Genomic DNA, 57,113 nt, shown 5'->3' with positions numbered 1-57,113 from the left:
CAGAAAAAGCCACCGCCATGGATTCGTATGTTTTCAGGCGATTTAAAAGGGATTCATACTTTGTTGTACTGCGATTCACAGGGGTCCTGACTCCACCAAAATGGTTTACAATTGTTTACAACTTTTATATACATGACCGTTAACAAGTAGAAAATAACCAGTTGGCATCATATTATAAATAATTGAGATTTTCAAAGGTGATCACATGGCAAAGGAAACCGTAAAAAACTCAACCGATGCGCCCAAGGAGGCCGCAGCCAAGGAAGAGTCTCCCAAAAAGGAGAACAAAACAACGGCTGAAAAGACCACCGCAAAGAAAGCTCCCAAGTCTAAAAAAGCCGTAAAAAAAGCAGCCGCCACCAAGAAGAAAAAAGAAGAAAAAGCCTTAAAAGCAGAAGCTAAAACCACCACCGCCAAAAAGACCACCGCGAAAAGCACCACAAAAAAAGCCGGTGCCGCTGAGGCCAAGAAGCCTGCTGCAAAAAAAACCACGGCCAAAAAAGATGATGCCAAGGCCAAGGCCGATGCAAAAAAGAAGGCCGACGAAGAGGCGAAGAAAAAAGCTGAAGAAGAAGCTCGCCTGAAAGCCGAGGAAGAGGCCAAGAAAAAGGCTGAAGAAGAAGCCCGACTCAAAGCCGAGGAAGAGGCAAAGAAGAAGGCTGAAGAAGAAGCCCGCCTGAAGGCAGAGGAAGAGGCCAAGAAAAAGGCTGAAGAAGAAGCCCGACTCAAAGCCGAGGAAGAGCGAGAAAAGGCTGAAGAAGAAGCCCGACTCAAAGCCGAGGAAGAGGCTAAGAAGAAGGCTGAGGAAGAAGCCCGCCTGAAGGCAGAGGAAGAGGCCAAGAAAAAGGCTGAAGAAGAAGCCCGACTCAAAGCCGAGGAAGAGGCTAAGAAAAAGGCTGAAGAAGAAGCCCGACTCAAAGCCGAGGAAGAGGCTAAGAAAAAGGCTGAAGAGGAAGCCCGTCTGAAAGCCGAGGAAGAGGCCAAGAAAAAGGCTGAAGAGGAAGCCCGACTCAAAGCCGAGGAAGAGGCCAAGAAAAAGGCTGAAGAGGAAGCCCGACTCAAGGCAGAGGAAGAGGCAAAGAAAAAAGCTGAAGAGGAAGCTCGCCTGAAGGCCGAGGAAGAGGCAAGGATAAAGGCTGAAGAAGAATCCCGACTCAAGGCAGAGGAAGAGGCAAGAATTAAAGCCGAAGAAGAAGCCAAGCGCCAGGCTGAGCTGGATGCCAAAAAGAAAGCCGAGGCCGCAGCTCGCCGCAAGGCAGCCGAAGAGGCCCGCACCAAAGCCGAACAAGAAGCCAGGGCTCAGGCCCAAGAAGAACAGCGCCTGCGTGAGGAAGCCGCCAAAAAGGCCTCCACGCGAAAACTCATCACGGCTGTCTGTGCCTTCGGCGTATTTGTCCTGATCCTCATCGCCTCCAGTGCCTCCAACACCTCCAACTACTTTGTCACGACCAAAAAGCACTCCACCTTAATATATAAGGGAATCTTCTCCCCCACCGGCAAAGAACTCCTCATTGAAATCCCCACGGCCGTGACTCTGGATACGGTTAAGGAGACTTACACCCTTCAGGAGGTGAAGCCCCTGATCTTTGCCCATCACATGAATTCGGCATCAGCCCTTCGCACCACGGAAGGGATTCCCGATCTTGAGGCCATCATCGCATCCTACGAAGCTGCCGTGGACTTTGCCCCCGGCCCCGAAGAGCTCGACGAAGCCCTTAAGCAACTGGAAGCAGCCAAAGACGTCTTAAGGCTATTGAGATAGTTACCTGCGCGAGTGGTTATGCACTGCTTAGGAAAATGCGCCTCCCATATGGGGAGGCAGGGTTATCGAAAAACCAAAACCCCACCCCTAAAAATGGTTTAAAGCATCCACTCAGGCAATCCCTGCCAGCCCTTTTTCCAACGTGTAAAGGCCATCACCACAGCCCCTCAGAGCCCCAACGGACCCCACGCAACAACACATTGAAATACCGCATCATTTCATCCAACACGCCCTTGGCACGCCCCTTGCTCTACCTTTGATCAGACAACGCAACACGACTCAAAACCAGACCGGAAGACTCCGCCCCCAGTCGCACTGCATGAGACCGATCCGGTCATCCACCTCAAACCCAAGGAGGCACAGGTGAACGCTCTCAATCAACGTGTTCTCATCCCTGTAGACGGATCCATCCAATCCACCCATGCCGCACTCTACGCGGCACGCATCCTGATCCCTGAAAAGACGACGTTCACCCTGTTTCTGGTAGAAAATGTCGTGCCGGAAACCTTCTGGGACACCCAATCCGACGGTATGGAAGGCACAGGCCCCGACAAACTGGGCGGTTGGTGGGAAGAAAACCACATCCGCTACAACCGTAAGGTCATCGAAAAAATCCGCACCGACCTCATCAAAGAGGGCTTTCCAGACGAATCCGTTGAGGTAAAAATCCGCCACCGACGGGTGGGCATTGCCCGGGACATCATCCGGGAGTCCAAAAAGGGCTACGACCTGGTAGTGGCCGGTCGCATCGGCCACAACATCCACACCGGGGCCATCCTCGGCAACTGCGCCCGCAAGCTCATCGCCTCGGTGAACCACGTGCCCCTGGTCATCGTTGGCGGCAACCCCGACAGCACGGGCGTGCTCATCGGCTTCGATGCCTCCGAAGGCTCCAAAAACTGCGTCCGGCAATTGAAAAAAAGCGTCACCCGAAACATTGAAAAGGTGAAAATCTGTTATGTGTCGCGCTCCCTCAACCTCATGAGCGGCTCCTTCGACCCCTTCCAGGCATCTCTGGACGCATACAACCTCATGGAACAGGAGCACCAGATACACCACCAGTCCCGCATGCGCCCCCACCTCCAGAAAGCAGAAACCATCCTCAGGGACGCCGGGTTCGACCGGGCAGGCGTGGACTCCATCATCCTGCGCTCCTACCTGAGCCGCTCCGAAGGGCTCATGGACGAAGCCAAAAAAAGCGGCTACGACACCATCATGGTGGGACGCCGGGGCCACTCCATTGTGGAGGATTTTCTTCTGGGCCGAGTGGGGGACAAACTGGTGCAGATGGGCCAGGACAGAGCCATCTGGCTTGTCAATTAACGACTGCTCTCAAACAAGGGCCCATGGACAACCCCGTATCAACCACGATTTAAACCACTTCCATCCGCCCTGTTTTTTCGATTCAAAAAACGCGTCAAAGGGATTGACGCCGCCGAAAAATGCCATTAGTATACGTCCCACATGAGCGGGAATAACTCAGTGGTAGAGTGTCAGCTTCCCAAGCTGAACGTCGCGGGTTCAAGTCCCGTTTCCCGCTCCATGAAAGATAATAAATTCAGAGACTTGTAAAACACTGCACTTCTCGAATTTACCCCATACGACAGCCGTAAAGAGGCAACTCTTTACGGCTGTTTTTGTTTTCACAAACGCCCTCTTCTCTCCCACATCACCCCGAGTGCCACCTTGCGAACTCAGGAGCCGGAAAAACGAATACTCCCACGGAGAATTGTAGGGTGCGCCGTGCGCACCGCATTTTCCGAGAACCGATACGCTTTCGTGTTGCACAAAGCAGTGCGGGAGCCGTTACCTACCCGCTGCAGCATCGGTTGGGTGGAGGATTTTGTCAAATGTGTAGGTGCGACCCCTATACATACTTTTCACTTTACAAACAAATTACTTAGAAATATGAATTATACTTAACAAAATTCCGAGAGACTTCCAACTCCACACAATAAGACCCTACAATGCCATCAGATGCCAACCTCCAGCTAAGACAATTCCAAACCATCAACTTAAATGACCCGTTCTTCGATACCTTAAAAGAGAACTATTCTGAGTTCACAAACTGGTTCTTTCGTAAGGGACAAGAAGTCGCGTATACAATGTATGATGCCCATCAATCATTATGCGGCTTTCTGTATTTAAAAGAAGAACTCGGGCCTATAACGGATGTTTCACCCAACCTTCCCCCTGATCGATATCTTAAAATTGGTACCTTTAAACTCCACGCTCACGGAACAAAACTGGGGGAACGGTTCATTAAGAAAGCGATTGATACTGCTATAGAAAAAAGTATCACAAAGCTATACGTCACCATTTTCCCAGAACATGCCCAACTCATTGCAATCATATCACGTTATGGTTTCCAGCGGGTCGCACAAAAGATTACACCTAACGGCATCGAAGATGTGTACCTGAAAATCATTGGTGCCGTTACTGGGATGTTTCATTACAGTGTTTATGCTCGTCTCCTTACGGCAAAGATCATACCTCTTGGGTATTCAGCCGCAGTATCATACACGCCTCTTCCCTGACTCCATATTAAACAATGAAAGCCTAAGTATTGTTGACGACGTCTCCCATACGAACTGCATTGAGAAAATCTATGTCTGCAAAATGAGAGACGTACACATGCTTCGAAGTGGAGATGCTCTGATTATCTACCGAACTGGTGATGGACAGGCCCCTGCATGGTATCGTGCAGTCGCGACATCCTTATGCATGGTCGAAGAGGTAAAATCAAAAAATGATTTTGCATCAATTCAAGACTTTATCGCGTACACCTTACCGCGGAGTGTCTTCTCTGAAGAGGAACTCGTCAGAATTTACAATGGCTGGTATAATCTTTATGCTATAAAGATGTCATACAATGCTGCGTTACGTAATAGGATTATCCGGCAGAAACTTGTTGAAAATGTCGGTTTAGACCAAAATGCCTACTGGGGTTTTATGCCTGTTAGTCGTGATCAGTTTCACATGATATCTGAAATGGGAGGCGTAAATGATAGCCTTATTCTCGATTAACCCTGAGTATGTCGACAAAATTTTTTCTGGGGAAAAAAAATACGAATACCGAAAAGCAATCTTCAAGCAGCCCGTGAAGAAGATTGTAGTGTATTGCACAAAGCCCGTAGGGAAAATAGTGGGGGAATTTGACATCAAGGATGTATTGGAAGGGTCGCCCGAGATGATCTGGGCAAAGACACATACAGACTCAGGTGTGAACGAGGCCTTTTACCGAGAATACTTTCATGATCGATCAAAAGGATATGCCATCACCATTGATGAAATGAGACTGTATGAAAATGCCATCGATCCAACCGAAGCATTCGGTCGCTTCATCCCCCCCCAGTCATTCCGATATCTTGATGAATCTACTTACAAAACCTATCAAGCATTAGCTTCATAACGAACCTTTTTGACGCCTCACCGTGATAGGCTTCCCCCCCGGTGAGTAAAGGGGTCACACCTACACGGCCTCACAAGGGACGGTGTGTGGCCCCCGATTTTCTTTTAGAAAACACGAAGCTGTTCTGTCTTATGGAAGAGGCGGTGCGCACGGCGCACCCGACTTATGTCCCGCAGCATTATCGTGTATTGCCGAGTGTATGGAAAAGAAACTGTACCTGCACATTTGACACCTCCCTCTCCCCCCAACCCTGCCTGACCCTGACCAAATACGTTGCATGGTTTCATTGCATCCCCTTCCCGTCAAAGATGAATGAATACGGTTCACGCAGCAAAAAGCGGTGCGGGGGCCGCACCCTACCGGCCCCCACCGTCACGACCTAAAACGAGTTTCCCGATATGTCGGGGCGTAACGATACGCCAACCCATACAGAGATCACACGGCAGGAAGTTATACACAATGCGAGAGTTGAATTTTTTTATCTCATGTTCACCCTTGAAGAAAAATAAATTTCACCTATGATTGAGAACCGAAGGGGCGAGAATAAAAGGGGTGTGAGCAAGCCCATGGGAGGGCCTCAGCCTTAACCATGGCAACGTGCAAATGAGGGCATAACCCATCAATCGGTTGTGCCTATAAAAAATAAGACAGGATAGAGACATGGATAATTTAGATGCTTTTTTGGACAATCTTCAGGATGAGATTTTTGAGGACGCTAAAGAATCGTTTGGTGAAAAAGGATTTGAGCGCTGGAGGAATCCTCGTTTTCAGGGCAAAATGGAGAACCCCGACGCTTTTGCCTCGTTGACAGGATCTTGCGGTGACACAATGGAAATCTACCTGAAGTTTTCGGATAACCGGGTTACCGAGGCCTCCTATTTTACCAATGGATGTGCCTCAAGTTCTCTGTGCGGCTCCTTTGCAGCAGAGCTTGCCATTGGCAAAGACCCGGATGAGCTTGCGAATATTACCGGTGAACGGGTTTTGGAAACAGTCGGAAAATTACCCGATGAAGACACACATTGCTCGGGCCTTGCAGCCTCAACGCTTCAGGAAGCGCTGTCGTGTTATATGAAAAAAAGAAGGTAAGGGATTTGTCTCACACCAATGGCACTGGGGGCGGGGTAGAAGCCCCTTGTGCCATAGCCGTTGTCACCTCAATACGAAGTTGCATAACACAATGAAAAGCAGGGTGGTGCACGCCGTGCGCAAGGCCTTTCTCGAAAACCAACGTGATTCCTTGCCACCAAAAAAGGTGCGGGAGCTGCGCCCTACGAATCTTCTCACAATGTGAAAAAATCAGCCTGCCTTACTACCACCGAGATAAATAAGACCTCAATACTTACCAACAAAAACAAAAGTATTTTTTATTTGCAAGACAAAATGATTGTGTCAAGATATCAACACAAACGGTGTTTACGGGCCAATTGATGGCGTCGGTTTATTATGTAGGTGTGATCACACCCCTCACCTAATAAAAAGACAGACGGCCCCGCCAGAAAAAAGATGCTATTCACGGCATGATCGGAAACACCATAAAGAAATTGCCCTGATAGCTGCGCTCTCGTCACCGGAACCGGACACACACATCCCCCCATGAAAGGAATAGTTGATATGCTGAAACGAATCATCATCGCATTTTGTTTTGTCATCATGGCCTCAGCCCCTGCCTTTGCCCTGAGATACGGAAACGACACCATCTCAGTCGGAGATTCAAAGGGGTCAGTCCGCATGATTTGCGGAGAACCTGTCTCAAAGGAGATCCTGGGCTACATTGATCGCGTGGAGACCGAATCCACCCATGGCTCCACGTCAGAAAAAAGGATCCGGGTGATGAAGATCGAGGAGTGGACCATCAAAACGACAAATTACAACAGCACGTATTATTATAGCCTGGTGTTCGAAGGAAACCGGCTGACAGAAATCAACTCCCTCGGTGAAAAAAGATAATCCTCCCAGATACAACCGCCCCACAGTACACAGCGAAGGCTCCCTAAGTTGATTCGATTTACTCGAACATTGAGGGAGCCTTTGCCGATACACAGAACGGTTCCCTGCGAGCAAAGCGAGAAAGCGCCCCATTGGGTACGAACCGGCTTTTGCGGATATGGTCGGGATGGGATATATTGAGCGGTATGAAGATTAAACGAATAAACAAGGCCGACACCTCGGTGTCGTGCCGAAGGCCCCTGTTCATGAGTCGGGTTGTTGCGGGGTTCCCGTCTCCGGCGGAAGATTTTGTGGAGGGGTCCCTGGACCTGAACGAATATTTGGTGCGGCACCCGGCCGCCACCTTTTTTGTACGCGTAACCGGCGACTCCATGATCGGGGCCGGAATTCACCCGGAGGACCTCTTGATCGTGGACCGCTCCCTGGAGCCCACGGATCGGCGTGTGGTCATTGCCATCTTAAACGGGGAGCTGACAGTGAAACGCCTTAGGTGCCAGGGGGATCGAATTTTTCTTGAGGCGGAAAACGAACGCTATAAACCCATCGAGGTAACGGAAGCGAACGATTTCAGCGTTGGTGTGTCGCTACGAAGCGTGATCACCCCCGGAAGAAAAAAGACGTAACCATTGAGCTATTACCTGCCGGGTTCCAAACCTTCTCCAGCTTAAAAAAGCGGGTTTGACAAACAGGCCCTGTGAACACCTCGAACCGTCCGAATGTTACCCACAAACCGACCTTTTTACATGTATCGTCCTCTGCCCCAAGCCCCGTTGGAGGCAAAATTTCGAGGTTAGTGTTTCACCCGCCGGGCGGTCCAGTACCGTTTCCGCCAGTAGGGATTGTTCAAGCTGGAGACGGTCACCCCTTTTTGAGTGGAGACATGGAGAAAGGTATCGCTGCCCATGTAGATACCCACGTGGCGAAGGGTGATGCCTGTTTTAAAGAGCACCAGATCCCCCACGCGCAGCTCGCTTCTCTTGACCGGCGTACCTGTTTTTGCAAGGCGGCGGGTGGTTCTGGGAATGGTCACCCCAAAGGTCTCCCGAAAGGTCCGGTGGACAAAACCGGAGCAGTCCACCCCGCTTTTGCTGTTGCCCCCCATTCGGTAGGGAGCCCCTTTCCAGTCAGCATACCGGGCGTCGAGCTTTGCCTTGACGCCCGCGGACTTGGCATGACCCGAAGGGGGCACGTGAACCATCTTAACGGTTTTCCGTTGCTTCACCATGGGAGCGGTGGCACATCCCATGAGATTGAACACAATCAAACACACAATCCATTTTTTCATTTATTCAAATTTTACCTTTGATGGCCCTGCCTAGAGCCAAATGTTTGCTCACTTTTATTGACGGGCTTTGACATATCCATTGCCTTTCGGGAGTGGCGTATTACGGCATACTGGATAAGACTTACAGGGTGAATACATTGCAACCATGGAGGCAGGGCCTCCGTGCAGCATTCCCAGGCAGAGCCTGGGAACGAAATAGCATTTCCGAACCTGGTGTCCAGGGAGTGGCAACGCCACACGATAAAAAATATCTCTGAACACTGGAGTTATTCCGGTTAAAGTCAAGCAAATTTCAAGTACTTCCAGGCGAACGAAACGGGCCTATCCTGCAAAAACGGTGGCCCCATGTCATACATCACGCGAATGCCCCGAAAGCGATGGTATAATGGATGCATCCATGCATTCGCCATAGGGTTTCCAGGTGCCCCCACCTGGCACCAACACACGAGGTTCCCATGAAAAAAAAGCTTCTCCTGCTGGGGGGCGGACACGCCCACCTGGAAACCCTGGTGGCCCTTTCGGCCATTGGCGAACACGGCCATGAGATCACGGTGGTGGCTCCGAGCCGCCACCACTACTACTCGGGTATGGGTCCCGGCATGCTGGGCGGCACCTTTACGCCGGAAGAGATTCGCTTTGACACCGAAGCGGCGGTGAAAGCTGGTGGGGGCCGGGTCCGGGCCTTGCCGTGGCCATCGACCCGTCTGAAAAAACGGTCCGGCTGGCGTCCGGGGAGCGACTCTGCTACGACGTGCTGTCTGCAAACGTGGGGAGCTTTGTCAAAAGCCCCTTTGAAAAGGCCCCGGACGCAGAGGTTTTTCCTGTAAAGCCCATTGAGTCGCTTCTCTCCCTCAGGCAGGCCATCCTGGACCGGTGCCGGGAGACGGCCCTTCACATCTCCGTTGCAGGGGGAGGCCCCTCATCGGCGGAGGTGGCGGGAAACATCCTCCAACTCATCAAGACGGCCCGGGGAGAGGCCCCCGTCATCACCGTGCGCGGCGGAGCCGTTCTGAATGGTTTCCGGACGCCGTTCGCAGGGGGTTACCGGGCGCCTGAGTAAACGGGGCATCAAACTGACTGATGCCGTGGCCCGGGCCAAAAAAAAACGCCGTGACCTTGGTCTCCGGCGCTCGCCAACACGCAGACGTCATCGTGGATGCCACCGGCGTAAGGCCCTCCACTCTCTTGTCCGACTCGAGCTGCCACGGACGGCGGCCTGACGGTCAACCGATACCTTCAGTGTACGGACCACCCGGACATCTTCGGCGGCGGGGACTGCATCCACTTCGAGCCCGAGCCCCTGGCCAAGGTGGGGGTCTACGCGGTGCGCCAAAACGCCGTGCTGCGCGACAACCTCCTGGCACGGCTCGAAGGAGCGCCCCTCTCCCCCTTTGACCCGAAGGGCAGCTATCTCCTTATCTTCAACCTGGGGGAAAACACGGGCTACCTGCACAAAAATGGATTCACCACAGCCGGTCGCCTCGCCTTCCACATCAAGACCTTCATCGACACCCGATTCATGAAAAAATATCAGCGTTTATTAAGCCGGCCTTAGGCGGGTAGGGAATAAATCCCCTGCACCCCAGGTTCGCACATGCTCTGCCCCTTCGCTCTTAAGGGACATCATGGTTAAAGAGACCTGTCCGGCGTGGCTTGGAAAAAAGCTCCGCAAAAAACTTTCCTAAGAAAATATCAAAATTGTTTCGGCAGAGCCTGGAAGGCTTACTCAAGACCTGTTTGTCAAACTTTTTAAAAGTTTGGCCCCCGGCAGGGCCGCCGGAGGCTTTTTTGAGCTGAATAGTTACGATCGACGTTTGTTTGAAAGGCGAATGGGATTTGACCCGAGGAACGAGGGGCAAAGCGCATTCGCAATCTGCTTTCAAGGTGGTACACCTTGCCGCCGGAGGCTTGTGTTGATCTGAAGAGTTACCCCCCTGCCCTGCTCAAGCCGTTAACGCCTCTGCCAAACCATGCCCCAGGTCCAGGGCTTTGCCATTCATCTCCACGTACGCCTCGGGCACCCGCTTTTCAATGACGGAACGAATCGATTCCATGCGCACCACGCCGATGAGTCCCATAAGCGCCCCCAGCATGCAGATATTGAAGGCCACGGGGTCGCCCAACTCTTCCATGACCGTCTGGAACATGGGCAGGCCCACCTGGCGGGCGTCGACTTTTTTCCCGGGGGCGGGCGCGCGCCAACCGCTGATGAAGAAGGCCGCCCCGCACGATAATGGGGGTGAATTTGTCGTAGGCCTCCTGGGTCAGGCACACCAGCACGTTGGGCTGGGTCACCTTGGGAAAGAGGATGGGAAACTCAGAGATGATGAGGTCTCCACGCGTGGCCCCGCCCCTGGCCTCCGCGCCGTAAGACTGGGACTGAACCGCCACGAGCCCCTCGTGGAGGACGGCTGCTTCGGCCAGGATAATGGCGGCGGTGATAACGCCCTGCCCCCCTGATCCCGAAAACACAATGCGGTACTTTTCCATGGTCACTTGCTGGCATAATCGCGGATCACCGCCTCGTAGGCGTCGCAGTATTCGGTTCGCTCCTCCTCCACAAAAATCCCCCGTTCAAGGATATCGGGGTTCTCCCTGGCCTTTGCCGACCCGATGGGGGCGGTGTTTGTCTTAAAGTACTCCAGCATGGCCGAGGCGTCTGCCAGCTGATTCCTCCGGCCGAACTGGGTGGGGCACTGGCTTAAAAACTCCACCACGGAAAACCCCTTGTGCTGGATGGCCTTTTTCAGGATCTGGATCCCCTCCTTGGCGTGGTAGGTTGTGGTGCGCGCCACAAAGGAGGCACCTGCTGCCCGGGCGAGTTCCACCGCGTCAAAGGCGTTGTCGATGTTGCCGTACGGCGCGGTGGTGGCCATGGCGTCCGGGCAGGTCATGGGGGAGTACTGCCCGCCGGTCATGCCGTAAATCCTGTTGTTCATCACAATGGCGGTGATATCGATGTTCCGCCGGGCCGCGTGGATAAAATGGTTGCCCCCGATGGCCAGGGCGTCGCCATCTCCCATGGGCACGATGAGGGTGAGCTCCGGCTGGGTAAACTTCACGCCCGTGGCAAAGGCCAGGGCCCTGCCGTGGAGGGTGTGCAGGGAGTGAAAATCCACGTACCCTGAGATCCGCGCCGAGCACCCGATACCGGAGGTGACCACGATGTCGCTCTTGTCCACGGCCAGCTCCTCGATGGCCCGGACCAGACAGTTCAGCACCGTGCCATGGCCGCATCCCGGGCACCACATGTGCGGAAAAAAACGCTCACGGATATAGTCTCGGGTCCCCATCTACACCCCCTTGCCCTGGATGATCCGCAGGATGTTCTTGATGTTGGTGGGAGAGATCAGCTCCCCGTCGATGCGGTTGGCCAGAAAGACCCGTTCCGGGTTGTCCACGGCCGCCTTCACCGCCTCGGTCACCTGCCCCTTGTTCATCTCCACCACCACGATGTTCGTGGCGTTCCGACACTTTTCCCGCACAAGAAGCGAGGGAAAGGGCCAGATGGATTGCAGCTCCAAATAACCCAGTTTTTCGCCACGCCTGCGCCGGTTCTCCACGGTGTGGAGGGCCGATCGCGCGGCCGATCCAAAGGAGAGGAGGATCACCTCCGCGTCCTCCAGGTACGCTTCCTTGTAGCGGGTGATCTCGTGGACGTTGGTTTCGATCTTGTCCACCAGGTGGTTCAACAAGCTCTCCACCACCTCGGGCTTGCCCGAAGGGAAGCCCCACATGTCGTGGTAGAGGCCGGTGACGTTGTATCGGTGCACCCCGCCGAAGTCGCTCATGGGCAGCCTTCCGTCCTCCCGGGGCAGGTAGGGGTGATAGTCCACCCCCCGTTTTACCGAAGTGCGGAGCCGATCCACCACAGGCAAAACGCCGGGCTCGGGGATCACGAGCTTTTCCCGCATGTGACCGATCACTTCATCAAAGAGGAGGATAACAGGGGTGCGGTAGGTCTCGGCCATGTTAAAGGCGTGGACGGTCATGGCAAAGACGTCCTGATGGTTGGAAGCAGTGAGGGTGATGATGGCGTGATCCCCGTGGGTGCCCCAGCGCGCCTGGTTGACGTCCCCCTGGGCCACATGGGTGGGGTTTCCCGTGGACGGGCCACCCCGCTGCACGTTGACAATAACGCAGGGAATCTCGGTCATCACCGCGTAGCCCAGGGCCTCCTGCATCAAGGAGAAGCCCGGGCCGCTGGTGGCGGTCATCACCTTGTTGCCCGTGAGCGACCCTCCGACAATGGCACACATGGAAGAGATCTCATCTTCCATCTGAATGAAGCGGCCCCCGCGCTTCGGCAACCGCCTTGCCAGAAGTTCTGCGATCTCCGTGGAGGGCGTGATGGGGTAGCCCGCAAAAAATCCGACCCCCGCATACAGGGCCCCTTCCACACACGCTTCGTTTCCCTGAACGAACACAACGGTCTCTTCCATATGGGCAGCCTCTTTCGGAGCGCAACGGTTAAAGATCCTGAGCGTTTGTCACATCGGCAAATGGTATGGGCGATTCACTTTTCCACGATCACTTCGCTGGCGAGCTCCGGGCACCTCAGCTCACAGAGCCTGCAGCAGGTGCACTTTTCCGGATGGGCCACAACCACCTTGTCAAAGGGGTCTTTTTCCAGGACCTCCTTTGGGCAAAAGTGGATGCAGACCCCGCACCCCTTGCACCAGTCCCGGTTGATGACGATCTCCTTCAATTTCTGTGGCCTCATGGTTGCGCCCTCCTTGCGTTATCCGGTCGCTATGAGTTGCCCTGTCGCGGGAATTACTCCCTGTTTTAGGGGTAGAGGTTTTGCAGGGGATTGTCAAGAAAAAGAGATTTCGGGAGGAACCCACAAATAGCGATCCAGATCCAGGCCGCCGTCCGGGCCGAAGACAACGCCTTCGGCAGCAAGAAGACCGGCCTGGATATCCCGGGACGAGCCGGTCAGAGAGATCCGCCCCAAGCGGTTCACCACACGGTGCCAGGGCAACCCCTCCGTTTCAGAGCAGCTGTGGAGAATGCGGGAGACCTGGCGCGCCCCCCGAGGGTTTCCCGCGGACGCGGCCAGAAGGCCGTAGGTGCACACACGGCCGGAAGGGATGGCGCGGATCAGGGTAATCACGCGCCGGGTAAAAAGAGAGTGGGACACAAAGGCCTCCAAGGACAAAATCGGTTTTAAAATCGTGCCTCCGGCGGGCAGGAGCTTAAGCCCCTGCACCCCAGGATCGCAAATGCTTCCGGGCTGTGCCCGTACGTAAGTGGATCGGCCTGGCTATAATCTCATGAAATATCCGGGTTAGGCTGTCGGAAACAAATAATCACACAATAGCTCGCCAGAATACCGCTGGGACTTGACCACAGGAATGAGGGGCAAAGCCCGGCGGTAATTTGCTTTCAAGGTGCTACACCTTGCAGCCGGAGGCATGCTTTTTCCAAGTACCTAAACCACTTGGGGCTCGTACAGATGGCAGGCCACGAGGTGCCCTTGCCCCTGGTCCAGGAACTCGGGTTCTGTGGTGCGGCAGATGTCCATGACGTGGGGGCAGCGGGTGTGGAACCGGCACCCGGACGGGGGGTGGATGGGGGACGGCACATCGCCCTTGAGGATGATGCGGTTTCCCTGCGCCCCGGGCTCGGGCACCGGGATGGCGGAGATCAGCGCCTGGGTGTAAGGATGCAGGGGCTCGCGGTAGATGGTGTCGGCGTCGGTCTGCTCCACGATCTTGCCCAGGTACATGACGGCCACCTGATCCGACACCAGACGCACCACGGCCAGATCGTGGGCGATGAACAGGGTGGTGAGCCCCATCTCCTCCTGAAGGTCGAGGAGAAGGTTAATCACCTGAGACTGGATGGAGACGTCCAGGGCCGAAACCGGCTCGTCACAGATCAAAAGGTCCGGGGAGAGGGCGATGGCACGGGCAATGCCGATGCGCTGGCGCTGGCCACCCGAAAACTCATGGGGAAACCGACTCTCCGCAGACCGGGGCAGCCCCACCTGATCCAGAAGCTCGGCCACACGCTTTCGCCTGGACGGTCCGTCCCCGATGCCGTGGATCACCAGAGGTTCCTGGATGATCTCCCCCACGCTGTGGCGGCTGTTGAGGGACTCAAACGGGTCCTGAAACACCATCTGGATCCGACGCCTGAAAGGTTTCAGTTCTTTTTCGGTGAGGGTGGTGAGATCCGTGCCGTCAAAACGCACGCTGCCGGAGGTGGCCTCGTACAAAGCCGCCAGGGTGCGCCCCAGGGTGCTCTTGCCGCACCCGGACTCCCCCACAAGCCCCAGGGTCTCGCCCGGGGCTACGGAAAAGGAGACCCCGTCAACGGCGTGGACATTCCCCACCTTGCGCTTGAAGACGCCCCCCGTCACCGGAAAGTATTTCACCAGGTCCTTCACCGTCAACATGCCGTGCCGCTCCTTCCAATGGTTGCAACGTGTCCAAAAAGAGTAAAATACCTGCCTCCGGCGGCCAAGGGCTGAGCCCTTGGAACCCAGGATCGCAAATGCTCCGGGGCTCGTTCCTCGCCCTGCGCATTTGCTGACGGGCTTCGCCCGTGTGGGATACCAACGTTAAGGTGCGATGCCCTTGTATCGGGGTACCTTTCGCTCCCAGGCAGAGCCTGGGAGCGAGAAGAAGAATAAAACCTGGCACCTGTTTATGTGACATCCTGTAGGGTGTACTTGCGCACCATTTGTTTGGAAAACCGCCATCTTTTGCTATGTCTATACGGCGTGACGGTCACCCGCACAGGTGGTTTTATGACCGTTACGATTCTTCGGCGGTGCGCAAGCGCACCCTACCTCCCCGGTAACGCGTCCCCCACATAAAAATACGATTGCGCACCCTTTACATTTTACACAACCTGTCTGTCTCACTTTTTAAAAGCTTGGCCCCCGGCAGGGCCGCCGAAGGCAGGCTTTTGGCAACGACCTTGAGCGTTGGGTCGGATCAAGCCCCTTGGTGGTCGTACAGGTGGCAGGCCACCTCATGGCCCTGGCCCACCATCAGGTCGGCCGGCACCTCGGCTGCACAGCGTTCCATGGCATGGGGGCAACGGTTCCTGAACCGGCAACCCGAAGGCAGCTCCATGAGCCCGGGCACCTGGCCGGTGATGGTCTCAAGACGGGTTTTCCTCGGGGAATCGAGCCGGGGCATGGAGGCGAGGAGCCCCTTGGTATACGGATGCCTGGGGTCCGAGAAAAGGGTCTTTACCGTGGCCCGTTCCACCACCTTGCCTGCGTACATCACCACCACGTCGTCGCACTGCTCGGCAATGACGCCCAGGTCGTGGGTAATGAAGATCACGGACATGCCCATGGAGGCGCGGATGTCCCGAATCAAATCGAGGATCTGGGCCTGCACCGTGACATCCAGGGCCGTGGTGGGCTCGTCCGCAATGAGGATGGAGGGTGACAGGGCAAGGGCCATGGCAATCATCACCCGCTGGCGCATCCCGCCGGAGAGCTGGTGAGGATAGGCGGACAGGCGACTTTCGGCATCGGGAATACCCACGGCCGAAAGAAGGCGCACCACCTCGGCCTGCAACTCTTTTTTTCCCATCTCGGACCGATGAATGCGAAGGGGCTCGGAGACCTGTTTGAAGAGGGTGTGGACGGGATTCAGGGCAGCCATGGGCTCCTGAAAGACCATGGCCACGGAAGCGCCCCTCACCGTCTGCATGGCATCGGCGGAGAGGCCCAGAAGGTCGGTACCGTCCAGCACCACCTCCCCTTCCTCAATGCGGGCCATGGGACGCGGCAGCAGGCGCATGACGGAAAGGGCTGTCACGCTCTTGCCGCAGCCTGATTCTCCCACGATCCCCAGGGTGCGCCCTCGGGTCAGCTCAAAGCCCACCTTGTCAACGGCCCTGACCACACCGGCCTCGGTGTCAAAGGCCACGGTGAGCCCCCGCACCGAGAGAATGGGATCGTCCGTTTGCCGAAGCTCGTCTGCCATGCCTATCCTTTCGGCTTGAAGGTCTCGTCGATGATGGTCACCGGATCAAATGCCTTTTTCTTTTTCATTGCCTTCTTTGTCTCCTCGTGGCGCGCCTTGTCGTACCAGAGCACACTGTCGCCAAAGGGGTCAAAAAGGTCATTGGAGTGCTTGGTGCCGGGGGGCTCGGGCAGCCGCCACCAGCGCCAGTACGCCTGCCTGAAATAGGGCACCATCATGGTGGGCACAAAGTTCGCCTGATCGTGGAGCATGCGCTGGATTTTCCGGGAAAGGACCTTGCGCTCCTCTTCGTCCAGGGAGTTGTGGTAGCGGTCGATGACCTCGTCCAGTTCCTTGTTGTCTGTGTTGGTGATGTTGTTGGTCTGGGGCTTGTGGGCGTTGTCCGAGTGGTAGGTCTGCCAGTACCTCGGATGAAAGCTGGTGGACCAGGCCATCATGGCCACGTCGTGTCGTTTCTCCAGAAATTTCTTGAAGGCCGCAGAGTTGTCCAGCTTCTGGAGGCGAATCTCCACTCCGGCCTTCTTTGCTTCTTCCTTGAGCACCACAAGCCGCTCGGTGATCTCATCAAAGGAGTAGCTCACCTCCACGGAGAACCGTTTACCCTCCTTCTCCCAGATGCCGTCGCCCCCACGGGCCCACCCCGAGGCGGTCATGTACTCGGCCACCTTGCCGATGTCGTAGGGGCGCGCTTCGATGCTCTCGTCCGTGTACTCCCCGTATCCCTGGTAGGCCTGCTTCAGGCGGAAGTAGTCACCCCGAAGCACTTTCTTGATCACCTTGTCCACGTTCATGGCGTAGGCAAAAGCCAGACGCACGTTGCGATCCTTGAAGATCTCCCGGTCCTCGTTGAGGTAAAAGCCCTGGGGCGGGCGCCTGGTGTCGTTGAAAAACCAGATCCGCTCCACATACCCCTTGTTTACCACGTCGGTGTCGCTCTTGCGGTACCAGTATTTGGGATAGGTGATGCGGAAGGTGTCGAAGCGCCCTTTGCGGAAATACTCCCACTGGGTGTTGTAGTCCCGCACCACACGGAAGATCACCTTGTTCACATTGTACCGGCCCTTGGTGTCATGGAGAGGTCACTTCCACCGAGTCCTTTTTCCGGGTAAAGACAACCTCTTTTCCCTTTTTAAAGGAACTGACCTGGTAAGGACCGGTGTTGGGAACGATCTTCCAGTTGTACCGGGCAACAAAGTCTTTACCAAGCTTGCCGTAATAATGGCGCGGGGTGGGTGAAATGGTAAGCTTCAAATGCAGGTCCGGCTCCGCCCTGGTGCTCACCACCGCAAGGGTATGGTCGTCGTAGACGATAACCTTTTCAATCTCCTCGGTGTAATAGCGGTTGTACCAGGGCGCCACGATATCCTTGGAACGCATGAACTCCATGGTATAGGCAAAATCCCCGGCCGTCACCGGCACCCCGTCAGACCAGCGCGCCCTGGGGTCGAGCTTGAAGTACATGGTCTTCTTGTCGTCCCCGAAGGCCCAGTGGGTGGCCAGGGCCGGGATAATACGCTCGGTGTTGGGGTGAAGCGCCACCAGGCTCATCTGGTTGGCCCCGATGTTGCTCCGGAAGCTGCCGTTGGAATCCGGCCCCACGGTGCGGAAGGTCAAGGGGTAGCTGGCAATGGCACTTCGAAACACCCCGCCCTTCACCGCATCCGGGGAGGCAAAGACCGGGTCCTCATGGTTGGTCAGCCACGTTATCCCCTCGGGCAGGGTTTCGCCTGCCAGGCAGGTTCCCCCCCACACCAAAAAAGCCAAAGTCAAAACGATGAACCGAGCCATCACCTGTTGTCGCATTCTGTTCTCCTGATAAAAATAAAAACCTCCGAGCTCGCCCACACGCCGCCCGCCCCCTTTCGCCTTTCGCCCTTAGCCCTTAGCCTCCCCCATTCCCCCGTTTTTCCTATCACCTGTTTTCCCTATAACCAGCGTGCCCCCTCACCCTCGGCACAATCACACCATTCACCACCAACTATTCACCATTCACTACTGACTACTCACCATTCACTATTCATAATATGTATACATCTTCGGATCAAACGCCTCCCTCACCGCCTCTCCCACAAAGGTGACGGTGGTGAGCACCACGGTTAAGGCCACGATGACCGCCCCGGCAATCCACCAGGCATCCATGTTGGCCCAGCCCTGGTTGAGCAGCTCCCCCCAGCTCGGGGTGGGCGCGGGCAGGCCGAAGCCCAGGTAATCCAGGGAGGTCAGGGCAACGATCCCCCCAGACACGGAGAACGGGGCGTAGGTCACCACCACGGCCAGGGTGTTGGGCAGGATGTGGCGAAAAATAATCCGGCTCCGGGAGGCGCCCATGGCCCGGGCGGCCAGGACGTACTCGCGCTCCCGTTCCCGATAGGTCATGGTGCGCATCACCCAGGTCATGCCCATCCAGCTGAACAAGGCCATGAGGATGATGAGGGTCCAGAAACCCGGGGTCATCACCGAGGCGATGATGATCACCACGTACAAAAAGGGCACGTTGGACCAGATCTCAATGAGCCGCTGGACAAAGAGGTCGAAGCGCCCCCCCAGGTATCCCATGAGGCAGCCCACCCCCACCCCGACCCCGTAGGTCACGATAAGGAGCCCCAGGGCAAAGAAAATGGCCGTTCGAAAGCCGTAGACCAGGCGGGCCAGCACATCACGGCCCACGGTGTCCGTGCCCAGGAGATGCCGCCCTTCGATGGACGGGGCAAAGGGCGGGTAATCCCCCTCCTTGAGGTCGGTCTCCAGGGGGTTCCAGGGAATGGGGGGCATGATCACCCATCCCGTCCCTTCTTCTTCAAGATGCTCTTTCAGCTTCCGATAGTTGGTCTCGTAACTGTAATCCAGGCCAAAGTCGGTGCCCGGCACCATGGCCCCGTAGGTGGGAAACACAAGGCTCCCGTTATAACTCACCACCAGGGCCCGGCTGTTGACCCACAACTCGGCACCCACGGCCAGCACCAGAAGGATCATCAGGATCACAAAAGACCAGAACCCGCGCTTGATGGAGCGGAATCGTTTGAGCTTTCGTATGGTCAGGGGATTAAGCGCCATCATTCGAAGGTCACCCTTGGGTCGGTTAAGGCCACGCAGATATCCGACAGGATATTGCCGATGAGAAAAAGCAGGGAGGAGATCACCAGCACCCCCAGCACAACGGGGTAGTCCCGTTCCACCACGGATTCGTAGCCGAGGAGGCCCATGCCGTCAATGTTGAACACCTTTTCAATTAAGAAGGAACCGGTGAGGATCAGGGAAATGTTGCTGCCGAAGCTGGTGGCAAGGGGAATGAGGCTGTTGCGAAGCGCGTGGCGGAACACCGCCTTACGAAAGGGAAGGCCCTTGGCCACGGCCGTGCGCATGTAGTCGGCGGCCAGGTTGTCCATGAGGGTGTTTTTCATAAGCATGGTCATGACGGCAAAGGAGCCCGCCACATAGGAGATCACCGGCAGCACCGTGTGCCACACCACGTCCTTCACCTTTCCCCAGGCATCCAGCTCGTCGTAAAAGTCCCCCACAAAGCCCCCCAAAGGAAAAAACTCCCAGCGCGCCGCAAAAAGCAGGAGAAGCAGCACCCCGATGACCCAGCCGGGAATGGCGTAGCCCGTAAAGACGAGAAGGGAGGAGATGTTGTCGAACCGGCTGTTGTGGCGCACGGCCTTGGCCACCCCCAAAGGGATGCACACCCCGTACACCAGCACCAGGGAGATGAGCCCGAAGTAAAGGGAGATGGGGAGCCGGTCCAGAATCATGGAAAGCACCGGGTCGTAATACCGCGTGGAAGTCCCCAGGTCCCCGGTCACCACCTTGCCCAGCCAGGAGGCATAACTCTGGAGCAAGGGCTTGTCGAACCCATAGTACCGCTTGAGTTCCTCAATCTGGTCCTCGGACAGGGGCTGACTCTGATCCCCTGTGACCATGCCCGTCTGCTGAGCCCGCGCCTCGGCGATCATCCGCTCCACGGGCCCCCCGGGCACAAACCGGGTCACGGCAAACACCATCACCGTGATGCCGAGAAAGGTGGGGATCACCAACAACAATCGCCTGATAAAGTATGCTTTCATCGATGCCTTTTATTAATCATTTGCCTTCTATGGTTACCGTAGGGGAAAAGAAGGCCTCCGGCGGCGAGGTGGGCCACCTCGAAAGCTGATTGCCCTTGCGCTTTGCCCGATACAAAAGCCGGTGGTTTAGACGGACAGGCTCTCACCCATCCAAGCTAAGGGATACGTTATCGTAACTTGTCCATTATCGGTTTAACCGGACCTAAAACGGGTGGTATGGCTGACGTCGCCACGGCCTTTAATGTTCTGGAGCGCCGCACTCCCGTGCGGCTTTTTGTCTTCCCGACAGGGCCACGCAGATGCAAAAACAGAACATAAGCCCTGTTTACGAGCGTCATACGGCCACTCAAAAAAGCAAAGTCGCCACCCCGAACTTACCAGAGAAGCTCCACCTCGCCCCACACCTTGATGTCAAGCCGGTCGTCGGTGCGGCATTCGCCGTCAAGCATCCAGCGGACGGGCCCGTTTTCCGAACGGATGGTCACCTGCTCGGCCGGGGCGGAGTAGTGCATGGCGTCATGGGGAATGTCGCGGCCGGTCCAGAGCCTGGGAATCTGACCCACGATCTGCATGGGGGAAAGGGAGCAGGCCATGAAGTGAAAGGCGCCCTTGCGCTCATAGGCTCTGGGGGTTGCCCTGCAGCCCATGCTGATGTCCTCCACGGTGCAGCCCAGGATGATGCTGAACTCCGTCTCGGGCAGGGGCTCTCCATCCACCTCTACGATAAGGGGCTCGGGCTTGAACATCTCTTTGGCGTAGCCGGTGCCTGCAAGGGTGCTACCTGCAATCTGGAATCCCATCTTCACCGCCTGCACCGGCCCCTGGCTCGGGGCGTCGTAATAGGCATCCAGGAACCTCACCACCACGGCAGCCCCGGACATGAACCCCAGGTGTCCGTTTGCGCAGAGGACCTGGTTCTTCATGCGGGTCAGGGGGCCCTGGTCTTTGAGCCCCTTGACCACCTTGCTCAAAATGGACTCAGGCGTCCCCTTGATGCCCAGGCCGCCCGCCACGGTGTTCATGGTGCCGCCGCGCATCACCACAAAGGAAGGCAGGGGGTTCTCCTTATAGATATCGGCAAAAATGGTCATGGCCATCTGAAGTGAGCCGTCGCCCCCGTTGACCCCCACCACTTTGCACCCTGTCTCCAGGCAGTGCCTGGCCACATCATGGACCGCCTCCACGGATCGGGTCTGGTGAAGGGTGCCGACACCCTCCAGAATCTTTGCCAGCCGCTCGGCACGCTCGGGTCGTTTTCGGTTCTGCTTGGCGTTGGGATTATGAATGACTGAAATCACGGGTCTCGTTTCCTAAAATTGTATTTAAGGTATAAAAAAAATCGCAATACACGGCTTGAAATGCGAGGTACCTCTGCCCGCGACAATGGGATGTCGCGTCACGACGCGATGCGTACGGGCTGTCGGGAATGCTTGCTCCGGGATGCCGAGAGGGAGGCGGTAGTTTCCTGAATTGACCGCAGAACTTTCGGCCCCGTGCCCAGATTCTTTTTTTTCTGAACCCCGTTCCACTCCACTTTACATCTCATCAACCGCACTTTTCTTTTACACGGTTAATCGCATATAATCATTAAATAATTTGTAACAAATTTTGTTTTTTCCCTTGACTATTCGACCAAAAATTGTAGTCTTACAAAAGTAAAGTGGATGTAATGTGCACCAAACACCCAAAGGCTTGGCATGAGCGCATTCAGAGGCACCTCGAATCACACGCTGGACCCCAAAGGGAGACTCATCATCCCTTCGCGGTTCCGATCCGTCATCAAGGCGGGACGGGAGGAGTGCGTGATGGTGACTAAACTGGACGGGGCCCTCTACGCCTACACCATGGAAGAGTGGGACATTTTTGAGACCAAGCTGCGCAAAGCCATGGGCAAGCACATGAACAAGATCCGGCGTTTTATCATCGGCAGCGCCCAGGCGTGCCCCCTGGACAAACAGGGGCGTATACAGATCCCCAAAGACCTCCGGGACTATGCCGACATCCGGCCCGAAGGAGAGGTCACCCTCGTGGGCCTGGTAGAACGCTTCGAGATCTGGCAATCAGACAAACTGAAAGACGAGCAGGACGCCATCGAAGAACTGCTCCAAACCGACGAAGCTCGTGACGAGCTGATGGAACTGGGACTTTAGATCCAAATGGATTTCAAACATATATCCGCCATGCCCCGAGAGGTCATGACCGCCCTTGACCCCAAACAGGGCGGCACCTTTGTGGACGGTACCCTGGGCGGGGGGGGCCACTCGGCGCTGATCATCGATCGCATCATGCCGGGGGGCCGGTTCATCGGGATCGATCAGGACATGGACGCCATACAAAACGCCCGGAAACGGTTCTCCGACCACGGTGAGAGCGTCACCCTTGTCCACGACAACTTTGCCAACATCGCCGCCATACTCAAGGACCTCGGCGTAAGCGGCGTGGACGGGATCCTGGTGGACATCGGGCTCTCGCAGCACCAGCTTGAAGGCAGCGGCCGAGGATTCAGCTTCATGCGGGACGAGCCCCTGGACATGCGCATGGACGCCCGGGGTGACACCACCGCCGAAGACCTTGTCAACACGCTCCCGGAAAAGGAGCTGGCAGATATCATCTTCAAATACGGGGAAGAGCGTTTCTCCCGGGGCATTGCCAGGGCCATCGTTAAAAAGCGCCAGGCATCGCCCATCACGACCACGGCGGAGCTTGCCGACATCATCCGTTACGCCATGCCGGCCAAGGCGGTGGCCAAGCAGAAGATCCATCCGGCCACCCGGAGTTTCCAGGCCATCCGCATCGCGGTCAACCGTGAGCTGGATCGGCTGGAGCGGTTCATGGATGATTTTCTGGGGCTCCTCAACCCCGGCGGCAGGCTGTGCGTTCTCTCCTTTCACTCCCTGGAGGACCGCATCGTCAAGCAGAAGATGAAGGAGCTGGCCACCGGATGCACCTGCCCGAAACAGTTCCCCATCTGCACCTGTGGAAATGAGCCGAAGGTCAAGCTCCTCACCCGCAAGGCCGTTCGACCCGCCGACGACGAAGTGGCGGACAATCCCATGGCACGCAGCACACGCCTCAGGGCCTGTGAAAAATTGTAACGCTGGGGCAGGATGCTTTGCTTAACCGCCCCTGAGCGCACGTTGCCGAACCCCGGCCTCACCCTCTGACGGACCTGTCCCATGAGCCGAAAAAAGTTTTTGATCTCCCCGGCCATGCAACTGGCCGTCCTGCTGTTTCTTGCGGTGCTGCTGGCGGAAGGGTTCACCTACACCTGGGTACGTAGCAGGTGCCACCTGACCAACCGCTCCATCGCCTCGGAGACGATCCTGAACCAGAAACTGGTCAAGACCCGAAAACGTCTCAAGGTCGAGCTGGCGCACCTGAAATCACCCCGGCAGATCACGGGCAGAGCCCGGAAGGAACTCGGCCTGAAGCGGCCCACCCAGGACCAGATCCTCCGGCTGAAAAGTCCGCAGTAGGCCGTCGGAACCAGCAAACAAGACAAAGCAAGCAAGTAAAACGGCCTTGATTCCTTATTTTTCAAGCCCGTCAAAACCATAGAGGAAACCATGCCCGCACACACCGACACCACCATCAAACGCGTCAAAGCAAGGGGGACCCTGCTCGCCCTTATGTTTGCCGCGGGGTTTCTGGTCATTGCGACACAGGCGGTCTCCCTGCAGGTCCTCAAACAGGGGTGGCTCAGCCGCAAGGCTGAGGTTCGGTTTGCCCGGTCCGACAAGGTCATGGGCAAGCGAGGCACCATCAGCGACCGCAACGGCCGCCCCCTTGCCGTGAGCATCGCGGCCAAGGCCATCGGGGTCTACCCCAGAAAGGCCGCCGCCATCGACAACGTACCCCAGGCGGCACGGCAGATTGCCTCGGCCCTGAAAATGAGCCGCAAAGAGGTGGAACGGGCCCTGCGGCACCCGAAGTACAACTGGATCAAGCGCCCCGTCTCCCCTGAAATGGGCGCGGCTGTCGCCGCCCTGAAGATTCCCGGCGTGGAGGTCCACCCGTTCCACAAGCGGGTCTACCCCAGCATGGAGCTGGCCGGCCAGCTCATCGGCGCCTCCAAGATCGATGACATCGGCGGACGCAACGGGCTGGAGTACCGGTACAACGACATCTTAAGCCCCACCACCGCCAACCGAACGGTTAAGTGGGACGGCACGGGCAAGCCCGTGGACATCGAGTCGGCCCCCATCGAAAAGATCAGCGGGAGCAACCTGGTCCTCACCATCGACGCCAACATCCAGGACATTGCCGAATCCGCCCTGAGAGACGCGGCCGTCACCCACAAGGCTTCCTCGGGCATGGCCGTGGTGATGCGACCCAAAACCGGCGAGATCCTGGCCATGGCCAACTACCCGGGTTTCAACCCCAACAACTTCGGCGCCTTCAGCGGGGAGACCCGGAGCAACCGCGCCGTCTCCGCCGACTTTGAGCCCGGATCCACCATGAAGGTCTTTGTGGTGGCCGCGGCCCTGGACTCGGGCAAGGTGAAGCGCTCCAGCATTTTTTACTGCGAGAACGGGGCCTATGATATCGGCGGGTTCACCTTCCACGACACCCACGAGTACGAATGGCTCAGCCTTGAGCAGGTGATCAAGTTCTCCAGCAACATCGCCGTGGTGAAGATCTCCGAGATCATCGGCAAAAACGCCCTGTACACGGCGTTGAAAGACTTTGGCTTCGGCCAGAAGAGCGGCATCAACCTCAACGGGGAGTCCCGTGGCATCCTCACCAACGCCTCCAACTGGAACCGGGTTGAGACCGGGGCCGTGGCCTTTGGCCAGGGGGTTTCGGTGACCGCCGTCCAGCTGGCAACCGCCTACTCTGCCCTGGCCAACGACGGCATGCTGGTGAAACCCTGGATCGTCAAGGAGGTTGTCTCCCCCAACGGTGAAAGAGAGAAGGCCTTTTCATCCCCGGGCCAGAAACGGATCATCACCCCGGAGACCGCCCGGTTCGTAAAAAAAATCATGGCCTCGGTCACCGAAGAAGGTGGCACCGGGGTCAAGGCGGCCCTCACCGGCTACACGGTGTGCGGAAAAACCGGCACTGCCCAGAAAATCGGGCCGGACAAGCGCTATTTCAAAGACCGGTACATCGCCTCCTTTGCGGGCTTTGTCCCCATGAAGAACCCTGAACTGAGCATTGTGGTCGTCCTGGACGACCCGAGAAGCGGCGGGTACTACGGCTCCACCGTGGCCGGTCCCGCCTTTCGAGAGATTGCATACAAAACCCTGGACTACCTGCATGTTGCCCCGGAAACCGAATCCATTCCGGAGAAACTGCTTCTGGCCTTGAAGAGCGAGGAGAAGAAGTGACATTATCCTGCCTCACACATAATATAGGAGACCTGCTGGCAGCCCCGCTGCCCGAGGCGGACCCGTTGGTATCCGCCGTTCAGTACGACTCCCGAAAAGTAACCGAAGGTGCCCTGTTCGTGGCTGTCCCCGGAGAGGCGGTGGACGGCCACCGCTACATTCCGGAAGCCATTGAGCGCGGGGCCGTGGCCGTCCTCGGAGAGCTTCCCCACGACGACCTTTCCGTCCCCTACATCCAGGTCACCGACTCGCGCAAGGCCCTTGCGCTGATCTCGGCAACCTTTTACGAGAACCCGGCCGACAGGCTCACCCTCGTTGCGGTCACCGGCACCAACGGCAAAACCACCGTGGCTTATATTATGGAGAGCATCTTTGCTGCCGCAGGCCACTCCGCCGGGGTCATGGGCACCATCAGCACCCGTTTCTGCGGAAAAGAAGAAGCCAGCGCCATGACCACTCCCGAGTCCCGGGACATTCAGGATACCCTGGCCCGCATGGCGGCAGCCGGGGTCACCCACGCGGTGATGGAGGTCTCCTCCCACGCCCTGGCCCTGGACCGCGTGGCCGGATGCGCCTTTGACGCGGCCATTTTCACCAACCTCACCCAGGACCACCTGGATTACCACGGCACCATGGAAGTCTACGGCGAGGCCAAGCGCCAGCTCTTCGAAGGGCACCGAAAAGAGGGCGGCGCCGCTGTCATCAACATGGCCAACGAGCACGGACGCCACCTGGCCGAGACCCTCTCAGGCAAAGTCTTCCCTGTGGGAGGCGACACAGGGGCCCTTTCTGCCGACCGCATCGAGGTGGCCATCGACGGTATCAAAGGCGAGTTCGTCACCTCCGAGGGGCGCACACCCTTTGCCTCCGGAGCCACGGGCCGCTACAACCTGGAGAACATTCTCTGTGCTGCAGGGGCCGCCCTTTCCGTGGGCATCCCCATGGACGCCGTGGTGCGAGGGGTTGCCGCCTTCAAGGTGCCGGGACGCCTGGAGCGCGTGGACACCACCTGCGGGCGTCACCTCTTTGTGGATTACGCCCACACCCCGGACGCCCTTGAAAATGTCCTGTCCACCCTCCGGCACCTCGTGCCGGGACGGCTCATCTGCGTGCTGGGATGCGGCGGGGACCGGGACCGTACCAAGCGCCCCCTGATGGCGGGCATCGGCGCGGCATACAGCGATCTTGCCGTCCTCACCTCGGACAATCCCCGGAGTGAAGCACCCGAAAAAATTATCGAAGACATGGTTCCGGGTATAGACGGGGAAACAAGTTTCAGGTATGAACCTGAGCGTCTCTCAAAGGATTTTTCCCGAAAAGGGTACGTGGTGGTTGTCGACCGCCGCGAGGCCATCGGCCTGGCAGTGGCGTCGGCCCGACCCGGAGACACCGTGCTGGTGGCGGGCAAAGGCCACGAGACCTACCAGATCATCGGCGGCAAGCGACTCGATTTTGACGACAGGAAGGAGGTTCTGAAGGCGGTTGAAGACAGAAGATAGGTCATACCCGATGCCCTGGAGCACGGGGGATGTCCTGGCGGCCACCGGAGGTGAACTGGCCTTCGGAGACCCGGACGCCACCCATGCGACCGTCTCCACAGACACCCGATCCATCGGTAATAACAGTATTTTTGTCGCCCTCAAAGGCGAATCCTTCGACGGACACCGGTACATCGGCGTGGCCGTGGACAAAGGCGCCAGCTGCATCGTGGCCGCCTCAGCCGCCATGGAAGGGGTGGAGACCGGAGGCTGGAAAGCCGCCGGAGTGTCCCTGGTCCTGGTGGACGATACCCTCGCCGCCCTGGGCCGCCTCGGCCGGTTCAACCGTGACCGAAGCCACGTCCGCCTCATCGCCATCACCGGCTCCAACGGCAAGACCACCACACGGGCCCTCACGGCCTCGGTCCTGGCGGTTCGCCATGCGGTCCACGCCACCCGCGGCAACTTCAACAACGAAGTGGGCCTGCCCACAACCCTGTTGCGCCTTGCCCCCGAGCACCGCTGGTCGGTGGTGGAGCTTGGCATGAACGCCCCCGGGGAGATGACCCGCCTGGGCCACATCTGCCGGGCCGACGTCGCCGTCATCACCTGCATCGGGGAGGCTCACCTGGAAGGGCTGGGCACCGTGGAACAGGTGGCCGAGGCCAAGGCCGAGCTCCTGGACACCCTGGAGAGCGACGCCGTGGTCATCCTCAACGGGGACGACCCGCACTTAAGAAAGCTCGCTTCAGACCGCGGGCTCTCTCCCGTCTGGTACGGTTTCTGTGAGGACGCCCATGTCCGGGCCGAGGAGATCACCTGGGAGGAAGGCCTCCAGCGCTTCACCCTCTGCCACAACGGAGAGAGGGTCCGGGCCGCCATTCCCCTGGCCGGGACCTTTATGGTACAAAACGCCCTGGCGGCGGCAGCCGCCGGAATCCAGGCGGGGCTTTCCCTCACCGAGATCGCCCGGGGCCTTGAGGCAGCCACCTTTGAACCGGGTCGTCTCACCATCCGGGAGACCCAAACGGGCATCCACGTCATCGACGACACATACAACGCCAACCCCCTCTCCATGGGGGCAGCCCTCACCACCCTCTCCCGCCTCAAGGAAGGCCACAGGGCCCTGGCGGTCCTGGGAGACATGCGCGAGCTCGGTAAGGGAGCCCCGGGCTTCCACCGCGAGCTGGGCAGAAAAGCCGCGGAGTCGGGAGTGGCAGGCCTTTACGCCTGCGGCGACTTCGCAGGGGAGATCAGGCTGGGCGCCCTGGAGGCAGGGCTTTCGGACCATTGTATTTACACAGGCACGAAAGAGGCGCTCCTGGAGCGCATCTTACACGATATCCACACAGGAGACTGGGTCCTTGTCAAGGGATCCCGCTCCATGGGCATGGAACAGATCGTCACCGATCTGCTGTGCAGGTAGCAGGACGTTATGATTTACAACCTTCTTTATGGTCTTTATGGGGACATCTCGTTTTTCAACCTGTTCCGATACATTACCTTTCGAACCATTTACGGCACCATCACGGCCTTTCTCATCTGCTTTCTCATGGGCCCCTGGCTCATCAACAAGCTCCGGAGGCTCCAGATCGGACAGTACATCCGGGAGTGCGGCCCGGAAAGCCACCTGGGCAAGGCCGGCACCCCCACCATGGGCGGGGTGATGATCCTTCTGGCCATCATCGGCTCCTCCCTGCTCTGGGCGGACATCAAGAACCCGTATGTCTGGATCGTCCTGCTGGCCGCCGCAGGCTTCGGCCTCATCGGGTTTACCGACGACTACCTGATGCAGATCAAAAAGCGCAGCAAGGGCCTCTCCGCCCGGGGGAAATTCACCCTCCAGGCCCTTCTGGCCCTTCTCATCGGGTGGCTGGTCTACAGCTCTCCGGGTTTTTCCACCACGGTGACGGTGCCTTTCCTTAAAAACGTACAGCCGGACCTGGGCTTCGGATACATCTTCTTTGCCGCCTTTGTCATCGTGGGGTGCTCCAACGCCGTAAACCTCACAGACGGCTTAGACGGCCTGGCCACCGGTCCCATGATCATCGCCAGCATCACCTACATGGTCTTTGCCTATGTCTCGGGCCATGCAGGGATTGCCGAGTATCTCCAGATCCCCTTTATCAAGAACGGCGGGGAGATGGCCGTCCTCTGCGGTGCCACAGCCGGTGCCGGGGTGGGCTTTCTCTGGTTCAACTCCTACCCGGCCCAGATTTTCATGGGGGACACGGGCTCCCTGCCCCTGGGGGCTATTCTCGGGACCATCGCCGTCATCACCAAGCAGGAGATCCTGCTGGTCATCGTGGGGGGGCTTTTTGTCATGGAGGCCCTCTCCGTTATCATCCAGGTCACCTACTTCAAGCTGACGGGGGGCCAGCGGATTTTCCGCATGGCACCGCTTCACCACCATTTTGAGCTCAAGGGCTGGCAGGAACCCAAGGTCATCGTCCGGTTCTGGATCATCTCCGCCATGCTGGCCCTTCTGGCCGTCAGCACGCTCAAGATTCGATAGGAGTCACCATGAAGCTTTCCGGTAAACACATCGTTGTGGTGGGTCTGGCCCGTTCCGGGGCCTCCATCGCCCGCTTCCTCACAGAACGCGGGGCCAGCGTCGTCATCAGCGACGCCAAGCCCAGGGAAGCCCTGGGCGACCTGCCTGCAGCCATGGAGGCCGAGGGGATTGCCCTGGACCTGTCAGGGCACACGCCCCATCTCTTTGAATCCGCGGACCTGGTGGTGTTGAGCCCAGGCGTGCCCCACACCATCGCTCCCATCAAGCGGGCCCGTGAGATGGGCGTCTCCGTGGTGGGAGAGATCGAACTGGCCTCCCGGTTCATCGAGGCCCCCATGCTGGCCGTCACCGGCACCAACGGCAAAACAACCACCACGGCCCTGCTGGGCGAGATGCTCGCCGCCTCGGGAAAGAAGGTGTTCACCGGGGGCAACATCGGCACGCCCCTCACCGAATACTTACGGAAAGACGACCCCGCCGAGGTGGTGGTGGTGGAGGTGAGCAGCTTCCAGCTCGACACCATCGAAAGCTTCAGGCCCCATGTGTCGGTACTCCTCAACATCACCGACGACCACCTGGACCGCTACCCAGACTTTGACGCATACAAGCGATCCAAGGGGCGCGTCTTTGAAAACCAGCAGCAGGACGACGTGGCCATCCTCAACACCGCCGACGACCATGTGGCCGATATCGGACGGATCCTGCAGAACCGCAAGCTCACCATCGGCGGAAGCGGCCCCAATGCCGCGGCCGTCACACGGAATCAGGTGACCATCCGCACCCCGGGGCTCCCTGAGGTCAAGATCGACCTGTCGAAATCGTCCCTGGTGGGAGCGCACAACCGCCAGAACATTGCCGCAGCGGCCCTGGCCGCCCTGTCGGCCGGTGCCACCCCCGAAGGGTCAGGAGGCCGTGGACAATTTCCAGGGCCTGCCCCACCGCATTGAGTACGTGGACACCGTCTCCGGGGTCAAGTTTTACAACGACTCCAAGGCCACCAACATCGATGCCGTGGAAAAAGCGGTGACCGGCTTTGACGACCCCATCGTGGTTATCATGGGGGGACGCCACAAGGGAGGCCATTTTTCTGCCCTGTCCGGCGCCCTGAAGAAAAAGGCCCGGGCCATCGTGGCCATCGGCGAGTCAAAAAAAAAAATCGTTTCCGACCTGGCCCCCTGCATCAAAACGGTTGAGGCCGGGGACCTGGACGATGCGGTGAGCAAAGCCTTTTCCAAGGCCCGGAGCGGGGACGCGGTGGTCCTCTCCCCGGCCTGCTCCAGCTTTGATATGTTTACCAACTACAACGAACGGGGCGACAAGTTCCGCGAATCGGTCCACCGACTGAAAGCACAACATGGCTAACGATAAGGAAACAAGGCATTACGGTCTCTACGACCCCTGGCTTTTCTACACCACTTTTACCCTGGTGGGGCTCGGCCTGCTGATGATTTTCAGCGCCACGGCCCAGAGCAGCAACGGGCTGTTCTACCTCAGGCGCCAGGTCCTCTTTGTGGTAAGCACCAATGTTAATGCGTGTGCCAGTCGAATTCCTTACCGATGCTGGAAAAAAATTGCCGTTCCGTTTATGTTAGTCACCTTGGGCCTGGTCATTGCCACCCTGTTCCCGGTGATCGGCCACAAAATCAAAGGGGCCTCCCGCTGGATACGCATCGGCGGATTTTCCATACAGCCCACGGAATTTCTCAAGGTTGCCCTGGTGATGCTCCTGGCCGCCTCCCTGAGCAAAAAGGGCGAAAAGGTCCGCCAGTTTGAGATCGGGGTCCTCCCCCACCTCATGCTCCTGGGGGCCATTGCCCTCATCGTGAACTTCCAGCCGGACTTCGGCACGGTGGTGGTTCTCTGCGCCGTCACCTGGATCATGCTTTTTCTGGGAGGCGCCCGGCTCCTGCACATCGTAGCCCCCCTGGTGCCGCTGGCCATTGTCCTGACGCTCTTTGTCACGGGGGAAGGCTACCGCATGGCGCGAATCAAGGCCTTCATGGACCCCTGGGCCGTGGAAAAAAACGGAGGCTACCAGGTAACCCGGTCCCTCATGGCGTACGGCTCCGGAGGCATCACCGGCAAAGGGCTCTCCAACAGCGAGCTTAAGCTCAAGCACCTGCCGGAGTGCCACACCGACTTCATCTTCCCCATCCTGGGGGAAGAGCTGGGCCTCATCGGGGTCCTTTCCGCCCTGGGCATCTACGTGTTGCTGTTGACCCGGGGCTTCCTGGCGGCCATGCGCTGCCCGGACATGTTTGGCTGCCTGCTGGCCGTGGGAATTTGCGCGGTCATCGGGCTACAGATTATCATCAATCTTGCGGTGACCATGGGCATGCTTCCCCCCACGGGGCTCACCCTTCCCCTCATGAGTTACGGGGGAAGTTCACTGCTTTGCACCATGACGGGCATCGGTATCATCATGAACGTGGCCCGGGAGGAACCGCATGCTCGCTAAAAAAGAGTGCCGCCTCGTGGTGGCCGGAGGGGGCACCGGCGGCCACCTGTTCCCAGGCATTGCCATTGCCAAGGCCTTCTGCCGGAAAAAGCCCGGCACCAGGGTGCTGTTCATCGGCACGGACAAGGCCTTTGAAAAAAAATGCGTCACACGGGAGGGATTTCACCATACTGCGGCAGGGGCCTCGGGCATCAAGGGCCTGGGTCTGAAGAAAAAACTGGCCGCCGCCGTCAAGCTGCCCCTGTCCGTTGTGGGCTGCATGATCAAGTTGATCCGCTTTCGTGCCGATGCGGTGGTGGGGGTGGGAGGCTTCTCCTCCGGCCCGGTGATCCTGGCCGCATGGCTCCTGCGCCGCCCGGTGGTGCTCCACGAACAGAACTCGGTCCCCGGCATCGCCAACAGGCTGTCGGCCCGGTTTGCAAAGAAAATATACCTGACCTTTCCGGGAAGCGCGGCGTGGTTCCCGGAAGAAAAGTGCATCCTCTCCGGCAACCCGGTGCGTGAAGAGATCCTCGGCATCGAGCCCTCCCAAAGGGACACCGCATCCCCCACCCTTCTGGTGGTGGGCGGATCCCAGGGCGCCGTGGCCCTTAACCGGGCCGTCACCGAGGCCCTGCCCCGGCTCAAGGCCATGGGGCTCACCGTCATCCATCAATGCGGCGACGCCGATGTGGAGCGGGTGAAGACCTGTTATGCCGAGGCCGGAGTCAACGGAGAGGTCCTGGCCTTCATCGACAACATGTCCGGGGCCTATGCCCGGGCCGACCTGGTCCTCTGCCGGGCCGGGGCCACCACCCTGGCGGAGCTGACGGCCATCGGAAAAAGCGCTGTGCTGGTGCCCTTCCCCCACGCCACGGACAACCACCAGGAGATCAACGCCAGGTACCTTGAAGACAACGGCGCGGCCCGCATGATCCTGGAAGCGGACCTCACCGGAAACGGGCTGGCCGATCTCCTTGAAGAGCTGCTGGACAACCCGGAGGCCCTTGGGGCCATGGATCAAAACGCAAAAAAACTGGGGCATCCCGACGCCTCGGAACACGTGGCCGAGGGCATCCTCGACCTCACAAAAAAAACGACCTGACCCCCATCATCTGAGTACAACGGGGCAAACCATAAGCAGGACTGTGCATGTACCAAAAGAAATACCATATTCACTTCGTGGGCATCGGCGGCATCGGCATGAGCGGCATCGCAGAAATTCTCGTTCGCCTGGGTTACACCGTCACCGGCTCCGACCTTAAAGCCTCGGCCAACACCAGGCGCCTGGAAGAGCTGGGCTGCAAGGTCGCCATCGGCCACGCCGCCGAGAACATCGGCGATACCGACGTGGTGGTCACCTCCTCTGCCGTCAACGGGAAAAACCCCGAAGTGGCGGCCGCAAAAAAAAGCGGCATCCCCATCATTCCCAGGGCCGAGATGCTGGCCGAGCTCATGCGCCTGAAGTACAGCATCGCCGTGGCCGGGGCCCATGGCAAGACCTCCACCACCTCCATCACGGCGGCCATCCTGGAAAAAGGTGGGTTCGACCCCACGGTGGTCATCGGCGGCGTCCTGAAAAGCAAGGGCACCAACGCCATGCACGGCCTGGGGGATTTTATCATTGCCGAGGCCGATGAGAGCGACGGGTCGTTTTTGAAATTCTCCCCGTCCATTGCCATCATCACCAACATCGACCGGGAGCACCTGGACCACTACGGCAGCCTGGCCGCCATCAAGAAGGCCTTTGTGCAGTTCACCGAGCGGGTTCCCTTTTACGGGCTCTCCATCCTCTGCATGGACAACGAATCCGTGCAGGAGATCCTGCCGGAGCTCACCGGCCGCTACACCACCTACGGTCTCAATACCCGGGCCGATTACCAGGCCAGGGGCATCTCCTTTGAGGGGAGCCGCAGCACCTTTTCGGTCTATCATCACGACGAGCTCTTAGGGGAAATTACCCTCAACCTTCCCGGGGTACACAACGTCTCCAACTGCCTGGCCGGCATTGCCGCCGCCCGGGAGATCGGCATCGACTTTCCCATGATCAAGTGTGCCCTGGAGAACATCGAAGGGGTCAAGCGGCGCCTGGAGAAAAAGGGAGAGAAAAACGGGGTCATGGTGGTGGACGACTACGGGCATCACCCCACGGAGATCAAGACCACCCTTCTGGCCGTGCGGGAGAGCTGGCCAGAGAAACGCATCGTGGCCGTGTTCCAGCCCCACCGGTACACGCGGACCCGGGACCTCTTCGATGAGTTCACCCGGGCCTTCTACAACACGGACACCCTGAAGATCCTGCCCATCTACGCGGCCAGCGAAGAGCCCATCGACGGCGTTGACAGCCGAAGCCTGGGGGAGATGATCGAAAAACGCGGCCATGAAGACGTGGGCTGCTGCAACAGTTTTGATGAGGTACTGGACAACCTGGAAGAGACCCTGGAAGAGGGGGACATCCTCCTGACCCTGGGCGCAGGGGACGTCCTCAAGGTGGGTGAAATGTACCTGCAGCGGGAAGAGGCCTGATCATGGCCGCCCTGGACCCCATAGCCGCCCTCTCCGCCCTCTATCAGGGCGTGCTCAAAAAAGGGGAGCCCATGGCCCGCCACACCACCTTCAGGACCGGAGGCCCTTGTGACCTCTACCTGGAACCCGAAAGCCTCGACGACCTGCGCATCGCCGTGGCCTTCCTCACCCAGCAGGGCATGCCCCTCACCGTGGTGGGGGGCGGCAGCAACCTGCTGGTCCGGGACAAAGGCATCGAAGGGGCCGTCATCTCCCTGGCCGGGCTCGACACCCAGGTCACCGAAACACGGGAGGGGGAGTCGACCATCCTGACGGTTCCCGCAGGGTCAAAAACCCAGCACCTTTGCCGGTATGCCGCGATGAACGGCCTTGAGGGGCTCACCTTTGCCACGGGGATTCCCGGCACCGTGGGCGGGGCCCTTGCCATGAACGCAAGCACCGACCCCAAGGGGTTTGGGTCCATTGTGGACGCTTTAACGGTGGTGGACATCTCCGGAAAAATCCGGACCGTGCCGCGCAGCGCCCTTGAAATCGGCTACCGCCACCTTGCCATTGACGGCAAAACCCGCCATAATGACGGGTTTCCCATCATTGTGGAGGTGAAGCTCCGGCTCACGTCCGGGGACAGCGACGCCCTTTTGGCCCAACGGGAATCCCTTCTGGCCCGACGCAAGGCAAGCCAGCCCGTGGGCCAGGCCAGCGCCGGATGCTTTTTCAAGAACCCGGAAGGCGGCCCTTCAGCGGGCAAGCTCATCGACGATCTGGGCCTCAAGGGAGAGGCCGTGGGAGGAGCGACAGTCTCCGAGTTGCACGCCAATTACCTGGTCAACGCAGGGGGCGCCACCACCGCCGATATTCTGGAGCTGGCGGCACGTATCAAAGAGAAGGTCCAGAAGGCCCATGGCATAACCCTGGAAGAAGAGGTGACCCTTGTCGGCAGGGAAGCGTAAACCAGCCAAAAAGAACCGCTTCGTGGTACCTGAAGCGGTCCGCCTGGAGAGACGGCGCCAGAGGCGCCGGGCCTTCCTCTTCGGGACAGGGCTTCTCTGCCTGGCCGCCGTGTGCAGCGCCCTGTGCGTGGTCTCCTACGCCTGGCTGACCCAGACCCCCTTGTTCAAGGCCCGGTTCGTCATCGTCTCGGGCAATCGGGTGGTCACCCACGGGGCGGTCCTGGAGACGGCGGGCATCCACAACGGGGACAACATCTTCGGCATCAATCTGGATGTGGCCCGAACGCGCCTTGTGGCCCACCCGTGGGTGGATACGGCGTCCGTCATTCGGGAGTTTCCCAACCGGATCATCATCCGGGTCACCGAGCACACCCCGGTGGCCGTGGCCGAGATCGGTCACCCCTACCTGGTGAACAACCGGGGAGAGATTTTCGAAAAGAGCAGCAAGGCCTTTGAGGGCCTTCCCGTCTTCAGGAACCTGAAGCGCGGCAGCCTGCCTTTGGCCGACGGTGCCTCCGCAAACCGCAGCGGCACCGTCCACAGGGAGATCAAGGAGCTTATTCCCCTGCTGGACAGCCTGACCCGAAAGGGGGGCCGTTTTGTCATGACCGGTGCCGTGGCCGACCCGGACACCGGCCTTCGCCTCCTCACCGAAGGGGCGACCCAGAGCATCGACCTGGGATTCGGCCACTATGAGAAAAAGATCAAGCGGGTAAACGAACTCTTTGCCCTTCTGGAAAAAAAAGTGAACCTTACCGCTGTTGCCGCCATCGACGTCAGTGACCCCAACAGCGTTGTTATCAAACCGGCAAAAAGTTAAAGGAGGATGCCCATGCAGGCACATGAGGATATTATTGTCGGCCTGGATATCGGCACAACAAAGATCTGTGCTGTTGTCGGGGAACGCTCAGGGGACGACGTAAACATCATCGGCACCGGCACCCACCCCTCCATCGGGCTCAACAAAGGGGTGGTCATCGACATTGAGGCCACGGTGGATTCCATCAAAAAAGCGGTGGAAGAAGCAGAACTCATGGCCGGTTGCGAGATATCCTCCGTCTATGCCGGAATCGCGGGCGGGCACATCACCAGCCTCAACAGCCACGGCGTCATCGCCATCAAGGGGCGCGAAGTGACCCAGGACGACGTGGACCGCGTCATCGAGGCGGCAAAAGCCGTTTCGATCCCCATGGACCGTGAGGTGATCCACGTGCTCCCCCAGGAGTACATCGTCGACGACCAGAAAGGGGTGCACAACCCCATCGGCATGACCGGCGTCCGCCTGGAAGCCAAGGTGCACATCGTGGTGGGAGCGGCCTCCTCGGCCCACAACATCATCAAGTGCGCCAACAAAGCGGGCCTGGACGTCAATGACGTGGTCCTGGAATCTTTGGCCTCTGGCAGCGCGGTCCTCACCGACGAAGAGCGGGACCTGGGCACCGCCCTCATCGACATCGGAGGCGGCACCACGGACCTGGCCGTCTTCTCCGGCGGCAACATCCAGCACACCTTTGTGCTGGCCATCGGCGGCCTGCAGCTCACCAACGATATCTCCATCGGCCTTCGGGCGAGCAAGAACGACGCCGAAAAGATCAAGCTCAAGTACGGCACCTGCCTGTCCAGCGCCGTCTCCCCCACGGAGACCATCGAGGTGCCGGGCATGGGCGGTCGCGAGCCCCGCAGCATGCCCCGCCAGGTCCTGGGAGAGATCCTGGAACCCCGCGTGGAAGAGATCTGTGCCCTTGTGAAGCGTGAAATCTTCCGGGCCGGCCTTGAAAACCAGATCGCCTCGGGCATCGTCCTCACCGGGGGCTCGTCCCTCCTGGACGGCATGACCGAGGTGGCCGAAAGCATCTTTGACCTGCCCACCCGCCTTGGCAAACCCCGCCAGATCGGCGGCCTGGTGGACATCGTCAGCAACCCCATGTACGCCACCGGCGTGGGGCTCGTGCTCTACGGCACCGAGAACCAGGTGGAGAAGAAGTTCCGCATCCGGGACGACAACATCTTTCAGCGGGTCACCACCCGCATGAAAAAGTGGTTTTCCGACGTGATGTAGGGGAGAGGATGCCGCCCGGCACAGGGCGGTGACCGATACATCCGTTCGACATACAGCAAGCTATTTCTGATCTGCCGTTTCCATCGGAACCCTGCCGGGCGTTGGCGAGGCTCCGGGCGGGGAGACGGCATAACAAAGGACCAGTAACCGATGATGAACAAGAGTGGAGGTGGGAGATGAGTTTTTCTTTTGTAGACAGTGACAAGTCGGCAAAGATCAAGGTTATCGGAGTCGGGGGCGCCGGAGGCAACGCGGTCAACAACATGATCGAGGCCAGCCTGCACGGCGTGAAGTTTATCGTAGCCAACACCGATGCCCAGGCCCTGGAAAACTCCAAGGCCGAAACCAAAATCCAGATCGGCGGAAAGCTCACCGAGGGTCTCGGGGCAGGCGCCAACCCGGAGCTGGGCAAGCAGGCGGCCCTTGAAAACGTGGACGCCATCCGTTCCGCCCTCCAGGACAGCCACATGGTCTTTATCACCGCAGGCCTCGGCGGCGGCACCGGCACCGGAGCCGCCCCTGTGGTGGCCCAGATCTGCAAGGAGCTGGAGATCCTCACCGTGGCCGTGGTCACCCGGCCCTTCTCCTTTGAGGGCAAAAAACGCGCCCGCCAGGCCGACCTGGGCCTGGAAGAGCTCAGAAAGCACACGGACACGGTCATCACCATCCCCAACGACCGCCTGCGAAGCATCGCCGAGAAAAAGGCGACCATGATCGACATGTTCCGCAAAGCCGACGAGATCCTCCACCACTCGGTGAAGGGCATCACCGACCTCATCATGATGCCCGGCCTCGTCAACCTCGACTTTGCCGACGTGCGTACCACCATGCGCCGTGCCGGCCTTGCCCTCATGGGCATCGGCATCGCCTCCGGTGAAAACCGGGCCCGGGAAGCGGCCCAGAAGGCCATTGCCCACCCGCTTCTGGAGGACATCTCCATCCGTGGCGCCAAGGGCGTGCTCATGAACATCACCAGCGGCCCGGACCTCACCCTGGATGAAATGACCGAAGCCTCGGACTTCATCCACGACCAGGTGGGAGAAGACGCCGAGATCATCTGGGGTCAGGCCATCGACGAAGAGATCGGCAACGAGATGCGCATCACCGTCATTGCCACGGGCATCGGCGAAGAGGGCGACGCCCCTTCCGTGGACCTGCCCAAGCGCAACCTCGATGCCATTGAAAAACGGGGCAAGGTGCGTGACCTCACCTTGAACGAGCTTGAGCTCAACACCCACACCCTGGAGGAGCCTGCCTACGTGCGCCACAACATCCCTGTGGGAAGCACCCAGGGCACGGCCGTCTCCTCAGCCGCGGGGCTGACCATCAACGCCGAGGAAGATCTGGACATCCCCACCTTCCTCCGCAAAAAAGCGGACTGATCCGCTTCCGCAACCCACGTCTGCGCCGGGGGCTCCCCACCCTGTGACGCGCAACCCGGGAGTGCGCTTACGGAACCGCGCCGTCACCTGATGTGACGGCCCGTTGTCCTGCTGCACCCTGCCGCCTGTCGGCTTCCCCTTTCTGCAGTCCCAACGCCGAAGGAGTGTCCCACCCTCCTTCCGACTGCAGAAAGGGCCCCGGGCTGTTTTAAGGCGTTGTTTCCCTTCTGTTTCCATGGTACTTTTTCTACTAATGCTTATCTGATGGCCCGGGCACCTGTCCCTGATGCGTCCACCTGCGCCTCCTGCTCTCCGTCGCCTTCTCCCCTTGCCCCGACGCTCGAAATACCGCATGACCCAATTTCAAGCCCAGGCCGTTTTTTAAAACGCCAACCAGGGCTCTGCCCTCTCCGAACCCATGATGGAGGAAAAAATGAGCGTTCTCGTAGGAAAACCGGCCCCTGATTTCCAGGCCGTTGCCGTCAAATGCGGGAGTTTTGATGAATCGTTCCGGCTCTCGGACCTTAAAGGCAGATACATCGTCCTCTTCTTCTACCCCTTGGACTTCACCTTTGTCTGCCCCACCGAGCTCCACGCCTTCTCAGACCGCCTGCCCGAATTTGCCGACCGAAAGGTGGAGGTGGTGGCCGTGAGCGTGGACTCCCACTTCAGTCACCTGGCCTGGCTCAACACCCCCCGAAACGAGGGGGGCATCGAAGGGGTGGCCTACCCCATCGTCTCAGATATCCACCGTTCCATCTGCAAGGACTACGATGTCCTGGCGGAAGAGCATGGCGTGGCCCTTCGCGGCCTTTTCCTCATCGACCGGGATTTCATCGTCCGTCACCAGGTGGTCAACGACCTTCCCCTGGGCCGAAACGTGGACGAGGCCATCCGCATGGTGGATGCCCTGAAATTCTTTGAAGAGAACGGAGAGGTCTGCCCTGTGAACTGGAGCCCCGGCGCCAGGGGGATGAAACCCTCATCGGAAGGCCTTAAAGAGTACTTCGAATAAGCCCGTTCCGGGGCTGACCTGCCCCTTTCCCGTAGCGGTGTCCCCGGAGGTGAGTCATCACCCCGCCGTGGGACGCCGTTACGTCCGCCCAACTTTGATTTTTCCCGCTGTCGTCTTTTCAGTGCTATTCTCCCGGGTTTTGAAAAACCGAAAACCCCGGAGTACGGCATGGCACGACAGACGGACACCAGGGGCTGCGACATCGAGCGCCCCGCTACCTGGAAAAAATTCAACACCACCCTCTGCACAGACTGCATGGCCCTGTGCTGCTACCTCATTGTGGAGGTCACCACCAGCGACCTCATCCGCCTCGGCATCACCGATGAAGAGGAGGTGGCCTTTGACATGAAGGGCCTTGTGAAACGCCTCAAAAAAGAGGGCATCATCACCCGCTGCAACCTCTCCAAGGGTAAGTTCACCCTGGCCACGCGCAAAAAGGGAGGCTGCTGCTTTCTTGACAACCGCAACCGCTGCAGCGTCTACGAAGACCGTCCCGAGGTGTGCCGCATGCACCCGACCCGCCTGTCTCCGCGCCTCGGGTACTGCCCCTGGTCCCCGGCCCGGTAAGGCCCTGCGCGCCGCGCACCTTCTATTTTTTGCTTCCTGTTGCAATCCGAAGGGGAAAGGAGTAAGGATACGGCACCACGCGATACCTTGCCCCTTTGCTCAGGCGGGCCCGAGCCTTGACAGACCCCGTCCGCCCCATTGACATCAACGAACCGGTGAATCCCATGGAACCCGCCATCGTCTTAGACAACGTCTCCTTTTCCTACACCCGTCACCCGGTCCTTGACGGCGTCACCCTCACTGTGCCCAAGGGAGACTTCGCCATGGTGGTGGGCCCCAACGGCGGGGGAAAAACCACCCTGATCAAATTGATCCTGGGTCTTCTGGTCCCCACCTCCGGCCGGGTCTCCCTCTCCGGCAAATCCCGAGTTAACCTGGAACCAGTGGCTGCATGCCCCCAGTACACCCATGTGGACATGGCCTTCCCCGTCTCGGTCATGGACGTGGTCCTCATGGGACGACTCACCCAGTCAAAGCGATGGCGCTACTCGAAAAACGACCGGGAAGCCGCCCGCCACGCCCTCAACGAGGTGGGGCTCCTGGAAAAGCAGAAGAAACCGTTCAGCAGCCTCTCCGGCGGCCAGCGCCAGCGGGTCCTCATCGCAAGGGCCCTGTGCAGCAACCCGTCCCTTCTCTTGATGGACGAACCCACGGCCAACGTGGACCCGGCCGCCGAAGCCACCCTCTTTGAGCTCCTCTCCAAGTTGAACAGCCGCATGACCATCCTGGTTGTTTCCCATGACCTGGGGTTCGTCTCCAAGGTGGTCAAGAGCGTCATCTGCGTCAACAAAAAGGTCCTGGTCCACCCCACGAGCAGCCTGGACGGCACCCTCATCAACGAAATCTACGGAGGCGACCTTCGCATGGTGCGCCACGACCACCGATGCAGCCACCAGGGCCACTGCATCAACGAGGCCCTTACACACCCAACCCCCTTTATGCCGCACCCTGATAAGCCATGATCGAATTTTTCCACGCACTCTTCGACCCCAACAGCAGCTTTCTCCGCCTCGCCCTGGCGGCAGGGACCCTTGCCAGCATCTCCTTCGGCATCATGGGCACCTATGTGGTCACCCGGCGCATCGGCTACCTGGCCGGAGCCATTGCCCACTGCGTCTTCGGCGGCATCGGCGCCGCCCTCTACCTCAAACACCGATGGGGAGTCACCTGGCTCGACCCCATGGCCGGGGCCCTGATTAGCGCCATCGTGGCCGCGGTCCTCATCGGCCTGGTCAGTATAAAGGCAGGGGAACGGGAGGACTCCATCATCGGGGCCCTCTGGGCCGTGGGCATGGCCTCGGGGCTTATCTTCATCGATCTCACCCCGGGCTACTTTGAGCTCTCCAGCTACCTTTTCGGGGACATCCTCCTCATCTCACACCAGGATGTCCTGATGGTGGCGGGCCTGGACCTGGTCATCATCCTCCTTGCCGTCGTGTTTCACCCCACCTTCCTCTCCATCTGTTTCGACGAGGAGTTTGCCACTTTAAGGGGCATCAACACCTCCTTTTTCTATATCCTCCTCCTCGTCATGACGGCCGTCACCGTGGTGCTCCTGGTGCGCCTCGTGGGCGTGATCATGGTCATCGCCATGCTCACCCTGCCCGCTGCCGCCGCCTCCACCTTAAGTCGCCGCCTCTCGGTCATCATGATCCTGGCCACGGGCTTTGCCCTCTTTTTCAACTGGAGCGGCCTGGCCTTGAGCTACACCCTGGATCTTTCGGCGGGCCCGGTGATCATCTCCGTGGCGGGGCTCGTCTACTTAGGGCTCCTGACCCTCTCCCGGGTGCTCCCAAACCGGTAAGCCGTATCGTACCTCCGGCACAGGCCCTCCCCGGACCGCACTGCCGCCTCTCCGATCCCGTGAAGGGTACCAACCGGCCCCTCCCGCATTGCGTACAGCGGTTTGCACAAAAACCGCGTTCCGCCTTTAAGAATCCCTGAAGCTCCCGTCAAATGGGCGTCACACCCATCCCATCTGTAGAAGGCGCCCCCGTAAAAACCGACCGACACACAAACCCTAACCACCCAAAACAACAGACAATACACCTTCCTGATACCGTTATTTACGTGGCATTCCGGTGCTCACACCCTTTGAAGCGGACCCCACACTTTTTTTGAAGCCCCCCAAAACCTGCCCCGGAGGGCAAACAATCGATTGTTTTTCCATATCATTACGATAAATATATTTTACCCCAGCACCGCACTTCATCCCTGATACGTGATGTATCAGATAATAGATATCTATTGATTCCGGAAGAAATATTGGCTAAGAATCGTCTCCAACATATCACATGTTCCTCTTTTAAGAACCCGTTCGACGCAGAACGGGCAGGGTTGGGGGATCCTGTTAAAAGAGAAACGATGACCGGAACCCGGTCATGATGGCTGAACGATTACGGGAACAGTCGCATGGGCCTTTCACCGATTCGCAACGCAGCGTTTCGGGCGGATACCCCTCCCCTTTCCTTCGTCGCGTTCGCCATCTGCTGTTATTCATTTCATCGTTGGAGGATTTATGAAGTTCTTATTCAAGGCGATCGTCCTGCTCCTTGCGGCAGCGACACCCGCCTTTGCAGAAACCAAAAAAGGGGTCAGCCTCGACCACGTCTTTGAGCCCATCTCTAATTTTCTCACCGGTTTTATCTTCTACAAAGTCCATCTCTTCGGCAACGACTGGTCCCTGATCGTCTGCCTCCTCATCTCCGCAGGCCTCTTCTGCACTTGCTACCTGGGATTCATCAACATCCGCGGATTCAAACACGCCGTTCGCCTGGCCAAAGGCGACTACATCGACGACCACGCCGCAGGCGAGGTGTCCCACTTCGGTGCCCTGTGCTCCGCCATCTCCGGCACCGTGGGCATGTCCAACATCGCCGGTGTCCCCATCGCCATCATGATCGGCGGCCCCGGCGCCATCTTCTGGATGATGTTCGCCGCCTTTATCGGCATGTCCGCCAAATTCACCGAATGCACCCTGGCCACCAAGTACCGTACCTACAAGGAAGACGGCACGGTCAAGGGCGGGCCCATGTACTACCTTTCCCAGGGCCTGGCCGCCCGCGGCATGGAGGGGCTCGGTAAATTCGTGGGCAAGTTCTACGCCTGGGGCCTGGTCCTCGGCTGCCTGGGCATCGGCAACCTCTTCCAGTCCAACCAGATCTACAACCAGCTTAAAACCATGTGCAACAACGAAGGCGCCATCATGCACCTGGGCTGGCTCGTGGGCCTCATCGGTGCCGTCATCGTGGGCATCGTCATCATCGGCGGCATGAAGCGCATCGCCTCCATGGCCACCAGGATCGTGCCCGTCATGGTCTTCACCTACCTCGCCCTGGTAGCCATGGTCCTCCTTCTCAACGGCTCTTTCATCCTGCCCGCCATCAAACTCATCATCGCCGACGCCTTCACCGCCAAAGCAGCCGGCGGCGGCATCGCGGCCGCCATGATGATCGGCTTTCAGCGCGCCGCCTTCTCCAACGAATGCGGCCTGGGCACCGCAGCCATCGCCCACTCCGCCGTCCAGACCGACGAGCCCGTCACCGAAGGTTTTGTCTCCATGATCGAGCCCTTCATCGACACCATCGTGGTTCAGTTCGCCACCGCCCTGGTGGTGGTCACCACCATGATCGCCGTGCCCGAGTACGTCAACATGGGCCTGCAGGGCATGCCCATGAGCTCCTGGGCCTTTGAGCGCCACTTCAGCTTCGCCGTCTACCCCCTGACCTTCGCCGCCATCCTCTTCGGATTCACCTGTGCGGTCTCCTGGGCTTACTACGGGCTGAAGGCCTTCGAGTACATCGTGGGCGAAGACCCCAAACTGGGCCTGGCCTACAACATCTTCTACTGCATGGTCTACTGGTCGGGAGCCATGATCAACCTGAAGTACGTCGTCAACATTGCCGACGCCCTTATCTTCGTGGTCTGTATCCCCAACATCATCGGCCTCTACATCATGGCACCGGAAGTCAAAGAGGAGCTCAACAACTACCTCGCACGCCTGAACTCAGGAAAAATCCTTTCCTCCAGAGAGAAGCGCAAGCTGGGCGCCACCAAAGCCAGTAAACCAGCCATGGCAACCTCGCGATAACCAACGGTCCATCTTCACTCCCTTGTGATGTGACCTGCGTTTATCCCTTCTCTCGCCCATAAAAAAACGGGCAGGGGCTTTAAAAAAGCCCCTGCCCGTTTTTTCTTTTGATCCGTCAAAGAAAAACCAATCCTTACGAGCGCATCTTTATCCCCCCGCTTTTTTGACGGTAAACCCCTTGGCTTTCAGCGCCTCCACCAACTTGTCCCGGTGGTCCCCCTGGATCTCGATGACCCCGTTTTTCACGCTGCCGCCGGTGCCGCAGATCTGCTTCAGCTCCTTGGCAACGGCCTTGAGCTCAGCCGCATCCCCGGGAACCCCCGTCACCAGGCTCATGCCTTTGCCTTTTCGGCCCTTGGTCTCGCGCATGACGCGAACCACACCGTCCTGCTTCACCGCAGGACCGGCCGGGGCCCCCTTCTTCTTTTTCCTGCAGGTACAGCTCTTCACCGGCTTGCCGCAGGAAGGACAGACCCTGCCCGTCTCCGTGGAATACACCAGTCGGCTGTTGGAATCACCGCCCATTGCCTTTCTCCCATGTCTTTTGGTCACATCTGTTGCCCCCGGCCGGGCCAGGGAATTTGAACCGCTCTGGCGGTCATAGCATCATAGCAAATGAAAGGCCAAGGGCCAAAGAGCACGGTGAAGGGCTTACACATGCAAAAGGGCAGTCGGTTTCAGAGAAACAGACTGCCCCTTCCTGCTGGTGGGCGTGACACATCAAGCCCGCCATGTTGCGTGAAATCCGCTTATCTATCAGGGCGCCATAAGGGCTTCAAGACGCTCCGGGTTGTCGGTCATGATGCCATCCACCTTGAACCACTCCATCTGCCGCTTCATCTCGATCTCGGTGTTCACGGTCCAGACATAACACTTCATGCCGAGGATGCGGATTTTGGCCATGAGGGCCTGGCTCATCATGGCGGCCGGAAGGCAGAGAACGTCGGCGGGCATTTCGTAGTCCTCTTTTTTCATGATGGCCGTGGGGGTAAAAGTAAACTCAAGCACCCCTTCGGTGGAAAAAATTGTCTTGATGTCAAGGCCCCGCTCATCGGCCTTTGCTTCGATCAAATCAAGGGTCGAGTTGTCGAAACCGCCCAAAATAAGCTTGTCCTGCATGGTGTAGGCCTCGATGAGGTCCAGCACCTTGTCCACGATGAGACTTCCCTCCTGCTTGATCTCAAGGACCATGGGAGCACCGCTGAGTTCACCGTCGGCAAAGACCTCCGCAAGGGTGGGCAGGGTCAGCCCCTTGCCACGCCAGGGGTAGGTGGCCCCGCCGTCCGGGGTAAACCGGTACCCGGCATCCAGGGCCTTGACCTGGGCCAGGGTCATGTCCGCGATGGCGCCGGTGCCGTCGGTGCAGCGGTCCACGGTCTCGTCATGGGAGACCACAACCACCCCGTCGGAGGTCATGTGCACGTCCCCTTCCAGGGTGTCGGCACCTTCAGCCAGGGAATTTCGATAGGCCACCAGGGTGTTTTCCGGGGCCAGCTCACCGCCGCCCCTGTGGGCAATGTTCTTAAAGCCCGTGTGGTGCTTCAGAAAAAAATTGTCCGGAACCACGGGGCCCTCTGCAATCTTCTCGGCCACCTCGCCCCAATCCGAGGCAATGGTATCCGGATGGATCCAACCGTAGCCTTCGGTGTCCAGCAGCCAGAAGTCGGGCTCGTAATGGATCTGAAAGGGTACATAAAGGATCTCGTTCGCTACAGCCCCGTAGCCATCCTGCCGCACGGTGTCCCCCACCATGGCCCGGGCATTGGCGCCGCCGTACAGGTCCTTCAAAATTTTCAGGCACTCTTTTTTAAAGGTGTTGCTGTGCTCAAAGAGCATGTCTTCCTTGACGATGATGGGAATGGTGCGGTGGGCACCCTTTTCAAAGTGGCTCATCATCTGGGTCCTGCAGGCGTAACGAAGCTCCGGGAACATGCCCGTCACGATAATAAGGTCGTTGCCCTCGTCCATGAGGGCGGGGATCACAGATTCCACCTTGTCGTCCACGTAAGGCCAGTCCCCCTGGAACACGTTAAGAAAATCCACCCAGTCCTGAAGGGCGTTGAGACCGCCGGTGGCGTGGATGGTGTTGTCATGGTCCGCGGCGATCATGCCGGGGTTAAGCTCCGCATCCTCGGAAAGCACCCGAACGATGCCCATGTTATCGGCAGTGTACTCGGTCTCGCTGAAATAGACCCGGGCCTGGAGCTGAAGGGTCACGGGGGCCGCTTCAAGGTAGGATGCCGGAAGCCTCTCCTTCAGGGAGGAGAGACGGGCACGGCCGTCCCCATCCGTGAGGATCGCCTCTGCCATCAGGGGAACCCAGTCGGTCTCACCAAAGGCCCTCACCGCAAAGCCCACATGGGCCCCTTCCACTTTTTCAGCAAAAACCAGATCGGCAAAGGAGACCTTCGCTGCATCGGCAACCTTGTACACCATGGCATTGGGCAGCACCTCACCGGCCCCCTCCGGGCCGCCGGTCACCCCGTCAGAGACAACAATCACCGTGTTCTCCGGTGTCAGGTCCGAGTCACACCCCATGGCGCCCAGGGTCACCAACATCATCAAACCGATCAAAAGCCCATGTTTCACCGTCATCCTGTGCCTCCTTCTTTGATTGGTTGGGGCTCGTGCACACAAGGCATATCTCGGATGGCTTACAGGATCCGTTGCGCGGATGGATGCCAGGTGTGCCGGAGCCCGTTGCTTGTTGACCTTCGACCTACCCGAAATAATCGAATATCTAATGTTGATACCGTCAGTTTCCTGTTAGATTTCGCCGTTAATTATCACAAATATCGTTCATACAATCAAACAGATTATCACACATATCAGCTACCATTTTAAGTGGTTAACCAGACACTCCAAGAGATAAAAGGCCGCCTCACAGTAAAATTGCATGGTCGACACCGCCCCCTGGCGATGTTTTCTCCCTTGCCTTGTCATAGGCAATTTTCTGTCATATCAGTTGCCACGGCACCTTTCCTGAAATCCATGGAAGAAAAGAGTGTCACTCAACAATGTACCACATTGCTTAAAGAGTTCGGACAATACATCGGCAACCGCATCGGTTGTACTGCCATGAATTCGCTGCCGTAACCTCTAAGGAACGGATTATTCCCGGGAAACATATGTTATGAAAAAAAATCGCATGAACAAACGTGCCGACCTGCACGAAGAGCACGTCAGCAGGTTCGCCCAGGAAGAGCTCCCCGAGCTTCCCCGGGCAACCCTGGTCGCCGAAGACGGGAGGCTGGCCAATGCCCTGGGAGCCGAGTTCTGGAGCCGCTGGTCCTCCGGCGAGCGAGCCGGCCAAGCCTGGCCGTCTCCGGGGCCCTTTGACGTGGCCACCCTGCGGTTGCCCAAGGGACGCCTCGCCGTGGAGATGGCGGTCCACGCCCTTGGCGGGGCCCTGAGCCCGGACGGCGAGCTCTATATCTATGGTGCCAACGACGAGGGCATCAAATCCGTTCCCAAAATGCTTGCCGACCTTTTCGACGAGGTCGACACCGTAAGCTACCGCCAGAAATGCCGCCTTATACAGGCCAAAGGCCCCAAAGAGATGAAGGCCGACCTGGCCCAGTGGGCTCAGCACGGCGAGCTGGTGCTGGACGCCCAAACTCTGCCGTGGGTGACCTACCCGGGGCTCTTTGCCAAAGGCGGTATGGACGAAGCCACGGCCCTGCTCCTGGACGGCCTTGACGTCCAGGGACGCGTCCTGGACTTCGGCTGCGGAACTGGGGTCCTCACCGCGGGCCTCCTTGCACGGGGAGCCGCCCACGTGGACGCATCGGATGCCGACGCCCTGGCTGTCGAGGCCACACGCCTCAACGTGCCCGAAGCCCACACCCACCTGGGCGACGGCTGGCATGCCCTGGAGGGGCAAGGCCCATGGGACATGATCGTCAGCAACCCGCCCATCCACAAAGGGGTCTCCGAAGATTTCGGTATCCTGGAATCCCTGATCCGGGAAGCGCCGGGTCGCACGAAGAGCCTCACCCTGGTTGTCCAGCGTCAGGTCCCGGTAAAGAGGTGGCTTGAAGAGAGTTTTTCCAAAGTCACGCGATTGAAAGAGAGCCCCAGGTTCCACGTCTGGCAGGCAAGGTGCTGAAGAGTTGCCAGACAGATAAGGCCTCCGGCGGGTCGCTTTTTTGAAAAAAAGCTCCGCAAAAAACTTTTGTAATGTGAAAAAATGGAAATTATTTCGACGGTGCCTGAAAGTGATTAAGCCTTGCTTGTCAAATGCGAGCCGTAAAATCAGACAAACATTTGGCCACCGGAGGCAGTGTGGTTAAATCCACAATGGACAAGTAACAAAAGCGTATCCTGTGACGTCGAAGCTTGTGAGGCAGCCCGCAAGACCCATAAGGGTTTATGTCGGGCGAAGCCCGAGCCGAAGGCCCTTGCGCTTTGGCCCGAGGAACGAGGGACAAAGCGCAAGGGCTATATGCTTTCGAGGTGGCTCACCTCGCCGCCGGAGGCCTGCTTTTTCCACCCATTTTAACCATAGAAGGCACACCATGAGACTGGATAAACTGCTGGCCCATTGCGGGTACGGCACACGCAAGGATGTGAAAGCGCTTCTCAAACGCAGGACAGTAACGTTCAAGGGGAGATCGAGACCAGCGCCAAGAGGCAGGTGGATCCCATGGATGTGCTGGTCAACGGGGAAAAGGTCGAGCTGCCTCCCACCGAGGTCCACCTCATGCTGCACAAACCCGAAGGCTATTCGTGCAGCCACAACCCCTCCGAATCCCCCCTGATCTACGACCTGATTCCCGAGATATGGCAGCAGGCCGAACCCAAATCTGCCGGGCGCCTGGACCGTTATACCTCCGGCCTGCTCATCTTAAGCACCGACGGACAGCTCCTCCACCGCTTGGTGCACCCCAACAAAAAAGTGGGCAAACGCTACCGCGTCGTCTTTGAGGGCACCCTGGCGAAGGACGCGGTGGCCCAGGTGGAAAAGGGCCTGCACCTCCCCGACGACGACCGGCCCTGCCTCCCCGCCACCCTGACCCTCAGCGACCCGGACGACTCAGGAAGGGGCCGCGCTACACTCCTCATCCACGAAGGACGCTTCCACCAGGTCCGCCGCATGTTCGAAGCCCTGGGCACCAAAGTCGTCAAACTCCACCGCGACCGCATCGGCACCCTTCAGCTCCCGGAAGACCTGCCCGAAGGCCACTGCCGCGAACTCACCGACGACGAGATCCATGCCATGACCGAAGACGAATAAAAAAGCGTGCCTTCTATGGTTAAAGTGCAAGGAAAAGCCTGCCTCCGGCGGCCAGGGAATTTTTAGCTTAAGTGGCTTCGCCACCCCTGGACCCCAGGTTGCGAAAGCCCTCCCCTTCGTTCCTCAGGGTAAGAGCTTCCGCGAAGAGTTTCGTGAAATTGAGCAAAAAACCTGTTTGTCAAGCTTTTCAAAAGCTTGCCCCCCGGCAGGGCCGCCGGAGGCGTCTTTAACCTGGCTGCCTCCGGCGGCAAGGTGGGGGCACCTTGACACCCCATGGCGAATGCATGGTGGTAACCATTCGGCCTGCGTTATCGAGGCATTCGCGTGATGTGTACCATCTGGCAACGGTCTTTGCAGGAGAGACCCGTTTCATTCTTCAAAAACACGATGAAAAACGTTTGGGGTTTGCTTGACTTTAACCGGAATAACTCCGGCGGTGAGGTGAGCCACCTCGAAAGCGGGTTGCCGCCATGCTTTCCCCCTCGTTACTCGGGGTAAAGCATGGCGGCATTTTTGTGGGGTTTGTGGGTTTTCTCATGCCGCAGACACTGCGCAATGCAAGCCGTTCAAGAATGCCACGCCGGCCCTTATGGAGCGCCGCACTCCTGTGCGGCTTTTTTGCTGGTGCGATACGTATGCCGCACGGAGTGCGGCGCTCCAGCCCCTTAGAGAATGACACGGGCAAAGCCCACCAGCGAATGTGATCGGCCTGAGGAACGAAGGCCGGGAGCATTCGCGAACCTGGGTTCCAAGGGCTCAGCCCTTGGCCACCGGAGGTTTTTCCCGTTTTCTTACAGGCTTTCAGGCGGAAAGGTGAGCACCTCGTCGATGGTCTCGGCGCCGCAGAAGAGCATGGCAAGGCGATCCATACCCAGGGCGATGCCGGCCGAGGGGGGCATGTGGGGCAAGTCGTTGAGGAAGGCTTCGGGGACGGGCCAGGTGGATTTGTTCAGGCGCTTGCGAAGGGCCACTTCCTCTTCAAAGCGCTTTCGCTGCTCGTCGGCGTCGGTGAGTTCTGTAAAGCCGTTGGCCAGCTCCAGGCCCTCCACGTAGAGTTCGAAGCGCTCGGCAACCGAAGGATCCGACTCTTTCCTTTTGGCCAGGGCGGCCATGGGGGCGGGGTAGTCGCAGAGGATCACCGGGGTGTCACCGCAGAGGCGGGGCTCCACCTCAAGGCCCATGACCTCGTCGAACCGGTCTCCAGAAAGGGCTTGGTCCATGGGCTCGGAGCCATAAAGGGAGTAAGCGTCCTTAACGGTCAGTCGTTTCCAGGGCCGATCCAGGTGGATGGGCTTTCCCTGGACCGAAAGGGTGCTTCCCAGGCCCAGGTCCTGGGCCACAGTCAGGAAGAGCCCTTGACAGTCGGCCATGAGGGACTCGTAGTCCGCGCCCGGGGTGTACCACTCCAGCATGGTCATCTCCGGGATGTGCTTTGCTCCCCGCTCACCTTTTCTGAAGGCCTTGGTGATCTGGAAAATAGGCCCGGACCCGGCAGCCAGGAGCCTTTTCATGCACAACTCCGGCGAAGCCTGGAGATAACCGTTTCCGGCCTCCAGGGGGTCGATGTGGGCCTCGGGGATGGGAGCCGGAACCCACAACGGTGTCTCCACTTCCAAGTACCCTTTACCCGTAAAAAAACGGCGCACCGAAGCTGTGATCTGCGCACGTCGCCGGAGGTTTTCCATATGAATCTTCATGGCGGGATCCTTTAAATGGGGTAGAGTCGATCGCCCCAGATCACCTGGCCGATGATGCGCAGGGAGTTGGCCTCAGCCTCGTAGGCGGGGTACTCCTCCCGGTTCTTGGAGATGATGCGGACCCGGCCTTCGGGGAGCCTTTCCAGCTCTTTGATGATGATGGTGTCTTCAAAACCCAGGGCAAAGATGCAGTTGTTTTTGATCTTGCGACGGCCCAGGTCGATCATCACCGTGGCCCCGTTGCGGATCTCTGGATCCATGGAGTCCCCGGAGACGCGCATGAGCACCAAATTTTTCGGAGAGGTGGCGATGTTGGCGATAAAACGCTTTCGAAAGGCGTAGTAGTCCCGGATGCGCTCGCTGGCCATGAGGGAGCCGCCCCCGGCCGAGAGTTCCGCCTCCACCATGGGGACCCAGTTGTAGTTGTCGGTGTTGGGTTCTTCAAGGACGGGGACCGTGAACTCGCCGCCATTTCGCCCCACAACGCCTTCGGCCGAAAAGGTGCTGTCACCTTCCGCGGACAACGCCCCGCCGTGGGATCCCTGCCCCAAGAGCAGCCAGTCCAGAGAGCAGCCAAGGACCTCGGCCATGCGTACCAGCACATCCCCCTTGGGTGAGCCGCCGTACTCGTAATTCTGTACGGTGGTGGTGGTTACACCAATTTTTTTCCCTAACCCGGCCTGGCTCAGGCCAAGTTTTTCACGTGACATCTTAAGACGATCACCAAATTCCTGGTTACCCGTCGAGGTACCCGCCCCGTGACCGCTTCCCTTACTCCCTGCCGGATAGGGCTCCTGGCTGTTTTTTTCATTATTTTTCATGGTTATGCCTCAGGGGGCCACCACACGCACATCTTTTTGTGTGACACCCAATTTTATTGTTGATAAACCAATGTTTATTGGTTATTCTTTTCCAAACTTTGGACGTAACGGCCCAACCGTACCACAATTCCTTTGGTTATACCAACCATGAAACCCCGACGGCCCGGCCAGGCGCCCTAACTGTTTGGTGACGTACACACGGAACCCATCCATCACCCGAAGCACTGGAGACACACCTTGAACAAACAGCCCCTCACTCCCGAGACCTTTTCCCCCGATATGATGGACACCGACCACATCATGGACGCCATGGACCCCGTCATCCGAAGCGCCCCCCGTATCTGGCCCGCCCTTCTCACCGAGCTCGTGGACGTACTCACGGACCACCTGGAAACCCGGGAACACATGGACCCGGACCAGGCCATGACCCACGCCCAGGACATCGTGGTGGTCCTCTCCCACCACCTGGGCGGCCGCAGCATCTACCTACCCCGGGACGACCGCCTCAAGCGGGCCATCCGGGACGCGGCCATCTACAACGCTTTCACCGGAGACAACCATCGGGAGTTGGCCGCAAGGAGTAAACTCACCACCGCCCAGATCTACAACATCATCAAAAAGCAGCGCGCCCTGCGCCAGACAAAAAGCCGGGAACCCCTCGCCTGGTCCTGATCCCATTTAATGCCCCATGATGGGCACGCTTCGCTTTGCCCATCCTACGAAAACCACGCTCTACATGTAGGATGGGCAAAGGTGGTGCCGTGCCCATCGGGCACGGCAGTTGGCGCATCACCCCATATATTTTGGGTTCCTATCCAGCATCACACCTTATGAAACGCCGCTCCCATATGGTCATCCGGCGGCTTATTGCCCGATGATGGGCACGCTCCGCTTTGCCCATCCTACGAAAACCACGTGCTACATGTGGGATGGGCAAAGGTGGTGCCGTGCCCATCGGGCACTGCGGTTGGCGCATCGCCCCATATATTTTTGGTTCCTACCCAGCATCACCTCTTACGAAGCGCCGCGCCCACATGGTCATCCCGTGGGTCATTGCCCGATGATGGGCACACTCCGCTTTGCCCACCCCACGAAAACCACGCGCTACATGTAGGATGGGCAAAGGTGGTGCCGTGCCCATCGGGCACGGCGGTTGGCGCATCGCCCCATATATTTTTGGTTCCGACCCAGCATCACCCCTTACGAAGTGCCGCTCCCACATGGCCATCCGACGGCTCATTGCCCGATGATGGGCACGCTCCGCTTTGCCCATCCTACGGAAACCTCACGCTGCATGTAGGATGGGCAAAGGTGATGCCGTGCCCATCGGGCACGGCGGTTGGCACATCACCCCATATATTTTTGGTTTCGACCCAGCATAACCCCTTACGAAGTGCCGCACCCACATGGTCATTCGGTGGGTCATTGCCCCATGATGGGCACACTCCCCTTTGCCCATCCGACAAAAACCACGCGCTACATGTAGGATGGGCAAAGGTGGTGCCGTGCCCATCGGGCACGGCGGTTGGCACATCACCCCATATATTTTTGGTTCCTATCCAGCATCACCCCTTATGAAGCGCCGCTCCCACATGGTCATTCGGTGAGTCATTGACCCATGATGGGCACGCTCCGCTTTGCCCATCCGACGAAAACCACGCACAACGTGTAAAAAAAAACCACATTGCCATGCTTCCCTTTTTTTAAACCCTTCAACCCCATCTCCATCCCCTGCCGTGGTTTACTCTGCACCGCCCCTCCACGGGCAAAAATCCTAAAGCACCCTGCTTTTCAATCAACACCACCACACACATCCCAAGGAGACCTTATGGAGCAGCACCCCACTGATTACGCATCCCTCCGGTTCTGGTTCAACATCATCCAGTACCTCATCACCCTGGCCGTGAGCCTCTACGTATGGTTCAACTCCCGGCTCAATGCCAAGGCCCAGGAGCTCAAAGAGCTCGCCCGACGGCTTGATAAGGCTAAAATTCAGATGGACGGGCGACTCACCCGCCTGGAGACCGACATGGCCCATGCCCTCTCCCACGAGGACCTTGCCGCGGTCTACGACCGGCTCAACGACATGGCCGAGCAGGTGGCCGGTCTCTCCGGCAAGATGGACGGAGTCAAAGGCGCCGTGGACATGATCCAGGCCCACCTGTTGAACGACCATTAACAAAGAATGTCCCGCCCCTGTTTGCAGTGAAACGTTTGAAACCCAACGATACCGGGGGTTGCGTAGAATGGCACCCATCAATGAACGATCAAACCCAAACCGAAACCCCAGACGGGGTGAGACACTGCGCCCCGTCATCCATAAGGAGAGCCCCATGCACATCGCATCTTTGCTTCACGCCATCTGCGCGGACCTCACCCGCACTTTTCCCGGGCTGGCCGCGTGCACCCCTTGCCTGGGCGACCTCGCTCCCGAGACGATCCCTGAAGGCAGAGACGACGGGCCCCGTGCCTGGGTCGCCCTTGCCGGGGCCGATACCGCCCAGGAGACTGCCACGGGTGAGTGGGACCTTCCCCTCTCCCTGGAGGCGGTGATCGCGGGCCCCGTCACCCCGGACGCCACCCTCCTCAACCTGGTGGAAGGACTCCTTGCTCATATTCCCGGCACCACCTGGGGGTTGGCCAGCGCCCACCCCGCCGGGGGAGTCGAGGCCAGGGGGTGCCCCTCCCACCCCCTGGCCTCCGGGGAACGGGCTGTCTGGACCCTCACCTGGAACCAGATGCTGCGCCTGGGCGAGTCCCTCTGGACCTCCCCGGCGCAGCATCCCACCCGCCTCTTCACAGGCCAGGCCCCCAACATCGGCCCGGGCCATGAAGGCGACTACACAACCCTGAAGGTGACCCCATGATGACCGAACTGGAGTACCGCATCGCCGAACTGGAACGACGCCTCCGAAGCTTGCTCCTCGTGGGAACAGTCCAGGAACTGGATGAAAAAACAGCCCGCGTCCGGGTGGCGTCAGGGGGAATTGTCACGGACTGGCTCCCCTGGCTCACCCGCCGGGCAGGCCCCGACAGCCAGTGGTGGGCCCCGGAACCCGGAGAGCAGGTGATGCTCCTGTGCCCCTGCGGGGACCCGGCCCTTGGGGTGGCACTCCCCGGCATTCCCAGGGATGCGTTTCCCGCACCCGCAGACGTAAAAACCGTTCACCGCACCGCTTACCAGGACGGTGCCGTCACCCAGTACGACCGGGAGGCACATGCCCTCTCCGCAACCATCCCCGGCACCATGGAGGGCACATGCAACGGAGATGCCTCCCTCACCTCCGGTGGCAAGGTAACCGTCAAAGGATCCGGGGGAATCACCCACGATGGAGACGGCACAGGGGCCTGCCTGGGCACGGTAAACGGACACTGCCTCTGCCCCTTTACGGGTACCCCCCATGTCCATGTGTCCGCAAGCGTCACCTCAACCAAGTAAAGGAGGCCACATGGCCATGACAGCCAAAGGCATGGCAGACGCCATCCGAACCCGACAAGGAGCCCTGGAGCCGGTGCAGGCGTCCGACCCGGCACAGGCCCAGGCCTTTGCCCAAAAAAGCCTGGAAGCCCTGTGCCAGGGCATCATCGACGAAATCACCGCCCACGCCGTGGTCACCACCACCTCCGGTGCCCCGGACGGCGAGCACACCGGAAACATCTCATAAGGGCAAGCCTCCGGCGGCGAGGTGAGCCACCTCGAAAGCGGGTTGCGCTTGCGCATTTTCCTTCGTCCCTCAGGAAAATACGCAAACGCCTTCGACTTGGGCTTCACCCGATACATAAGCTGGTGGTTTGTACGAGCTGTCCCGCAAGCTTTGAAAGACCAAGACTCATTAACGTAGCCCGTTGGCTGTCAGATTTAACCGCACTGCCTCCGGCGGGTCGCTTTAAAAAAAGCTCCGCAAAAACTTTTCGAAAATAAGATGGGCAATGCAAGGTTGCTGTGTGCACCAGAAACGAAGCCTGTTTGTCAAACTTTTCAAAAGTTTGGCCCCCGGCAGGGCCGCCGGAGGCAATTAAAAAGGAGAAACCATGTCTGATACGACCCCTGCCGTGGGGATGGACGCTGAAACCGGCGCCCGACTCTCCGGTTACGACCACTTGAAACAGAGCATCGGCGACATCCTCTCAACGCCCCTGGGCTCCCGCGTCATGAGGCGGGACTACGGCTCCCGGCTCCCGGAGCTCATGCACGCCCCCATGACACCGGGGCTCAATGTGGAAATTTTCGCCGCCGTGGCCGAAGCCCTGGCCACCTGGGAAACCCGTTTTCGCCTGACCCGTGTGGAGTCCGTCTCCGCAGGGCCGGGCCAACTCACCCTCAGCCTTCGGGGAGACTACCTTCCCCTGGGCAAGGAGATCCTCATGGAAGGAGTGATAGTCCAATGAGCCATGCCCTGCCGACCATTGACCTGACCCGGCTCCCGGCCCCCGACGTTGTCGAGAAGCTGAGCTATGAAACCATTTTGGACCAGTGGAAAGCCACGTTTCGAGACCACTGGACCGGTGCGGAAGACGCCCCCCTGCTGGACCTGGAGTCCGACCCCGTGGTGAAACTTCTGGAAGCCGGAGCCTACAGAGA

Annotated in this window: 57 protein-coding genes, 1 tRNA gene and 1 pseudogene (2 of these 59 only partly in view); 41 read left to right on the top strand and 18 right to left on the bottom strand. The window is 58.7% G+C overall.

All coding sequences use genetic code 11. The annotated features are described in order from the left end of the window. Positions 1–79, bottom strand: the 5' portion of a protein-coding gene (gene larE / locus ACOYW2_RS03330; RefSeq protein WP_482769386.1) for an ATP-dependent sacrificial sulfur transferase LarE. The gene continues 398 nt to the left of window position 1, outside the view; the window shows 79 of its 477 coding nt (coding positions 1–79); its start codon is at positions 77–79; its stop codon lies beyond the left edge, outside the window. Between the two features lie 126 nt (positions 80–205). On the opposite strand from larE, the gene ACOYW2_RS03325 reads away from it, so the two are divergent. From ACOYW2_RS03325 to ACOYW2_RS03285, 9 genes are all read left to right on the top strand, one after another. Beyond that, positions 206–1,762: a hypothetical protein gene (locus ACOYW2_RS03325; RefSeq protein ID WP_482769385.1), complete on the top strand. Its 1,557-nt coding sequence runs from the start codon at positions 206–208 to the stop codon at positions 1,760–1,762. Positions 1,763–2,125: 363 nt separating this feature from the next. Further along, a complete protein-coding gene (locus ACOYW2_RS03320; protein WP_482421690.1) occupies positions 2,126–3,085 on the top strand; it encodes a universal stress protein in 960 nt (319 codons plus the stop codon). Positions 3,086–3,230: 145 nt separating this feature from the next. After that, a tRNA-Gly gene (locus ACOYW2_RS03315) sits at positions 3,231–3,305 on the top strand. A gap of 424 nt (positions 3,306–3,729) precedes the next feature. Beyond that, positions 3,730–4,299 (top strand): hypothetical protein, encoded by a 570-nt coding sequence (locus tag ACOYW2_RS03310; protein WP_482769384.1) that lies wholly within the window; start codon positions 3,730–3,732, stop codon positions 4,297–4,299. Between the two features lie 97 nt (positions 4,300–4,396). Continuing rightward, entirely contained in the window at positions 4,397–4,789 is a 393-nt protein-coding gene (locus tag ACOYW2_RS03305; RefSeq protein WP_482769383.1) for a hypothetical protein, read from the top strand. Beyond that, positions 4,767–5,174: an ASCH domain-containing protein gene (locus ACOYW2_RS03300; protein ID WP_482769382.1), complete on the top strand. Its 408-nt coding sequence runs from the start codon at positions 4,767–4,769 to the stop codon at positions 5,172–5,174. The genes ACOYW2_RS03305 and ACOYW2_RS03300 overlap by 23 nt, the downstream gene beginning before the upstream one ends. Positions 5,175–5,834: 660 nt before the next feature. Then, positions 5,835–6,263 (top strand): iron-sulfur cluster assembly scaffold protein, encoded by a 429-nt coding sequence (locus ACOYW2_RS03295; protein ID WP_482415226.1) that lies wholly within the window; start codon positions 5,835–5,837, stop codon positions 6,261–6,263. 525 nt (positions 6,264–6,788) lie between these two features. Further along, a complete protein-coding gene (locus ACOYW2_RS03290) occupies positions 6,789–7,124 on the top strand; it encodes a DUF2845 domain-containing protein (RefSeq protein WP_482769381.1) in 336 nt (111 codons plus the stop codon). A 185-nt stretch (positions 7,125–7,309) separates the two neighbouring features. After that, positions 7,310–7,747, top strand: coding sequence for a LexA family protein (locus ACOYW2_RS03285; RefSeq protein ID WP_482769380.1), 438 nt, complete (start codon positions 7,310–7,312; stop codon positions 7,745–7,747). Positions 7,748–7,914: 167 nt separating this feature from the next. On the opposite strand, the gene ACOYW2_RS03280 is transcribed toward ACOYW2_RS03285, so the two are convergent. Further along, complete coding sequence (locus ACOYW2_RS03280) at positions 7,915–8,382, bottom strand: NlpC/P60 family protein (RefSeq protein ID WP_482770973.1); 468 nt, start codon at positions 8,380–8,382, stop codon at positions 7,915–7,917. Between the two features lie 715 nt (positions 8,383–9,097). Between ACOYW2_RS03280 and ACOYW2_RS03275 the strand changes: the two genes are divergently transcribed. Both ACOYW2_RS03275 and ACOYW2_RS03270 read left to right on the top strand, forming a co-directional pair. Further along, a complete protein-coding gene (locus tag ACOYW2_RS03275; RefSeq protein WP_482769379.1) occupies positions 9,098–9,469 on the top strand; it encodes a hypothetical protein in 372 nt (123 codons plus the stop codon). 264 nt (positions 9,470–9,733) lie between these two features. Next, positions 9,734–9,964: a hypothetical protein gene (locus ACOYW2_RS03270; RefSeq protein ID WP_482769378.1), complete on the top strand. Its 231-nt coding sequence runs from the start codon at positions 9,734–9,736 to the stop codon at positions 9,962–9,964. 388 nt (positions 9,965–10,352) lie between these two features. On the opposite strand, the pseudogene ACOYW2_RS03265 reads toward ACOYW2_RS03270, so the two are convergent. The 12 genes and pseudogenes from ACOYW2_RS03265 to ACOYW2_RS03210 all read right to left on the bottom strand — a co-directional run bounded on the left by ACOYW2_RS03265 (position 10,353) and on the right by ACOYW2_RS03210 (position 21,726). Continuing rightward, a pseudogene (locus tag ACOYW2_RS03265) lies at positions 10,353–10,899 on the bottom strand (2-oxoacid:acceptor oxidoreductase family protein). Positions 10,900–10,901: 2 nt separating this feature from the next. After that, positions 10,902–11,702: a 2-oxoacid:ferredoxin oxidoreductase subunit beta gene (locus ACOYW2_RS03260; protein ID WP_482421683.1), complete on the bottom strand. Its 801-nt coding sequence runs from the start codon at positions 11,700–11,702 to the stop codon at positions 10,902–10,904. Next, complete coding sequence (locus ACOYW2_RS03255) at positions 11,703–12,851, bottom strand: 2-oxoacid:acceptor oxidoreductase subunit alpha (protein WP_180136687.1); 1,149 nt, start codon at positions 12,849–12,851, stop codon at positions 11,703–11,705. Positions 12,852–12,925: 74 nt separating this feature from the next. Then, positions 12,926–13,132, bottom strand: a complete 207-nt coding sequence (locus tag ACOYW2_RS03250; protein WP_180136688.1) for a 4Fe-4S dicluster domain-containing protein — start codon at positions 13,130–13,132, stop codon at positions 12,926–12,928. 93 nt (positions 13,133–13,225) lie between these two features. After that, complete coding sequence (locus tag ACOYW2_RS03245; protein ID WP_482769377.1) at positions 13,226–13,552, bottom strand: MGMT family protein; 327 nt, start codon at positions 13,550–13,552, stop codon at positions 13,226–13,228. 291 nt (positions 13,553–13,843) lie between these two features. Continuing rightward, positions 13,844–14,902, bottom strand: coding sequence for an ABC transporter ATP-binding protein (locus tag ACOYW2_RS03240; protein ID WP_482770972.1), 1,059 nt, complete (start codon positions 14,900–14,902; stop codon positions 13,844–13,846). 454 nt (positions 14,903–15,356) lie between these two features. Then, complete coding sequence (locus ACOYW2_RS03235) at positions 15,357–16,364, bottom strand: ABC transporter ATP-binding protein (RefSeq protein ID WP_482769376.1); 1,008 nt, start codon at positions 16,362–16,364, stop codon at positions 15,357–15,359. A 2-nt stretch (positions 16,365–16,366) separates the two neighbouring features. Next, positions 16,367–17,413, bottom strand: a complete 1,047-nt coding sequence (locus ACOYW2_RS03230) for an ABC transporter substrate-binding protein (protein ID WP_482769375.1) — start codon at positions 17,411–17,413, stop codon at positions 16,367–16,369. A 19-nt stretch (positions 17,414–17,432) separates the two neighbouring features. Continuing rightward, positions 17,433–18,167 (bottom strand): ABC transporter substrate-binding protein, encoded by a 735-nt coding sequence (locus ACOYW2_RS03225; protein ID WP_482769374.1) that lies wholly within the window; start codon positions 18,165–18,167, stop codon positions 17,433–17,435. 210 nt (positions 18,168–18,377) lie between these two features. Continuing rightward, positions 18,378–19,421 carry an ABC transporter permease gene (locus ACOYW2_RS03220; RefSeq protein WP_482421676.1) on the bottom strand — a complete coding sequence of 348 codons (1,044 nt, stop codon included), beginning with the start codon at positions 19,419–19,421 and terminating at the stop codon, positions 18,378–18,380. After that, positions 19,418–20,428 carry an ABC transporter permease subunit gene (locus tag ACOYW2_RS03215; RefSeq protein WP_482415213.1) on the bottom strand — a complete coding sequence of 337 codons (1,011 nt, stop codon included), beginning with the start codon at positions 20,426–20,428 and terminating at the stop codon, positions 19,418–19,420. Before ACOYW2_RS03215 ends, ACOYW2_RS03220 begins: the two co-directional genes overlap by 4 nt. A gap of 374 nt (positions 20,429–20,802) precedes the next feature. Next, a complete protein-coding gene (locus ACOYW2_RS03210; RefSeq protein ID WP_482415212.1) occupies positions 20,803–21,726 on the bottom strand; it encodes a diacylglycerol/lipid kinase family protein in 924 nt (307 codons plus the stop codon). A 399-nt stretch (positions 21,727–22,125) separates the two neighbouring features. Between ACOYW2_RS03210 and mraZ the strand changes: the two genes are divergently transcribed. From mraZ to ACOYW2_RS03105, 21 genes are all read left to right on the top strand, one after another. Further along, complete coding sequence (mraZ, locus tag ACOYW2_RS03205; protein ID WP_482421673.1) at positions 22,126–22,578, top strand: division/cell wall cluster transcriptional repressor MraZ; 453 nt, start codon at positions 22,126–22,128, stop codon at positions 22,576–22,578. 6 nt (positions 22,579–22,584) lie between these two features. Next, positions 22,585–23,523 carry a 16S rRNA (cytosine(1402)-N(4))-methyltransferase RsmH gene (gene rsmH / locus ACOYW2_RS03200; RefSeq protein WP_482769373.1) on the top strand — a complete coding sequence of 313 codons (939 nt, stop codon included), beginning with the start codon at positions 22,585–22,587 and terminating at the stop codon, positions 23,521–23,523. Between the two features lie 81 nt (positions 23,524–23,604). After that, positions 23,605–23,904 carry a hypothetical protein gene (locus tag ACOYW2_RS03195; RefSeq protein WP_482415209.1) on the top strand — a complete coding sequence of 100 codons (300 nt, stop codon included), beginning with the start codon at positions 23,605–23,607 and terminating at the stop codon, positions 23,902–23,904. Between the two features lie 90 nt (positions 23,905–23,994). After that, a complete protein-coding gene (locus tag ACOYW2_RS03190; RefSeq protein ID WP_482769372.1) occupies positions 23,995–25,758 on the top strand; it encodes a peptidoglycan D,D-transpeptidase FtsI family protein in 1,764 nt (587 codons plus the stop codon). Then, entirely contained in the window at positions 25,755–27,257 is a 1,503-nt protein-coding gene (locus ACOYW2_RS03185) for a UDP-N-acetylmuramoyl-L-alanyl-D-glutamate--2,6-diaminopimelate ligase (RefSeq protein WP_482769371.1), read from the top strand. The genes ACOYW2_RS03190 and ACOYW2_RS03185 overlap by 4 nt, the downstream gene beginning before the upstream one ends. A 10-nt stretch (positions 27,258–27,267) precedes the next feature. Then, positions 27,268–28,662, top strand: coding sequence for a UDP-N-acetylmuramoyl-tripeptide--D-alanyl-D-alanine ligase (locus ACOYW2_RS03180; protein WP_482769370.1), 1,395 nt, complete (start codon positions 27,268–27,270; stop codon positions 28,660–28,662). Between the two features lie 9 nt (positions 28,663–28,671). Next, entirely contained in the window at positions 28,672–29,751 is a 1,080-nt protein-coding gene (mraY, locus tag ACOYW2_RS03175) for a phospho-N-acetylmuramoyl-pentapeptide-transferase (RefSeq protein ID WP_482415205.1), read from the top strand. A gap of 8 nt (positions 29,752–29,759) precedes the next feature. Then, complete coding sequence (murD, locus tag ACOYW2_RS03170) at positions 29,760–30,698, top strand: UDP-N-acetylmuramoyl-L-alanine--D-glutamate ligase (protein ID WP_482769369.1); 939 nt, start codon at positions 29,760–29,762, stop codon at positions 30,696–30,698. Beyond that, a complete protein-coding gene (locus tag ACOYW2_RS03165) occupies positions 30,664–31,113 on the top strand; it encodes a glutamate ligase domain-containing protein (RefSeq protein ID WP_482769368.1) in 450 nt (149 codons plus the stop codon). Before murD ends, ACOYW2_RS03165 begins: the two co-directional genes overlap by 35 nt. Continuing rightward, positions 31,106–32,209, top strand: a complete 1,104-nt coding sequence (gene ftsW, locus ACOYW2_RS03160; protein WP_482769367.1) for a putative lipid II flippase FtsW — start codon at positions 31,106–31,108, stop codon at positions 32,207–32,209. Before ACOYW2_RS03165 ends, ftsW begins: the two co-directional genes overlap by 8 nt. Next, on the top strand, positions 32,199–33,293 hold the full coding sequence (murG, locus tag ACOYW2_RS03155; protein ID WP_482769366.1) for an undecaprenyldiphospho-muramoylpentapeptide beta-N-acetylglucosaminyltransferase: 1,095 nt from the start codon (positions 32,199–32,201) through the stop codon (positions 33,291–33,293). Before ftsW ends, murG begins: the two co-directional genes overlap by 11 nt. Positions 33,294–33,340: 47 nt before the next feature. Next, positions 33,341–34,714 carry a UDP-N-acetylmuramate--L-alanine ligase gene (gene murC, locus ACOYW2_RS03150; protein ID WP_482769365.1) on the top strand — a complete coding sequence of 458 codons (1,374 nt, stop codon included), beginning with the start codon at positions 33,341–33,343 and terminating at the stop codon, positions 34,712–34,714. Between the two features lie 2 nt (positions 34,715–34,716). After that, on the top strand, positions 34,717–35,664 hold the full coding sequence (murB, locus tag ACOYW2_RS03145; RefSeq protein WP_482769364.1) for a UDP-N-acetylmuramate dehydrogenase: 948 nt from the start codon (positions 34,717–34,719) through the stop codon (positions 35,662–35,664). A gap of 22 nt (positions 35,665–35,686) precedes the next feature. Further along, positions 35,687–36,484 (top strand): cell division protein FtsQ/DivIB, encoded by a 798-nt coding sequence (locus tag ACOYW2_RS03140; protein WP_482769363.1) that lies wholly within the window; start codon positions 35,687–35,689, stop codon positions 36,482–36,484. 12 nt (positions 36,485–36,496) lie between these two features. Then, complete coding sequence (gene ftsA, locus ACOYW2_RS03135; protein ID WP_482415198.1) at positions 36,497–37,723, top strand: cell division protein FtsA; 1,227 nt, start codon at positions 36,497–36,499, stop codon at positions 37,721–37,723. 176 nt (positions 37,724–37,899) lie between these two features. Beyond that, positions 37,900–39,105: a cell division protein FtsZ gene (ftsZ, locus tag ACOYW2_RS03130; RefSeq protein WP_180136708.1), complete on the top strand. Its 1,206-nt coding sequence runs from the start codon at positions 37,900–37,902 to the stop codon at positions 39,103–39,105. Between the two features lie 433 nt (positions 39,106–39,538). Then, a complete protein-coding gene (locus tag ACOYW2_RS03125) occupies positions 39,539–40,120 on the top strand; it encodes a peroxiredoxin (protein ID WP_482415197.1) in 582 nt (193 codons plus the stop codon). A gap of 168 nt (positions 40,121–40,288) precedes the next feature. Next, the gene (locus ACOYW2_RS03120) at positions 40,289–40,687 is read left to right on the top strand and encodes a YkgJ family cysteine cluster protein (protein ID WP_482421662.1); all 399 of its coding nucleotides are present in this window, start codon (positions 40,289–40,291) and stop codon (positions 40,685–40,687) included. Positions 40,688–40,803: 116 nt separating this feature from the next. After that, a complete protein-coding gene (locus ACOYW2_RS03115) occupies positions 40,804–41,649 on the top strand; it encodes a metal ABC transporter ATP-binding protein (protein WP_482769362.1) in 846 nt (281 codons plus the stop codon). After that, complete coding sequence (locus ACOYW2_RS03110; RefSeq protein ID WP_482415194.1) at positions 41,646–42,491, top strand: metal ABC transporter permease; 846 nt, start codon at positions 41,646–41,648, stop codon at positions 42,489–42,491. Before ACOYW2_RS03115 ends, ACOYW2_RS03110 begins: the two co-directional genes overlap by 4 nt. A gap of 714 nt (positions 42,492–43,205) precedes the next feature. Next, the gene (locus ACOYW2_RS03105; RefSeq protein ID WP_482415193.1) at positions 43,206–44,777 is read left to right on the top strand and encodes an alanine/glycine:cation symporter family protein; all 1,572 of its coding nucleotides are present in this window, start codon (positions 43,206–43,208) and stop codon (positions 44,775–44,777) included. Between the two features lie 147 nt (positions 44,778–44,924). On the opposite strand, the gene ACOYW2_RS03100 is transcribed toward ACOYW2_RS03105, so the two are convergent. Further along, entirely contained in the window at positions 44,925–45,302 is a 378-nt protein-coding gene (locus ACOYW2_RS03100) for a translation initiation factor Sui1 (protein WP_482421660.1), read from the bottom strand. Between the two features lie 231 nt (positions 45,303–45,533). Further along, positions 45,534–47,372: a glycerophosphodiester phosphodiesterase family protein gene (locus ACOYW2_RS03095; RefSeq protein ID WP_482769361.1), complete on the bottom strand. Its 1,839-nt coding sequence runs from the start codon at positions 47,370–47,372 to the stop codon at positions 45,534–45,536. 538 nt (positions 47,373–47,910) lie between these two features. Here ACOYW2_RS03095 and ACOYW2_RS03090 point away from each other — a divergent pair. Continuing rightward, positions 47,911–48,885: a class I SAM-dependent methyltransferase gene (locus ACOYW2_RS03090; RefSeq protein ID WP_482769360.1), complete on the top strand. Its 975-nt coding sequence runs from the start codon at positions 47,911–47,913 to the stop codon at positions 48,883–48,885. Positions 48,886–49,422: 537 nt separating this feature from the next. Continuing rightward, positions 49,423–50,013: a pseudouridine synthase gene (locus ACOYW2_RS03085; protein ID WP_482769359.1), complete on the top strand. Its 591-nt coding sequence runs from the start codon at positions 49,423–49,425 to the stop codon at positions 50,011–50,013. A gap of 791 nt (positions 50,014–50,804) precedes the next feature. Here the strand turns inward: ACOYW2_RS03085 and epmA are convergent. Together epmA and ACOYW2_RS03075 are read right to left on the bottom strand one after the other, a co-directional pair. Then, the gene (gene epmA, locus ACOYW2_RS03080; protein WP_482769358.1) at positions 50,805–51,710 is read right to left on the bottom strand and encodes an EF-P lysine aminoacylase EpmA; all 906 of its coding nucleotides are present in this window, start codon (positions 51,708–51,710) and stop codon (positions 50,805–50,807) included. Positions 51,711–51,721: 11 nt separating this feature from the next. Then, positions 51,722–52,531, bottom strand: coding sequence for an XRE family transcriptional regulator (locus ACOYW2_RS03075; protein ID WP_482769357.1), 810 nt, complete (start codon positions 52,529–52,531; stop codon positions 51,722–51,724). 237 nt (positions 52,532–52,768) lie between these two features. On the opposite strand from ACOYW2_RS03075, the gene ACOYW2_RS03070 reads away from it, so the two are divergent. From ACOYW2_RS03070 to ACOYW2_RS03040, 7 genes are all read left to right on the top strand, one after another. Continuing rightward, the gene (locus ACOYW2_RS03070; RefSeq protein ID WP_180136718.1) at positions 52,769–53,203 is read left to right on the top strand and encodes a Mor transcription activator family protein; all 435 of its coding nucleotides are present in this window, start codon (positions 52,769–52,771) and stop codon (positions 53,201–53,203) included. A 1,156-nt stretch (positions 53,204–54,359) separates the two neighbouring features. Further along, entirely contained in the window at positions 54,360–54,710 is a 351-nt protein-coding gene (locus tag ACOYW2_RS03065; protein ID WP_482769356.1) for a hypothetical protein, read from the top strand. A gap of 154 nt (positions 54,711–54,864) precedes the next feature. Continuing rightward, entirely contained in the window at positions 54,865–55,398 is a 534-nt protein-coding gene (locus ACOYW2_RS03060; RefSeq protein WP_482769355.1) for a hypothetical protein, read from the top strand. Next, positions 55,395–55,970 carry a phage baseplate assembly protein V gene (locus tag ACOYW2_RS03055; RefSeq protein ID WP_482769354.1) on the top strand — a complete coding sequence of 192 codons (576 nt, stop codon included), beginning with the start codon at positions 55,395–55,397 and terminating at the stop codon, positions 55,968–55,970. Before ACOYW2_RS03060 ends, ACOYW2_RS03055 begins: the two co-directional genes overlap by 4 nt. Positions 55,971–55,980: 10 nt before the next feature. Continuing rightward, positions 55,981–56,196, top strand: a complete 216-nt coding sequence (locus ACOYW2_RS03050; RefSeq protein ID WP_482769353.1) for a hypothetical protein — start codon at positions 55,981–55,983, stop codon at positions 56,194–56,196. Positions 56,197–56,563: 367 nt separating this feature from the next. After that, a complete protein-coding gene (locus ACOYW2_RS03045; protein ID WP_482415181.1) occupies positions 56,564–56,920 on the top strand; it encodes a GPW/gp25 family protein in 357 nt (118 codons plus the stop codon). Then, positions 56,917–57,113, top strand: partial view of a baseplate assembly protein gene (locus tag ACOYW2_RS03040; RefSeq protein WP_482769352.1) — the 5' portion only. It continues 697 nt past the right edge of the window; the window shows 197 of its 894 coding nt (coding positions 1–197); it begins with the start codon at positions 56,917–56,919; its stop codon lies off the right edge, out of view. The genes ACOYW2_RS03045 and ACOYW2_RS03040 overlap by 4 nt, the downstream gene beginning before the upstream one ends.

Source organism: Desulfoluna sp. CLI2B (assembly GCF_056847375.1).
The sequence above is the reverse complement of the archived record's forward strand: the minus strand, read 5'-3'. Positions and strand labels throughout refer to the sequence as shown.

Bases quoted from the DNA above. Each gene is read 5' to 3' on its own strand.
- ACOYW2_RS03310 (WP_482769384.1), top strand. From the start codon at position 3,730: ATGCCATCAGATGCCAACCTCCAGCTAAGACAATTCCAAACCATCAAC.
- ACOYW2_RS03125 (WP_482415197.1), top strand. From the start codon at position 39,539: ATGAGCGTTCTCGTAGGAAAACCGGCCCCTGATTTCCAGGCCGTTGCC.
- ACOYW2_RS03290 (WP_482769381.1), top strand. From the start codon at position 6,789: ATGCTGAAACGAATCATCATCGCATTTTGTTTTGTCATCATGGCCTCA.
- ACOYW2_RS03095 (WP_482769361.1), bottom strand. From the start codon at position 47,372: ATGACGGTGAAACATGGGCTTTTGATCGGTTTGATGATGTTGGTGACC.
- ACOYW2_RS03195 (WP_482415209.1), top strand. From the start codon at position 23,605: ATGAGCCGAAAAAAGTTTTTGATCTCCCCGGCCATGCAACTGGCCGTC.
- ACOYW2_RS03255 (WP_180136687.1), bottom strand. From the start codon at position 12,851: ATGGAAGAGACCGTTGTGTTCGTTCAGGGAAACGAAGCGTGTGTGGAA.
- ACOYW2_RS03075 (WP_482769357.1), bottom strand. From the start codon at position 52,531: ATGAAAAATAATGAAAAAAACAGCCAGGAGCCCTATCCGGCAGGGAGT.
- ACOYW2_RS03110 (WP_482415194.1), top strand. From the start codon at position 41,646: ATGATCGAATTTTTCCACGCACTCTTCGACCCCAACAGCAGCTTTCTC.
- ACOYW2_RS03090 (WP_482769360.1), top strand. From the start codon at position 47,911: ATGAAAAAAAATCGCATGAACAAACGTGCCGACCTGCACGAAGAGCAC.
- ftsZ (WP_180136708.1), top strand. From the start codon at position 37,900: ATGAGTTTTTCTTTTGTAGACAGTGACAAGTCGGCAAAGATCAAGGTT.
- mraZ (WP_482421673.1), top strand. From the start codon at position 22,126: ATGAGCGCATTCAGAGGCACCTCGAATCACACGCTGGACCCCAAAGGG.
- ACOYW2_RS03215 (WP_482415213.1), bottom strand. From the start codon at position 20,428: ATGAAAGCATACTTTATCAGGCGATTGTTGTTGGTGATCCCCACCTTT.
- ACOYW2_RS03060 (WP_482769355.1), top strand. From the start codon at position 54,865: ATGCACATCGCATCTTTGCTTCACGCCATCTGCGCGGACCTCACCCGC.
- ACOYW2_RS03050 (WP_482769353.1), top strand. From the start codon at position 55,981: ATGGCCATGACAGCCAAAGGCATGGCAGACGCCATCCGAACCCGACAA.
- ACOYW2_RS03285 (WP_482769380.1), top strand. From the start codon at position 7,310: ATGAAGATTAAACGAATAAACAAGGCCGACACCTCGGTGTCGTGCCGA.
- murB (WP_482769364.1), top strand. From the start codon at position 34,717: ATGGCCGCCCTGGACCCCATAGCCGCCCTCTCCGCCCTCTATCAGGGC.
- ACOYW2_RS03085 (WP_482769359.1), top strand. From the start codon at position 49,423: ATGGATGTGCTGGTCAACGGGGAAAAGGTCGAGCTGCCTCCCACCGAG.
- ACOYW2_RS03250 (WP_180136688.1), bottom strand. From the start codon at position 13,132: ATGAGGCCACAGAAATTGAAGGAGATCGTCATCAACCGGGACTGGTGC.
- ACOYW2_RS03065 (WP_482769356.1), top strand. From the start codon at position 54,360: ATGGAGCAGCACCCCACTGATTACGCATCCCTCCGGTTCTGGTTCAAC.
- mraY (WP_482415205.1), top strand. From the start codon at position 28,672: ATGATTTACAACCTTCTTTATGGTCTTTATGGGGACATCTCGTTTTTC.
- ACOYW2_RS03305 (WP_482769383.1), top strand. From the start codon at position 4,397: ATGCTTCGAAGTGGAGATGCTCTGATTATCTACCGAACTGGTGATGGA.
- ftsA (WP_482415198.1), top strand. From the start codon at position 36,497: ATGCAGGCACATGAGGATATTATTGTCGGCCTGGATATCGGCACAACA.
- rsmH (WP_482769373.1), top strand. From the start codon at position 22,585: ATGGATTTCAAACATATATCCGCCATGCCCCGAGAGGTCATGACCGCC.
- ACOYW2_RS03260 (WP_482421683.1), bottom strand. From the start codon at position 11,702: ATGGGGACCCGAGACTATATCCGTGAGCGTTTTTTTCCGCACATGTGG.
- ACOYW2_RS03325 (WP_482769385.1), top strand. From the start codon at position 206: ATGGCAAAGGAAACCGTAAAAAACTCAACCGATGCGCCCAAGGAGGCC.
- murD (WP_482769369.1), top strand. From the start codon at position 29,760: ATGAAGCTTTCCGGTAAACACATCGTTGTGGTGGGTCTGGCCCGTTCC.
- ACOYW2_RS03105 (WP_482415193.1), top strand. From the start codon at position 43,206: ATGAAGTTCTTATTCAAGGCGATCGTCCTGCTCCTTGCGGCAGCGACA.
- ACOYW2_RS03225 (WP_482769374.1), bottom strand. From the start codon at position 18,167: ATGCGACAACAGGTGATGGCTCGGTTCATCGTTTTGACTTTGGCTTTT.
- ACOYW2_RS03100 (WP_482421660.1), bottom strand. From the start codon at position 45,302: ATGGGCGGTGATTCCAACAGCCGACTGGTGTATTCCACGGAGACGGGC.
- ACOYW2_RS03235 (WP_482769376.1), bottom strand. From the start codon at position 16,364: ATGGCAGACGAGCTTCGGCAAACGGACGATCCCATTCTCTCGGTGCGG.
- epmA (WP_482769358.1), bottom strand. From the start codon at position 51,710: ATGAAGATTCATATGGAAAACCTCCGGCGACGTGCGCAGATCACAGCT.
- ACOYW2_RS03045 (WP_482415181.1), top strand. From the start codon at position 56,564: ATGTCTGATACGACCCCTGCCGTGGGGATGGACGCTGAAACCGGCGCC.
- murG (WP_482769366.1), top strand. From the start codon at position 32,199: ATGCTCGCTAAAAAAGAGTGCCGCCTCGTGGTGGCCGGAGGGGGCACC.
- ACOYW2_RS03300 (WP_482769382.1), top strand. From the start codon at position 4,767: ATGATAGCCTTATTCTCGATTAACCCTGAGTATGTCGACAAAATTTTT.
- ACOYW2_RS03190 (WP_482769372.1), top strand. From the start codon at position 23,995: ATGCCCGCACACACCGACACCACCATCAAACGCGTCAAAGCAAGGGGG.
- ACOYW2_RS03220 (WP_482421676.1), bottom strand. From the start codon at position 19,421: ATGATGGCGCTTAATCCCCTGACCATACGAAAGCTCAAACGATTCCGC.
- ACOYW2_RS03055 (WP_482769354.1), top strand. From the start codon at position 55,395: ATGATGACCGAACTGGAGTACCGCATCGCCGAACTGGAACGACGCCTC.
- ACOYW2_RS03180 (WP_482769370.1), top strand. From the start codon at position 27,268: ATGCCCTGGAGCACGGGGGATGTCCTGGCGGCCACCGGAGGTGAACTG.
- ACOYW2_RS03295 (WP_482415226.1), top strand. From the start codon at position 5,835: ATGGATAATTTAGATGCTTTTTTGGACAATCTTCAGGATGAGATTTTT.
- murC (WP_482769365.1), top strand. From the start codon at position 33,341: ATGTACCAAAAGAAATACCATATTCACTTCGTGGGCATCGGCGGCATC.
- ACOYW2_RS03120 (WP_482421662.1), top strand. From the start codon at position 40,289: ATGGCACGACAGACGGACACCAGGGGCTGCGACATCGAGCGCCCCGCT.
- ftsW (WP_482769367.1), top strand. From the start codon at position 31,106: ATGGCTAACGATAAGGAAACAAGGCATTACGGTCTCTACGACCCCTGG.